Annotated in this window: 49 protein-coding genes (2 of these 49 running past the window's edge); 10 read left to right on the top strand and 39 right to left on the bottom strand. The window is 52.9% G+C overall.

Going from position 1 to position 57,671, the window contains the following annotated elements; genetic code table 11:
- Both BQ5456_RS08895 and ligA read right to left on the bottom strand, forming a co-directional pair.
- A protein-coding gene (locus tag BQ5456_RS08895; RefSeq protein WP_071129661.1) for a phospholipase D-like domain-containing protein crosses the window boundary here: on the bottom strand, nt 1-1,174 show its 5' portion. 68 nt of this gene lie to the left of the window's left edge; the window shows 1,174 of its 1,242 coding nt (coding positions 1-1,174); the start codon lies at nt 1,172-1,174; its stop codon lies off the left edge, out of view.
- Nucleotides 1,175-1,219: 45 nt separating this feature from the next.
- Nucleotides 1,220-3,829, bottom strand: a complete 2,610-nt coding sequence (gene ligA, locus BQ5456_RS08890; protein WP_083378526.1) for an NAD-dependent DNA ligase LigA — start codon at nt 3,827-3,829, stop codon at nt 1,220-1,222.
- Between the two features lie 117 nt (nt 3,830-3,946).
- Here ligA and BQ5456_RS08885 point away from each other — a divergent pair, with 117 nt between their 5' ends.
- Nucleotides 3,947-7,195 carry an FtsK/SpoIIIE domain-containing protein gene (locus BQ5456_RS08885; protein ID WP_071129659.1) on the top strand — a complete coding sequence of 1,083 codons (3,249 nt, stop codon included), beginning with the start codon at nt 3,947-3,949 and terminating at the stop codon, nt 7,193-7,195.
- Between the two features lie 184 nt (nt 7,196-7,379).
- Entirely contained in the window at nt 7,380-7,628 is a 249-nt protein-coding gene (locus BQ5456_RS08880; protein WP_071129658.1) for a WhiB family transcriptional regulator, read from the top strand.
- 123 nt (nt 7,629-7,751) lie between these two features.
- Here the strand turns inward: BQ5456_RS08880 and smpB are convergent, their stop codons facing one another.
- The 26 genes from smpB to BQ5456_RS08750 form a co-directional block, all read right to left on the bottom strand.
- The gene (gene smpB / locus BQ5456_RS08875; RefSeq protein WP_071129657.1) at nt 7,752-8,267 is read right to left on the bottom strand and encodes an SsrA-binding protein SmpB; all 516 of its coding nucleotides are present in this window, start codon (nt 8,265-8,267) and stop codon (nt 7,752-7,754) included.
- Nucleotides 8,268-8,292: 25 nt separating this feature from the next.
- Nucleotides 8,293-9,594, bottom strand: coding sequence for a M23 family metallopeptidase (locus BQ5456_RS08870; RefSeq protein ID WP_071129656.1), 1,302 nt, complete (start codon nt 9,592-9,594; stop codon nt 8,293-8,295).
- Nucleotides 9,595-9,596: 2 nt separating this feature from the next.
- Nucleotides 9,597-10,511 (bottom strand): permease-like cell division protein FtsX, encoded by a 915-nt coding sequence (ftsX, locus tag BQ5456_RS08865; RefSeq protein WP_071129655.1) that lies wholly within the window; start codon nt 10,509-10,511, stop codon nt 9,597-9,599.
- Nucleotides 10,512-10,519: 8 nt separating this feature from the next.
- Nucleotides 10,520-11,212: a cell division ATP-binding protein FtsE gene (gene ftsE / locus BQ5456_RS08860; RefSeq protein ID WP_071129654.1), complete on the bottom strand. Its 693-nt coding sequence runs from the start codon at nt 11,210-11,212 to the stop codon at nt 10,520-10,522.
- A 108-nt stretch (nt 11,213-11,320) separates the two neighbouring features.
- Complete coding sequence (gene prfB / locus BQ5456_RS08855) at nt 11,321-12,442, bottom strand: peptide chain release factor 2 (protein ID WP_071129653.1); 1,122 nt, start codon at nt 12,440-12,442, stop codon at nt 11,321-11,323.
- A 42-nt stretch (nt 12,443-12,484) separates the two neighbouring features.
- Nucleotides 12,485-12,964, bottom strand: coding sequence for a CinA family protein (locus BQ5456_RS08850; RefSeq protein WP_071129652.1), 480 nt, complete (start codon nt 12,962-12,964; stop codon nt 12,485-12,487).
- Between the two features lie 30 nt (nt 12,965-12,994).
- Complete coding sequence (locus BQ5456_RS08845) at nt 12,995-13,579, bottom strand: regulatory protein RecX (protein ID WP_071129651.1); 585 nt, start codon at nt 13,577-13,579, stop codon at nt 12,995-12,997.
- 16 nt (nt 13,580-13,595) lie between these two features.
- On the bottom strand, nt 13,596-14,669 hold the full coding sequence (recA, locus tag BQ5456_RS08840) for a recombinase RecA (protein WP_071129650.1): 1,074 nt from the start codon (nt 14,667-14,669) through the stop codon (nt 13,596-13,598).
- A gap of 284 nt (nt 14,670-14,953) precedes the next feature.
- Nucleotides 14,954-15,235, bottom strand: a complete 282-nt coding sequence (locus BQ5456_RS08835) for a DUF3046 domain-containing protein (protein ID WP_071129649.1) — start codon at nt 15,233-15,235, stop codon at nt 14,954-14,956.
- A 4-nt stretch (nt 15,236-15,239) separates the two neighbouring features.
- A complete protein-coding gene (locus BQ5456_RS08830; protein ID WP_071130015.1) occupies nt 15,240-15,560 on the bottom strand; it encodes a helix-turn-helix domain-containing protein in 321 nt (106 codons plus the stop codon).
- Between the two features lie 171 nt (nt 15,561-15,731).
- Nucleotides 15,732-17,069 (bottom strand): CDP-diacylglycerol--glycerol-3-phosphate 3-phosphatidyltransferase, encoded by a 1,338-nt coding sequence (gene pgsA / locus BQ5456_RS10505; RefSeq protein WP_071129648.1) that lies wholly within the window; start codon nt 17,067-17,069, stop codon nt 15,732-15,734.
- A 47-nt stretch (nt 17,070-17,116) separates the two neighbouring features.
- Nucleotides 17,117-19,618: an FtsK/SpoIIIE family DNA translocase gene (locus tag BQ5456_RS08820; RefSeq protein ID WP_071129647.1), complete on the bottom strand. Its 2,502-nt coding sequence runs from the start codon at nt 19,616-19,618 to the stop codon at nt 17,117-17,119.
- Nucleotides 19,619-19,721: 103 nt separating this feature from the next.
- Nucleotides 19,722-20,660 carry a PfkB family carbohydrate kinase gene (locus BQ5456_RS08815; RefSeq protein ID WP_071129646.1) on the bottom strand — a complete coding sequence of 313 codons (939 nt, stop codon included), beginning with the start codon at nt 20,658-20,660 and terminating at the stop codon, nt 19,722-19,724.
- Between the two features lie 22 nt (nt 20,661-20,682).
- Nucleotides 20,683-24,018, bottom strand: coding sequence for a bifunctional lysylphosphatidylglycerol synthetase/lysine--tRNA ligase LysX (gene lysX / locus BQ5456_RS08810; RefSeq protein ID WP_071129645.1), 3,336 nt, complete (start codon nt 24,016-24,018; stop codon nt 20,683-20,685).
- The gene (locus BQ5456_RS08805; RefSeq protein ID WP_071129644.1) at nt 24,019-25,710 is read right to left on the bottom strand and encodes a ribonuclease J; all 1,692 of its coding nucleotides are present in this window, start codon (nt 25,708-25,710) and stop codon (nt 24,019-24,021) included. It lies immediately after the preceding gene.
- A 158-nt stretch (nt 25,711-25,868) separates the two neighbouring features.
- A complete protein-coding gene (gene dapA, locus BQ5456_RS08800; RefSeq protein WP_071129643.1) occupies nt 25,869-26,771 on the bottom strand; it encodes a 4-hydroxy-tetrahydrodipicolinate synthase in 903 nt (300 codons plus the stop codon).
- Nucleotides 26,772-26,835: 64 nt separating this feature from the next.
- Complete coding sequence (locus tag BQ5456_RS08795) at nt 26,836-27,408, bottom strand: hypothetical protein (protein WP_071129642.1); 573 nt, start codon at nt 27,406-27,408, stop codon at nt 26,836-26,838.
- A 1-nt stretch (nt 27,409) separates the two neighbouring features.
- Nucleotides 27,410-28,165: a 4-hydroxy-tetrahydrodipicolinate reductase gene (dapB, locus tag BQ5456_RS08790; RefSeq protein ID WP_071129641.1), complete on the bottom strand. Its 756-nt coding sequence runs from the start codon at nt 28,163-28,165 to the stop codon at nt 27,410-27,412.
- Nucleotides 28,166-28,639, bottom strand: coding sequence for a hypothetical protein (locus BQ5456_RS08785; protein WP_071129640.1), 474 nt, complete (start codon nt 28,637-28,639; stop codon nt 28,166-28,168). It abuts the gene before it with no gap.
- Between the two features lie 9 nt (nt 28,640-28,648).
- Nucleotides 28,649-29,968 (bottom strand): M16 family metallopeptidase, encoded by a 1,320-nt coding sequence (locus BQ5456_RS08780; protein ID WP_071129639.1) that lies wholly within the window; start codon nt 29,966-29,968, stop codon nt 28,649-28,651.
- 29 nt (nt 29,969-29,997) lie between these two features.
- Nucleotides 29,998-30,447 (bottom strand): hypothetical protein, encoded by a 450-nt coding sequence (locus tag BQ5456_RS08775; protein WP_071129638.1) that lies wholly within the window; start codon nt 30,445-30,447, stop codon nt 29,998-30,000.
- A gap of 72 nt (nt 30,448-30,519) precedes the next feature.
- Complete coding sequence (locus tag BQ5456_RS08770) at nt 30,520-32,886, bottom strand: polyribonucleotide nucleotidyltransferase (protein WP_408056676.1); 2,367 nt, start codon at nt 32,884-32,886, stop codon at nt 30,520-30,522.
- 206 nt (nt 32,887-33,092) lie between these two features.
- Nucleotides 33,093-33,362, bottom strand: a complete 270-nt coding sequence (gene rpsO / locus BQ5456_RS08765) for a 30S ribosomal protein S15 (protein WP_071129636.1) — start codon at nt 33,360-33,362, stop codon at nt 33,093-33,095.
- Between the two features lie 168 nt (nt 33,363-33,530).
- Nucleotides 33,531-34,934: a DUF2252 domain-containing protein gene (locus tag BQ5456_RS08760; protein WP_071129635.1), complete on the bottom strand. Its 1,404-nt coding sequence runs from the start codon at nt 34,932-34,934 to the stop codon at nt 33,531-33,533.
- Between the two features lie 138 nt (nt 34,935-35,072).
- Nucleotides 35,073-36,152, bottom strand: coding sequence for a virulence RhuM family protein (locus BQ5456_RS08755; protein ID WP_071129634.1), 1,080 nt, complete (start codon nt 36,150-36,152; stop codon nt 35,073-35,075).
- A 205-nt stretch (nt 36,153-36,357) separates the two neighbouring features.
- Entirely contained in the window at nt 36,358-37,548 is a 1,191-nt protein-coding gene (locus BQ5456_RS08750) for an acyltransferase family protein (RefSeq protein ID WP_071129633.1), read from the bottom strand.
- Nucleotides 37,549-37,914: 366 nt separating this feature from the next.
- On the opposite strand from BQ5456_RS08750, the gene BQ5456_RS08745 reads away from it, so the two are divergent.
- A complete protein-coding gene (locus BQ5456_RS08745; protein WP_071129632.1) occupies nt 37,915-38,634 on the top strand; it encodes a hypothetical protein in 720 nt (239 codons plus the stop codon).
- A gap of 135 nt (nt 38,635-38,769) precedes the next feature.
- Here BQ5456_RS08745 and BQ5456_RS08740 read toward each other — a convergent pair whose 3' ends face one another.
- Nucleotides 38,770-39,132, bottom strand: coding sequence for a type II toxin-antitoxin system VapC family toxin (locus BQ5456_RS08740; protein WP_071129631.1), 363 nt, complete (start codon nt 39,130-39,132; stop codon nt 38,770-38,772).
- A 95-nt stretch (nt 39,133-39,227) separates the two neighbouring features.
- Nucleotides 39,228-39,374 carry an AbrB/MazE/SpoVT family DNA-binding domain-containing protein gene (locus BQ5456_RS10615; protein ID WP_235858566.1) on the bottom strand — a complete coding sequence of 49 codons (147 nt, stop codon included), beginning with the start codon at nt 39,372-39,374 and terminating at the stop codon, nt 39,228-39,230.
- Between the two features lie 130 nt (nt 39,375-39,504).
- Here BQ5456_RS10615 and BQ5456_RS08730 point away from each other — a divergent pair, with 130 nt between their 5' ends.
- From BQ5456_RS08730 to BQ5456_RS08720, 3 genes are all read left to right on the top strand, one after another.
- Nucleotides 39,505-39,804, top strand: a complete 300-nt coding sequence (locus tag BQ5456_RS08730) for a type II toxin-antitoxin system RelB/DinJ family antitoxin (protein ID WP_071129630.1) — start codon at nt 39,505-39,507, stop codon at nt 39,802-39,804.
- The gene (locus tag BQ5456_RS08725) at nt 39,801-40,106 is read left to right on the top strand and encodes a type II toxin-antitoxin system RelE/ParE family toxin (RefSeq protein ID WP_071129629.1); all 306 of its coding nucleotides are present in this window, start codon (nt 39,801-39,803) and stop codon (nt 40,104-40,106) included. Before BQ5456_RS08730 ends, BQ5456_RS08725 begins: the two co-directional genes overlap by 4 nt.
- A gap of 118 nt (nt 40,107-40,224) precedes the next feature.
- Nucleotides 40,225-41,157 carry a Fic family protein gene (locus BQ5456_RS08720; RefSeq protein ID WP_071129628.1) on the top strand — a complete coding sequence of 311 codons (933 nt, stop codon included), beginning with the start codon at nt 40,225-40,227 and terminating at the stop codon, nt 41,155-41,157.
- Between the two features lie 84 nt (nt 41,158-41,241).
- Here BQ5456_RS08720 and BQ5456_RS08715 read toward each other — a convergent pair whose 3' ends face one another.
- From BQ5456_RS08715 to BQ5456_RS08695, 5 genes are all read right to left on the bottom strand, one after another.
- The gene (locus BQ5456_RS08715) at nt 41,242-41,763 is read right to left on the bottom strand and encodes a hypothetical protein (protein ID WP_083378448.1); all 522 of its coding nucleotides are present in this window, start codon (nt 41,761-41,763) and stop codon (nt 41,242-41,244) included.
- 58 nt (nt 41,764-41,821) lie between these two features.
- Nucleotides 41,822-42,337, bottom strand: a complete 516-nt coding sequence (locus BQ5456_RS08710; protein ID WP_143037072.1) for a hypothetical protein — start codon at nt 42,335-42,337, stop codon at nt 41,822-41,824.
- Nucleotides 42,338-42,401: 64 nt separating this feature from the next.
- Complete coding sequence (locus BQ5456_RS08705; protein ID WP_143037071.1) at nt 42,402-42,932, bottom strand: hypothetical protein; 531 nt, start codon at nt 42,930-42,932, stop codon at nt 42,402-42,404.
- Between the two features lie 64 nt (nt 42,933-42,996).
- On the bottom strand, nt 42,997-43,512 hold the full coding sequence (locus tag BQ5456_RS08700; protein WP_071129625.1) for a hypothetical protein: 516 nt from the start codon (nt 43,510-43,512) through the stop codon (nt 42,997-42,999).
- Between the two features lie 11 nt (nt 43,513-43,523).
- Nucleotides 43,524-46,277, bottom strand: a complete 2,754-nt coding sequence (locus BQ5456_RS08695; protein WP_071129624.1) for a MucBP domain-containing protein — start codon at nt 46,275-46,277, stop codon at nt 43,524-43,526.
- Between the two features lie 530 nt (nt 46,278-46,807).
- On the opposite strand from BQ5456_RS08695, the gene BQ5456_RS08690 reads away from it, so the two are divergent.
- Both BQ5456_RS08690 and BQ5456_RS08685 read left to right on the top strand, forming a co-directional pair.
- A complete protein-coding gene (locus tag BQ5456_RS08690) occupies nt 46,808-47,971 on the top strand; it encodes a sensor histidine kinase (RefSeq protein ID WP_071129623.1) in 1,164 nt (387 codons plus the stop codon).
- Nucleotides 47,961-48,632 (top strand): response regulator transcription factor, encoded by a 672-nt coding sequence (locus BQ5456_RS08685; protein WP_071129622.1) that lies wholly within the window; start codon nt 47,961-47,963, stop codon nt 48,630-48,632. The genes BQ5456_RS08690 and BQ5456_RS08685 overlap by 11 nt, the downstream gene beginning before the upstream one ends.
- Nucleotides 48,633-48,767: 135 nt before the next feature.
- Here BQ5456_RS08685 and BQ5456_RS08680 read toward each other — a convergent pair whose 3' ends face one another.
- Nucleotides 48,768-53,345, bottom strand: a complete 4,578-nt coding sequence (locus tag BQ5456_RS08680; RefSeq protein WP_083378447.1) for an acyl-CoA dehydratase activase-related protein — start codon at nt 53,343-53,345, stop codon at nt 48,768-48,770.
- Nucleotides 53,346-53,426: 81 nt separating this feature from the next.
- Here BQ5456_RS08680 and BQ5456_RS10610 point away from each other — a divergent pair, with 81 nt between their 5' ends.
- Entirely contained in the window at nt 53,427-54,383 is a 957-nt protein-coding gene (locus BQ5456_RS10610) for a TetR/AcrR family transcriptional regulator (RefSeq protein WP_235858565.1), read from the top strand.
- Nucleotides 54,384-54,390: 7 nt separating this feature from the next.
- Entirely contained in the window at nt 54,391-55,977 is a 1,587-nt protein-coding gene (locus tag BQ5456_RS08670) for an aspartate:alanine exchanger family transporter (RefSeq protein ID WP_205407896.1), read from the top strand.
- Between the two features lie 99 nt (nt 55,978-56,076).
- On the opposite strand, the gene BQ5456_RS08665 is transcribed toward BQ5456_RS08670, so the two are convergent.
- The 3 genes in view from BQ5456_RS08665 to truB are tightly spaced (at most 10 nt apart) and all read right to left on the bottom strand, a layout consistent with a single transcriptional unit that may run on beyond the window.
- Complete coding sequence (locus tag BQ5456_RS08665; protein WP_071129620.1) at nt 56,077-57,066, bottom strand: bifunctional riboflavin kinase/FAD synthetase; 990 nt, start codon at nt 57,064-57,066, stop codon at nt 56,077-56,079.
- A 3-nt stretch (nt 57,067-57,069) separates the two neighbouring features.
- A complete protein-coding gene (locus tag BQ5456_RS10455) occupies nt 57,070-57,222 on the bottom strand; it encodes a hypothetical protein (protein WP_159428786.1) in 153 nt (50 codons plus the stop codon).
- A gap of 10 nt (nt 57,223-57,232) precedes the next feature.
- A protein-coding gene (gene truB, locus BQ5456_RS08660) for a tRNA pseudouridine(55) synthase TruB (RefSeq protein ID WP_071129619.1) crosses the window boundary here: on the bottom strand, nt 57,233-57,671 show its final stretch. 605 nt of this gene lie beyond the right edge of the window; 439 of the gene's 1,044 nt are visible here — the last part of the coding sequence; the start codon falls outside the window, past its right edge; it ends in the stop codon at nt 57,233-57,235.

Here is a 57,671-nt window from a genome sequence, read left to right as displayed (position 1 = left end):
ATTCGTGGCGGCTAATCTGGCGGGCGTTTAATAGGTCGGTAAAGAAGATATTCTCCATATTCGCTGCAAGCGGCCGGGAAGTGATTGACATATTTATTTCGTGGTTGCCGGTCATCGATAACCGGTCGATATTTGCCGTACCGATAGTTGACCAGTATCCATCAATAACGGCGGTCTTGGCGTGAATCATCACATTGTCGTACAGCCACAGTTCCACCTGGTTATCGAGCAGGTCAGTTAGGTAGGATCGGGAAATCCAGTCCGCAATTATATGGTTTGATTTTGCCGGTACCAGTACTTTTACATCAACTCCCCGGCGGGCAGCATCAATCAGGGAACGTTGAATTACCCGATCGGGAACGAAATAAGCTGAGGTAATATAGGCGGATTCTTGTGCTCTATCTAGGGCGTTCACATACATTCCGCGTACTGGGAATAGCAGGCGTTTGGGGTCGTTAACGCAGGCTTGGATTTTTGAATTCCAAGATTTGGCGCGCGGATCTCGCACTTTCTTTAAGCGCAAATGCCACTTTTGGGCATAGTTCCAAAAATCCAGGAAGGCACTCTCTAATTCCCACACGTTGGAGCCGCTAATCCGCAGGTGAGTATCACGCCACTGGTTTTCCAGGTAGTAGGAGCCGATGTTGTATCCGCCCACGAATCCCACTTTGGAGTCCACGACCAGGATTTTACGGTGGTCACGGGCAGTATGTTTCAGCGAATACCGCAGGACATGCAGATTTTTTAGGCGGGGGAAACGGAAGAAACGCGGGCTAACCACCAGGTTCCCGAAGTGGTCCCATATAATGTAAACCTCGGCTCCGCGTTCAGCCGCCCTAATCAGGGCATCTTTGAATTGCTGCCCAATTTCGTCGGATTTCCAAATAAAAGTTTCAAAAAAGACCCGCTCTTTCGCGCCCTCAATAGCGGCCAGCATGTCGCGGTAGAGGTTTTCCCCGTCCGTATAGATTTTTAGCCGCGAACGATCCACGCGAATAGGGTCATTATTAATTTGGGGGTATCCACCGGGTTTGCCGGTTTGCCGCAACTTGCGTAGCTGGTCAATCGATACGATGACCGTAACCGTGATGGCCTGTAAAGTCGCAATCACCGCACCTACGATTTTCAAGCCACGCAGCAGCGGCGGGATCGTTTTCTTCGGGATCCTGAACATGGTAATAACTCTAGCGCGTAGCCGCTGCGCTTTGCGGAATACGCGCTAGAAAAGGCTATCGGCGCTCTTAACGAGTTTTTCTTCCCCATGGTCTGGGTTTTTTTGCGGTGAGGACGCGTTGGGGGCGGTTTTTTCTTGCCCGCTAACTTTCCCGTTTTCTGCCCTGCCTCCCGATTCAGCTTGGGCGAGAGTGTCCGTTAATCCCTCCTCTAAAAGCTGCGCGAAATACTTTTGCGGCAAGCAGGCGACCCCAAGCTCACGGGCTTTCTTTAGTTTTGAACCGGCCTTTTCACCATAAACCAACAGGTCAGTCTTTTTTGATACCGAGGACGCGGATTTTCCGCCTGCCCGCATAACCGCTTCTTTAGCTTCGTCCCGGGTATAGCCTTCTACCCGTCCCGAAACCACCACGTTTAGGCCGAGCAGGGTTTGTGCAGCGTTAACGGCGCCCTCATCGTGCATCACCACCCCAGCTTTTTCCCAAGCAGACACAATCTCTTGATGCCAGTCAATAGCGAACCAGTTTTTTATGGAGGAAGCGATTTCTGCTCCAATATCGTCTACGCTAGTTAGTTCACTTTCACTGGCGCTAGCAATCGCCTGCAAGGAGCCAAAACGCGCCGCTAAGGTGCGGGAGGCTTGGGGACCTAGATGCCTAATCGAAAGTGCCACTAGAATCCGCCACAGCGGCTGGGTTTTCGCTTTTTCTAGCTCCTCGAGCAGCAGCTTTCCCCGTGCTCCCAAGGCGGCTGCCCCTGGGTCTCCAGTTCCAAAATAGGCGCTATAGCTCCAGATTTCTCCCCCTCGCAATAGCTGGCGACTCTGGGCTGCTGCCTCTTTTTCGCTCTTTCCGGCTGCTACTAGCTGGGCTTTGAGTGCCTCCCGGTCAGCTTTGGTTACCTGCTTTAGATTCCAGGTTCTTACCTTTAGCAGCTGTTCAGCATCTAAATCGAATACCCCGGCCTCTAGCGGGAGCGCTGGGGAAGCTGGCTCCGGCAGTATGGACTTGGCTGCTTCCGATGGCGTGGTAGCTGCTGGGTCAGTCTCGGAACAATAAAGAAACTTTCCCCCCACCATTATCGCTGCCCCTTGGGTGAGGGCGAGAGCCGCCTGTTCCCGCTCCGTCTCGGGCATGGTGAGTGCTGCCGCTGACTGTTCCCCCAATCCTTCAATATCGAGGGCGCCGCGCGAAGCTAAGAAAATGACCCGTTCTTTAATCTGTTCCGGGCAATGACGCTGGTTGGGGCAACGCAAATCCTTGTCACCTTCCTTTTCGGGGCGAATCTCGCTGCCGCAGGAAGGACACTGCTTAGGCATTTGCCAGTCTTGTTCGCTGCCGTCCCGCAAATCCACAACCGGGCAAACGATTTCGGGGATCACATCCCCCGCTTTACGCAGCACTACGGTGTCCCCGATTTTTACGCCTTTGCGGCGCACCTCAAAGGGATTATGGAGGGTAGCCCGCTCCACATTAGACCCATCTACCAGCACTTTTTCCATTACCCCGTAGGGGGTTATCCTGCCAGTACGCCCCACCCCTACCCGGATATCCAGTAGTTTGGTGTGAACTTCTTGGGGCGGGAACTTATAGGCGACTGCCCAGCGCGGCGCGCGGGCGGTAAACCCCAGTTCCCCCTGGGTTTTCAGGTCATCGATTTTTAAGACCACCCCATCGATTTCGTGGCTAATCTCGGGTCGGATTTTACCGGTATGGGCAATATATTCTTGGATTTTATCCAGACCGCGCAACCGAGCAGTATATTCGCTGACCGGCAGTCCCCACTGGCGAAGCTGGTGGTACCACTGAATCTGGGAGCTTGGCGGGGTGAAACCAGCAGCTAAATCTGCTGCTTGCCATTGCACCCTCCCGATTCCATGCGCAATCAAAGCTAGAGGGCGAGTGGCAGTTACCCGGGCGTCCTTTTGCCGCAAAGACCCGGCCGCCGCATTACGGGGATTAACAAAAGGCGGCTCCACTTTGCTAGACAGTCCTGCTTTTTGCCGCTGCGCACGCCAAGCGGCAAGTTCCCCGGCTTTTTTAGCTTCGCTATATTCCTCCCATTGGGCGCTACGCTGCTCATTTAATTGATTAAAATCTGCGAGCGGGAAATAAATTTCCCCCCGAATTTCACAAAGTTCGGGTACAACCTTTCCGCTGAGCGTTTGGGGGATATTAGCGATAGTGCGAATATTGGCAGTTACATCCTCGCCTACGCTGCCATCCCCGCGAGTAGCCCCGATGGCAAGTTTCCCATTCCGATAGGTGAGGTTAACCGCCAAACCATCAATTTTTACTTCCGCGCTCACCGGCGGGTTTTTCTCCCCGGTAGCCTGTGCCATTCGCTGATACCAACCAGATACTTCTTCGGTATCGAACACGTCATCGAGGGAAGCCATCCGCTCTAGATGGGTAACGGAAGAAAAAGTTTTTTGCGCACTCCCCCCTACGGTTTGAGTAGGCGAATCGGGGTTTATTAACTGCGGAAAGCGTCCCTCAAGTTCCTCTAGCTGACGAAACAACTGATCATAAGCGGCATCGGAAAGCGTGGGGCGGTCTAGGTCATAGTAGAGCACCCGCGCCTGGTTAATCTGATCTACCAGCTCTTCCCACTGTTTTTGTGCCTGCGTTAATGCCTGCTCGTATTCGCTCGCCATGGCTTCATTTTCCCTTATTTTCATCCAGAAAAGAAAAGTATCCCCGCCCCTATAAGTTTTCCACAACGTAGTCAGAGACATTCGCATCCGCGCTACCTTCAAAGCTAGGTTAGCCGAGTGAGTTGGGAATCGGTGCGCCAAGCCCTGGCAGCTCCCTGTCATTTACAGATAGAACGCGGCCCGGCTGCCGGCTTGGTACTGCCTTTGAAAGGCAGCTATTGCACTATCGGACGTCAAGAACTCGGCGATAGGCAAGTCTCACGCGACCACTTGCTATTTATCGCAAAACAGGGCAATCTCCGGGTACGGGACCTAGGTTCTCGCAATGGCAGTTTTCGCGGCAAAACCGCCACGGTATTTTCTCGGTTGCGACTGGAACAAGAAATCGGCATTTCCTCACGCATTCGCGCAGGTAACACTGTCTTAAAAGTTTCTCCGCGACCCCACAGTCTAAGCGTACCTGCCCCGCGTCAAAGGTCGGGAGTTTCCTCTTGGCGACAATGGCTATTCTTACCCATGCTGATTTTCTTACCGATCTATCTCACTTCGTTGCTGCGCATTCCCCGAATTTGGGGATTGATACTTTTAGCGGCTGTTGCTTCCGGGGTTTTTATTATTTGGTGGTATCGCCGACCTCGCCCGGTAACTCCCGCGACACTGTTACTGGTGGCCAGCCAGCCAAAACGCTCCCCTGACTCTACCGCAACCAATAACCCCCAGGGCAGAGAGGTAGCAGCCTGGATCAGCCCCCATAAAGTAGTACGCACCCTCCCGGGGGATAAAATTTGTTTTACCGGCACCCATGCCCGCGAGCGTGCCCTGTGGTGGGCAGCGCAACTGGCGTGGCAAGAAGGCTCCCGCTACCGCTTAGCATTTGCGCTGCAGCCAGCAGATTTAGCTGCCAGTTATGAAACTTCTGTTGCCGCTAACGCTATGAATCAAAGCCAGAGCGAGGAGGCTTTCAAACTCGGGAGCGCCCCCGAGCTAGCGTCCTTGGAAAATAGCCGAGAATCTCTCCGGATAATCGTGGTTTCCCCTAGACAAAAACCGAGGGCAAACGAGAAAGATATTTGTATTACCTGGGCAGACACCCCAGGCGAGGCAGTAGTGTGGGCGAATCGGATTGTGCAAGTACCCGCTCATCGTGGCGTAACTCGTCACGCCGATTTACCCAGCCTGCTCTGGTGCCAGCTCCTTGCTGATGCCTGCAGACCTTTAGAAGAGACAAAAATAGCCGAGAAAGTTACCTTTAAGCAGCTGTGGGCAGATATCTTAAACGCCGGCAACCCTTGTGCGAAGATCGCCGCAAGTTGGAAAAATTCCCAATCTTTGCGAGCCCCGGTGGCACGAGATGCGCAGGAAATCTGCTATCTAGACTTGATTAAGGACGGACCGCATGCCCTACTAGCGGGGACAACGGGAGCGGGCAAATCGGCGGCGCTGACTACCTGGCTACTTTCGATGGCGCTTTCTCACCCACCCAGCAAATTGCAATATGTGCTGGTGGATTATAAGGGCGGGGATGCCTTTAGTAAGCTGCGAGCCTTGCCGCACGTTTTGGGGATACTAACCGACCTGGAGCCGGCGCTGACTAGGCGCGCAATTTTGTCTTTAAACGCCGAGATTAAGTACCGGGAGCAGCATAAGAGCCGTCAGCATCCGCGGATTGTGGTGGTGGTAGATGAGTTCCGAGTGCTGGCTACCGATCATCCGGATTTACTTGATTCTTTAATTCGGCTAGCTACTTTAGGGCGCTCGCTGGGAATTCATTTAGTTTTAGCTACCCAACGTCCCGCGGGTATCGTTGATGGACAAATCAAGTCGAATATGGCTTTGCGGATTTGTTTGCGGGTGTTAGAGGCAGCTGATTCCTGCGATGTAATAGGTGATGGTCGCTGCGCAGGGCTGCCGGCAGTTCCCGGGCGGGCCTGGATAAAATCAGCCACTGATGCCGGCGGAAAACTGGCGCAATTTGCCTGGATTCCACAGGAAAGTCAAGCAGAATGGCTTTCTCAGATGTGTCAAGCGACTTGGAAACCTACTTTCCTTCCTCATTTACCTTGGGCTCCCCCGCTTCCCCCTCGGATTGAGTTATCACAGCTGCCAGGGGAAATGGGAAAAGTAGTTTTAGGGCTGGGAGATTATCCACGCCGCCAGAAAATCGCTCCCCTTGCTCTGCGGTTACCATTTTCTGTGCATCTGGTGGGATCGGTGGGGTCTGGTAGGACTTCCTTAGCTTTGATGCTGGCGTTACAGCTGGTCAATAAGGGGCAAGAAGTCCATGTTATCTGCCGTTCTACCCGCCAGTTTTTCGGACCTTCTTTTGAGGATCAACATGAAAAAACTTGGCCGGGAACTATCGCTAGTACTCCGCAAGTAATCCTGGAGGTACTAAAACGCGCCAGCGCCGGTCAGCTAGCTGGAACCTTGATTATTGATGATTGCGAGGACAGCCTTGATGCCTTAGAACGCGCCTACGGACCGCTCGCCGGTAATGATCTCCTGGCGGGGGTGTGCCGGCAAAGTGAAGCACTCGGGTTTTCCCTGCTGATAGTGTCCGGACCATCGGGAGCGTCCTCCCGCCTATTCCAAGGGCTAAAAACCCAGATAGTGGGCGGGATACGCGATAGTGTACAGGCGGCGCAAGCCGGTTTCACCCCGCAGGCTTTGGAACAGATTAGCGGTCCGGGAGTTTTTGTATATTCTCCAAGTCGAGAAGCCACCCCGTTTCGGGCAGCCAATCCCCCACCCCCTCAACCTGAACGTTTCTTAAAAGCTCCCCGTCTCTGCCTGCACGCCCTCCCCAATCGTTTTTTACTCCCACCGGCTGCAATAACAAGTCAGTTCCCAAGAATTTTTGCCCGGGGATTGTCGGGAGCAATAAGAATAGAGGAATCCGATTTGCAGCGCGATTGGTTAATCATCGGGGAAAATGGCAGCGGGAAGAGCGATGCTGCGCAGCTACTCAGCGGTTTCCTGCCTCACCATCAAGTGCTGGAAGACTTAAACGCTCCTGATCCCCGCTTGAACCATTTACTCACATATTCCGGGCAGTCCCCTGATTTCCCGGTACTGGATACAGCCTCCGATCTGGATACCGAGGGAGCAAGAGCAGAAAAAACCCTGGTGCTGGCGAGTGTCAGTCCCCAGGTGCTGCAAACAACTTTTTCCGGTCCGCTGGCTGAACTGCGACAGCGGGCAGTTTTGCTAGTTTTAGGTAGCGCGCCGCAATGTCGCCCCTTCGTAAAAGGCATTGATTGCCAGGCACTTCCCGACCAAGTGGGGCTAATTCCTGGACGAGGAATCCTGGTCAAGGACGGTAAAGGTTTAGCCATACAATTGGCTACTTTTACTAAACCTTGCTAAAATTTCTTTCTTTTGTGACACGTTGCACGCGAATTATCCACTCTGAGCTGTCAAAACCCTTGATTTATCAGCTGTTAACTAAAAAAATAGTAGATAGCAAAGGAGCTGCCCGCCAAGACAGCGTTCCATGCGGACAGTTACCCGCAAACTTGATACTTATTTTTAACTAATAAAGGAGACGCAGATGGATTGGCGTTCACGCGCTGCCTGCCTAGAAGAAGACCCCGAACTCTTCTTCCCTATCGGAAACACCGGCCCGGCCATCGCCCAGGCTGAACGTGCAAAAATGGTGTGTGCCCGCTGCGAGGTAGAGTCTATTTGCCTAGCTTGGGCTCTCGATAACAATCAAGACGCCGGAGTGTGGGGCGGTAAAAACGAAGATGAGCGTCGCAGCATGCGCCGCCGGAAAGCTCGCGCCCGCCGTAGCTGCTAACTAAAAACAAAAGTAAAAACTCTCTGTTACCTGCTTCGAGGAGCGGATAACAGAGAGTTATTTATTTCCCGTTTTATCGCCAACACTTATGTTCGGGAAATCAGGGTTTTCCTATCCCGCTCCCTACCCGTGGGCAGAGCGCCGGTTCCAATCCTTCATCGCTCTTTGAGCTTCTCGTTTATCTTGCTGTTCACGTAGGGTCTGACGTTTATCCCATTCCTGTTTGCCGCGAGCAAGCGCAATTTTTACTTTCACCCGTCCGGCAGAAAAATACAGCTCTAAAGGCACAATCGTATAGCCTTTCACCGTGGAGTCGGCAGCAAGTTTGTCGATTTCCCGCCGATGCAGTAACAGCTTACGTTTACGCAGCGGAGCGTGGTTCGACCAAGTGCCATTAATGTACATGGGGATATGGGCATGTTGCAACCAGGCCTCCCCGCGATCAATCTCTACCCAGGACTCGGTTAGAGAAGCCCGCCCCATACGCAAAGACTTAACCTCGGTACCAGTGAGCACCAGCCCAGCCTCATAGGTATCTTCGATAAAGAAGTCATGCAACGCTTTTTTGTTGCGCGCAATCATCCGCACCCCGGTATTACTTTTACCCTGCGCGCCGCGACTTTTATCTTTCTTACTCATAGCGTTCCTACGCTATCGCAAAAAACTAGGGTAAAGGAATGGGATTTATTACTGACCCGTTCTTCCAGAGCTCAAAATGAACGTGGCACCCGGTAACCCTGCCGGTAGCGCCGGTATAACCAATTAGTTGTCCCTTGGAAACCTGGGCTCCGGGGCTAGTAGCAAACTGTGTCATGTGACGGTAAACACTAATCCAGGAACTACCCCCCAGCATCCCATGATTAATAGTGACTGTGTTTCCGCCGGTGCCTTCATAGCGGGTAGAAACCACAGTCCCATTGGCCGCCGCATATTGCGGTAATCCACAGCCGGCCGCAATATCAGCACCCATGTGCAAACGGCGTTGCCCGGTCACCGGATGAATCCGATACCCAAAAGGTGAAGTTAAATATAACGCCCCTTTAATCGGAGCTTGGAAGATTCCTCCCGTCGTGAAGCCAGCGCTGCCACTACCAGCATTACCGCTACTGGCACTGCCACCAGCTTGCGAACGGCGGTTCTGCGCATCAATCTGCTCAATCCGCTCGCGTGCCGCCTGCTGTTCCTTTTCGGCCTCCTCTAACTGCTTAGAGATTTCACCCTTCTTAGACTCTAGTTCGGCTTCATGATTTTTCTTTTCATCCAGAGTCTGATTTAACTCCTCAAGTTTTGTCTGTTTATCTGCTTTCGCACCATCTGCGGCTTGTAGAGCCGCGTCCGCCTGTGCTTTCAACTTTCGTACCTGGCTGGTGAGTTCTCGCTGTTCCGCCTGGGAATTCTTTTGTCCCACAATCTGGTTCTGCACCGACTTTAAGGAATCGGATTGCATCTGGGCTGCCAGTTGCGCATTGCGTGCATAGGTACTTAAATCACCGCTGTTCTTATCGGAGATAAAAAATTCGAAAGTCCCACCCAAGGAAGGATTGGTATAGGTTTCGCGTGCTACTTTGCCGATATTACTGAGGTTTTCGCTCTCTTTTTCTTGCGAGGTCGCTAAAGCTTTTTCAACCTGTTTTAGCTGAGCAGTAGCCACCTCTAGCTGATCTTGTGCCTGGGCTTGTTCCCGCGCGGCACTAGCTTGTACCCGAACCGCCTCGTCATAAGCGTCCTGCGCACTCTGTTGGGCATCTTTCGCATTTTCCAGGGCAATCACCGAGTTTGCTAAATCAGCACTCACGTCCTCTAAAGAAGCACGTAACTGGGCAGCTTTATCGGAGGCAGCCTTTTCTTTACTAACCTGGTCGCTGCGGTCGGAAGCCATGGCGGTACCGGTCGCTCCCGCGAACACTAGCGCCCCCGTTAGCAGGGCGGTGCCGGCTACTTTTCCGAAGCGATTCCTAAAAAACATGGTTATACCTTCGCGTATTTAGCTAGAGAAGCAATAGAAGCAATAATCGAAAGAACCAGGGCAGCAGCTATAATAATCCCGGAGAGAATCGCCACTTCCCGCAGATTTACGAACTGGATAAAGGGGATAGTTTTTTGCAACCACCCTTGCACCAGGTATTTCACCCCCGCGAATAAGGCTCCGCAGGCGAGCAGCGCCCCGAGAAGAGCGCAAAGCGCGCCTTCAATCATAAAGGGCAGCTGGATGAACAGCCCGGATGCACCCTCCATCCGCATAATCTCGGTTTCTTTCTGCCGTGACATAGCGGAAAGCCGGATAGTGGTGACGATTAGCAAGATTGCCGCAATCGCCATTACCCCCGCTAGTCCCCACGAAATTCGCATAGATTGACTAAACAGATTCATTAACGGTTTTACCAGCTGTGACTGATCTTGTACCTGTTCTACCCCCGGCTGCCCCGATAACTGGGCAGAAACGATCTCGTACTGGGAAGGATCCTTCATTTTTATCCGAAAAGCCTGCGGCAACATTTCCGGTTTAGTGGCTTCCCCCAAAGTGGTGTCGCCATACTGTTTTTGAAAATCCGCATACACCTGGTGGTGATTTTGGAACTCGTAATGATCCACATAGCGGGACAAGGTACCCCGATCCAGTTCGTCCTTGACGTCTTGAATCTGCCGTTTAGTAGCCGCCTGCCCATTGCAATTAGCCACCTGGTCATCTTGAGCGCACATATATACGCTCACTTCCACCTTGGCGTACCATTCCTTCTGCATCGCAGCAATCTGCATTTGCGCCAGACCGCCCACCCCTACGAACAGTAGGGAAATGAAAGTTACTAGCACCACCGAAATGGTCATCGCCATATTGTGTCCCAGACCGGAAAATACTCGGCCGAGAATAAACCGCAAACGCATTTTTTCTCCTAGCTACGACTCGATCCGTACACGCCGCGATCCTGGTCGCGCACTACTTTCCCATCTACCAACTCGATTACCCGTTTGCGCATCTGGTCAACGATTTCATCGTCGTGAGTTGCCATCACCACGGTGGTACCGGCACGGTTAATCCGATCCAGCAGCCGCATAATTCCTAGAGACGTTTTAGGATCTAGGTTCCCGGTGGGCTCATCGGCCAGTAAAATCTCGGGACGGTTGACCATTGCGCGGGCAATCGCAACTCGCTGTTGCTCGCCACCAGACAGTTCATAGGGCATGCGTTTTTCTTTGCCCTCTAGTCCCACCAGTGCCAATACCTGTGGCACCTCGGTTTTTATGGCATGACGCGGTCTTCCAATCACTTGCATCGCCAAAGCCACATTCGCCTGCACCGATTTATTTTCCAGCAAGCGGAAGTCTTGGAACACGGTACCAATCTGGCGGCGTAGCTTTGGTACTTTCCACCGGGACAGTCTGCCCACGTCCTTACCTAGTACCGTAACTTTTCCATGGGTAGGACGATTCTCTCGATAGATCATGGTCAGGAAAGTTGATTTTCCGGAACCCGATTTACCCACCAGGAATACAAACTCTCCCCGCTCGATATTGGTACTCACATGGTCTAGAGCAGGGCGAGCACCCCGCTTGTAAACCATCGATACGTCGTCAAAAGTAATCATGCATCCCCTAGCGTGTGTTGGAAGCTTCCGGCAATGCCCAACTTAACGCCTAGAGGCTGGGCATTTGCGCTCACACGCCGATTAAAGGGGGCTTAGTGCCTTGACGTGCTAGTTCTCACTTTCTTCCTGGGCTTTGCGCCAGCGAATCCCCGCATCTAAGAAAGCGTCAATATCTCCATCGAGTACCGCATCTACCTGGGATGATTCTTCCAGAGTACGCAGGTCTTTCACCATTTTGTAGGGGTGCAGCACGTAGGAGCGCATTTGATCCCCCCAAGAGGCTTTTACTTCCCCGGCGAGCTCCTTTTTCTTGGCTTGTTCTTCCTCGTGACGCAGTTGCAATAGCCGTGACTGCAACACCCGAAGCGCTGCCGCCCGGTTTTGAATCTGGGACTTCTCGTTTTGCATACTAACCACGATGCCGGTGGGGATATGGGTCATCCGCACCGCCGAATCGGTAGTATTTACCGATTGCCCACCCGGACCGGAAGAGCGGAAAACATCGATTCGCAAATCCGATTCGGGAATCTCAATATGGTCATCGGATTCAATCAGAGGAATCACTTCTACCGCCGCAAAAGAGGTTTGCCGCCGGGATTGGTTATCGAAAGGACTTTGTCGCACCAAGCGGTGGGTTCCGGCCTCTACCGATAAAGTCCCATAAGCATAAGGCGCGTCTACCTGGAAAGTGGCAGATTTTATGCCTGCTTCTTCTGCATAAGAGGTATCCATTACCTGGGTGGGGTAGCCGTGTCGTTCTGCCCAACGCAAGTACATTCGCAGCAGCATTTCCGCAAAATCGGCGGCGTCTACTCCCCCCACTCCAGACCGAATAGTAACTACTGCCCGGCGCTCATCATATTCTCCGGAAAGCAGAGTTTGTACCTCTAGGTCAGCAAGTTCTTTGTTCAATTTTTCTAGTAGGGTGCGCAGCTCTCCCAAAATTTCTTCCCGGTCACTGCCCAGTTCTTCCCCCGCCATCGCTTGCAGAGTTAGGGCGTCCTCGACGCTTTGCTCTAGCCGTTTTACCTGGTCTAGTCGGGATTTTAGGTGCGAGAGCTGGGAAGTTACTTGTTGAGCACGCTCAGGGTCATCCCACAGGTTAGGGTCAACACTGGCTTTTTCCAGCTCTTTTATTTGAGCGCCTAACTTTTCGGGATCGGTGACCGCCCGAATCTTCTCTAAGGTAGTTTGCGCCTTGCCAAGTTGCTCTTCGTAATCGTATGCCACGCTTCTAGGTTACCTGAGGAAATCCAGGCATAAAGACAGCGCTTAACTTAAAGCCCCGATAGCCAGCTCTAAGACGGCAGCAACCGTTTGCAAACGAATCTGGTTGCGATCCCCAGATAAGGAAAGTTCCGTGGTGGCGCCTCCGGCAGGAGTAGTAACCGAGATAAACACGGTACCAGCTCTATGTCCATCTTGGCTGCCCGGACCAGCTACCCCAGTAGTGGCGAGGGCGACGTCAGCGGAAAACAATTTCGCTGCCCCTTGCGCCATTTGCTCAGCTACCACCGGATCTACCGCTCCGGTCTCTTGTAGGCGAGACCGCGAAACTCCCAAGACTTCACTCTTAGTGCGAGTTTGATAAGTGGTGACTCCCCCGGCTACCACCTCGGAGGCACCCGCAATATCGCAGAGAGTAGCGCATACCAGCCCGGCGGTTAAGGATTCCGCACAGGCAATGCTGTAACGGTTTTCACGGAGGATTTCTTGCAGGCGGCGCGCCAGCGCATCTAGTTCTTGATTCATACTTCCATCATGGCACGAGGTCGCCGCGCCTTACTTGTTTTCAAACTCTCTATCCGCCAGTGCCGCGTTGGTGGCCTGGCGACACTGGCTAGGCGAATAACCTTTACGCGCCAAGAAAGCACCAAGGCGCCGCATCGCCTGCGGATAGGTAACATTTCCCAGCGAGCGAGCTTTCTTTTCCGCCAACATTTGGGCACTGTCTGCCTCTTGCTCGGGGGTAATCTGTGCTAATGCTTCTGGCTGCAGATGGGGGGCTATCCCTTTCCGGTTCAGCTCTTGAACTAGCGCCCTGCCCACTAGCCCTCGCTCCTGAAAACGGGTACGCACTAACATCGCCGCATAGGCCTGGTCATCTAGCAACCCCACTTCACAAAACCGGTTGACGATTTCTTCGGCGATCTCCGGCAAGAAACCCGCTTTAGTGAGTTTTTGACGAATCTGCCCGCTTGAGGCAGCGGTGCGATCTAGCACCCGCAGCGCGGATTCCCGTGCTGCTTCTAGGGCTTCTTCGCGGGGTAGCTGGGCATTTTTTTGCCGCCTCGCCGCCAGATCCGGGTTTTGTTTCCGGCGGCGAGGGGCTCCAAAATCATTTTCGGGGTCGAGATATTTAACCATTTGGATTTAGTGTTGGTTAGTTCGCGCTATCGTCAGCCGCGTCCCCGGCGTCCTCGGAATCTTCCTCAGGGATAATCCCCACCGCTTTTAGAATCTTTTCTTCGATTTCATTTGCAAGCTCGGCATTGTCTTTCAGATATTGCCGCACGTTTTCTTTTCCTTGCCCCAGTTGGTCGCCCTCGTAGGTGTACCAGGCTCCCGATTTGCGCACGATTCCCAGATCAGTTGCCAAATCAATTATGGAGGCTTCGCGGGAAATCCCCTCCCCGTACATCAGGTCGAACTCGGCGGTCTTGAAAGGTGGCGCCATCTTGTTTTTTACCACTTTTGCCCGGGTACGCGAACCAATCGGCCCCGAGGAATCTTTCAAAGTTTCGATGCGGCGCACATCGATCCGGACTGAGGCATAGAACTTCAGTGCCTTACCACCGGTAGTGGTTTCGGGAGAGCCAAAGAAAACCCCGATCTTTTCCCGCAACTGGTTAATGAAAATCGCGGTGGTGCCGGTGGCCGAGAGCGCCCCGGTCATTTTCCGTAGCGCCTGGCTCATTAGCCGAGCCTGCAAGCCTACATGGGAGTCTCCCATTTCCCCATCGATTTCCGCTTTGGGAACCAGGGCGGCTACCGAGTCGATAACTAAAATATCGATACCCCCAGAACGCACCAGCATATCGGCGATTTCTAGTGCCTGTTCCCCGGTGTCGGGCTGGGCAACTAGCAGCTCGTCCGTGTTCACCCCCAGCTTCTTGGCATATTCGGGGTCGAGGGCGTGCTCGGCGTCAATAAAAGCGGCATTCCCGCCGGCTTTTTGCGCGGCTGCTACCGCGTGCAAAGCCACCGTAGTTTTACCAGAGGATTCCGGACCATAAATCTCTACGATACGCCCGCGCGGCAAGCCGCCAACTCCCAGGGCGATATCTAAAGCCACAGAACCAGTAGAGATGACCTCTACCTGGCGATGGGTGTTCTCCCCTAGGCGCATCACTGAGCCTTTTCCGAACTGTTTATCAATCGCAGCTAAGGCCATATCTAGAGCTTGCTCACGATTTCCACCTGCATTTACCTGCCGTTTTGCGGTCTTCTTCGCCATGGTTTCGATCCTCTCTGGTTCTCTCCGAACGGTTAATAGTCTGGCCTGGTTATTATTGGCTTGGGATTCCCCTCTCCGAGGAGCCAAGCTAACGCTACGTACGACCAAATACGATTTACAGTTTGGCGATAATCCCTGGGGGAAATATCGCTGACTGCGCGTCTGGGTACAACTCTACCTAGCGAACAGATGTTCGACAAATGAAACGCCGAGAGATAATAAAACAGCGAAAAAAGCGCCAGGAAAAGGCGGCTAGCTTCGTAAAATCTAAGTCCCACCCCGAGCTACTTGTCGCGGGTAAGCTGACCACTATCCCCTCTTAGCAGCCCTTTTCGCGTCAGTTCGTTCAAAGTTCTTCGGTCAGCACGGTGGATGAAACGCAAGTCGGGGTCACTATCAGTCTGTTCTAGCAAGAAATCCCAAACCTGCTGAGGATCTTTGCCCTGCGCTAAGGCCTGAGCCGGAGTGGCATGCAAATCCGGTAAATAAAGATCAAAAAGAAGCGACGCCCCGAAAGCCTGCCCAAAGACAGCTTTCAGGGCGTTATCGAATTCAGAGCGTTTCACCTGGCTAGACTACCGAATGTACCGGTACTTCCGGAACCTGGCGCCGTACCGATAGCCCTTCGGCCACTGCTACCCGCAAAGATACTTCCCGCAGTACCATTGCCATCGGCACCTCGAGGGCTTTACAAATAGCAGCCAGCAATTCCGAGGAAGCCTCTTTTTGTCCCCGCTCTACTTCGGATAGATAGCCCAAAGACACCTGGGCACTGGTAGAAACTTCCCGCAGCGTACGCCCCTGGGAACGGCGTACCATCCGCAAAACTTGCCCGATTTCTTCGCGTAGCAAGGGAGTCTTGTTCCCCGTATCTTTATCTGTCATATCCATAGCATATCCCCCAACTTGCTGGACGCCCGCAGGCTTGGAACCGCCCGCAGCGCTTTCCCTTCGATACTGTCTTTCATTCACACTCATTTCAACACCACTGCCCATTTTTTCATTCCCCTTAAGCGAAAAAAGTGCCAGTGTTCACACACAAGTGACCTATTTGGCTTTCCTTTATTTTTCTTTCTTCCGCCGGCGCATCTCGGAACGACTAAGAGCAAAGCGAGGCGCCGGGGATTCCGCTTTGGGTCCAGGACTGGTTGCGGCACTAGTTTCTTCCTCCGCGCGATTATCATCGGCGAGGGCGTCTTCGCTATTCGTAACGGCAGCTGCTCTAGCAGATAAATCCGGGATTTCTACCTTTACCTGCGGGATAGAACTTTCCGAGGATTCCTCAGCTACCTCCCCCTTCGCTGCTGCTCTCTGTTTTTCTTGCGCTTTTTGTTGCTCGCGCCTTTGTCGGCGCGAGGGGAACTTAACCTGATGCCTATCCTCCGCCGAAGACGCCGGGTGGTTCTCACTTTGATCCGGCTTCTCAATCTGCGGCGCAGGCTTTTCGGACACCGGGGTTTCTTCCTCTAAGGATTTAGCCTCTAGCTTTTCTGCTTTCGCGTCCGCTGTTTCCTGAGGCTTAGTATTGTTCTTAATCCGCGGTATCCAAGTCTTCTTGAAGTTTACAAAGTCATCGACCAGCTCGTCGTCCTCGTCGTCCTCATCATCTTCTTCCTGGTCTGCACTGTCTTCCGCGTCTTCTTCCTTCTCTACTTGCGAGGTTTTTTCGGCAGCAGCCTTCTCACCGGTCTGGCTAGTGGTATCTTCCAGGCGCTTTTCGCTTGCTTCCGTTTCCGCTTCAGAGGCATCCTTTTCAGCGTTTTCGCTGCTCCCGACAGTTTTTACTTGTTGTTTCCGGTTATCGTGGGCATCTAGGAAATAGACCATTCCAGAAAGTACGGTGGCGACGAACGCGGCGATGAGGGCGGCGATCGCCAAATACATAATGACCACACCCACCTGGGTGTTGAAGGGGTAGCAAATCCCGGCCAACATCCACAAGAACACCATTAGAATCTGCAGGCTGGTTTTGATTTTCCCACCCTTAGAAGCCGGTAATACTACCCCAGAACGCAGCAGATACATCCGCAAGAGGGTAACCGCGACCTCTCGAATAATCACTACGGCGGTAAACCACCACCACAGGTTCTGGAATAAAGAAAGTAAAACGAAAGCCGAAATCATCAGGGCTTTATCAGCAATCGGGTCAACCAGTTTCCCAAAATCGCTGACTACCTGCCAACGGCGCGCCAATTTACCGTCTAAATGATCGGTATAAGCAGCCAGGCAGAACACCACCAGCGCAATAATCAGTAAAGTTACTGTCCCCTGCATAAATTGGACTATCATCAGGGCAATAAACACCGGCACCAGGATAATCCGCACCACTGTCAGCAGGTTTGGGATAATTTTCCGCCACTTTTCCGAAAAAGCAGCGGGCTTCTCTTTGCTTTCCATCATCTACTACCCTAATAGATTTTTTCGCTCTAAAGGCGCGTTATAGGTGCTTAGCGTCCGGTAAGCTCCCACGCGTCCTCGTCGCTGGCTGCTTCCACTTCCTCTAAGGTGGGCTCTTCCTCGCCCCCTGCTAACTCTGCCGGGGAGGAATCTACTTCCGGGGTCGGGGGATTTTCCCCGCGTAACATAGCTAATACCTCGGGCAACTGCTCGGGAGAAACCAACACTTCCCGGGCTTTAGAACCCTGGGAAGGCCCTACGATTTCTCGAGACTCCAACAAATCCATCAATCTTCCGGCACGAGCAAACCCCACCCGCAATTTACGTTGCAACATGGAAGTAGAGCCTAACTGGGTATTTATCACCAGTTGCGCCGCCTCTAGCAGATCATCCAAGTCGTCACCGATATCTTCAGCAACTTTTGGTTTATCCTCTTCCTTGACGATTACATCCTCGCGGTATTCTGGGCTGGCCTGTGCTTTCACCGCGTCTACTACCCGTTGAATCTCGTCCTCGCCCACCCAGGCACCTTGAATCCGCATGGGCTTTGCGGTTCCGGCGGGCAGGTAGAGGGAATCGCCCTGACCGATTAAGGCTTCGGCGCCCCCCTGATCCAAAATAGTGCGCGAATCCGTGATTGAGGAGGTAGCAAAGGCCAGCCGGGAAGGAATATTGGCTTTGATAATACCGGTAACTACATCCACTGAAGGTCGCTGGGTCGCCACCACCAAGTGAATTCCGGCTGCCCTCCCCAACTGGGTAATGCGCTGAATAGAAGCCTCGACATCGCGGGGAGCAACCATCATCATATCGGCTAACTCGTCTACCACGATTAACAGATAGGGATAGGGGGTGATTTCCCGTTCAGATCCCGGAGGGGGTACCACCGAGCCTTCCCGCACCGCCTGGTTGAAAGAATCGATATGTTTATGCCCAAAATTGGCCATATCGTTGTAGCGGTGATCCATTTCTTTAACCGCCCATTCCAAGGCTTCTGCCGCTTTCTTAGGGTCGGTAATAATCGGGGTAATAAGATGGGGAATCCCCTGGTAAATGGTGAGTTCCACCCGCTTGGGGTCAACTAGAATCAACCGCACCTGCTCCGGGGTGGCTCGCATCAACAGCGAGGTAATCATGGCGTTTACGAAGGATGATTTACCAGATCCGGTTGCTCCCGCCACTAACAGGTGCGGGGTCTTGGCCAGGTTGGTGACCACGTATCCGCCTTCGACATCTTTACCTACCCCTACCATCAGCGGGTGGGTGGAGTGGTGCGCCGCCGCCGAGCGCAGCACATCGCCGAGCGCCACAATTTCGCGGTCAGTATTGGGGATTTCGATTCCGATGGCGCTCTTACCGGGAATCGGGGACAAAATCCGCACATCCGCACTGGCTACCGCATAGGCGATATTATTTTTCAGGTTAGTAATTTTCTCTACTTTAACCCCGGGCCCCAGTTCCAGTTCGTAGCGGGTAACCGTAGGTCCGCGAGAAAACCCGGTAACTGCCACGTCCACCCCAAATTCGGTGAACACTTCCTCCAAAGCGGCTACTACCCGGTCATTAGCTTCCGAGCGCACTTTGTGGGGCTTCCCTTTGACCAGCAGTTCTTCCCCGGGAAGCTCGTACGTTTGTCCATCGGCTAGTTTCATCCCGCTGTTGCCAGCCCCCGGCAGTAACAGTTCGGTTTGCTCACTGGACTGCCCTTTAGCATCTGCAGCTTTATCTGCGGTTTTCTCCGGGGTTAAAACCTTGGTTTCTTCCGCATCCACCGGTAGTTTCAAACGGCTGGTGCGCACAGGTGTTTTCGGTTCCGAGGAGGTATCTTCCGGGGGTAAAACGCTGGTAGCAGGCTCGGTATCCTCTTGATTTTGATTTTCGGTGGCAGCCGCCATCCGTTCCCAACGCTTGAGCCGCCGGGTGGGAGGTACCTCCTCCCCTTGGTCGTGATTGCCGCTCCCCGCGGCTTCTTCTTCCTCAGAGGCTTCTTCCTCTTGAGAAATTTTCTCTTTGATTCGCTCACCCAGGGCGCGCAATGCCCCGAAAGCGCTAGCCAGAGAAGTGTTAGTGGCGATTAGTAAAGAATAGATTCCCAGTAATACCAGCAGGATTACCGCTCCCACCGGGGAAACTAGAATCTGCAAGGGATGCCCAAATAGCCATCCCAAGATACCGCCCGATTTTTCAATTGCCATAAAATCGCTGATAGCCGGGCTAGAGCAAGCTACATGGGTGATTCCGGTTATGGCGGCTCCTATCCCGATTGCCCCCAACAATATATGTAGCTGAGAGTTCTCCGGATCCCGGTTACGGAACAGGCTAATTGCCGCCCCCACCAAGATTAACGGGGCGATAACACTATAGATGCCCAGCAAACCGGCAGCTAGATGATGCAATACTCGAGTAGCGAGGGCATCCATAGAGAACCATTCGGTTAAAGCCGACATCGTGGCCAGGGCGATAAGTAGGAAAGCTCCCCCATCGCGCACGCGCGAACTATCAGTCAGCGGAGCGTCGGAGTTCTGTTTCTTACTGTTTTTTCTCGCTACCATAACACTGGCACTTTACCTTTCCAGGCTTAAAAGTGGCAGACAGCCACGCCGTAACCACCTAAAATAGCTGTTCAACGCAGTTTAGATTCCTATTATTATCCGCTTAGCGGTATATCTTGACTTCGCTAAGGCGCTGCTCGATTTCTGCAATCCCCGGGCAGGTGTCGTTTCCTGCTTTCCCGGCTGCCAACGCCCCGGCAACATTGGCTCTTGCAAGCGCCTGGGAGGGCTCTCGCCCTTTAACCAATTCCGCTAACAACACCCCGGTATGGGCTGCTCCCACCCCTAAAGTATCCGCGACTTTCACACTGATTGAAGGAATCATGGTTTCCCGCTGGGCATCTATCAATTTTGCTCCGTAGGATCCGATTCTTTCTACTACCCAGGCAGCTGCGGGCAGTTTTTCCGCCACATACCCGCTGCTAAGGTGACCAACAGACCCCGGCAAGAAACGAGCCTCATGTTCGTTACAAGTCAGCACATTCACATAAGGTAAAACTTCTGACACGTACTGCGGATCGATTTGGGAGATTTGCGGGGTTGCCGCCATCACCACCTTTACCTGCTCTGGCAAAGTGGGCAACCAATTGGCCAGCGCCGTGCGATAGGAAGTGTGGGTGAGATCCCCCGCTGAAATATAAGCTACGTCCCCGGGGTGCATTGGAACTTTGTCCAGTTCCCGACTGGAAATATCCACTTCCACCCCGGTAGTTAGCACTGATGCATAGTAGCCGCCAGCCTCAATCATCTGGATTTTCATCCCGATATCGCCAACTACTTCCACCGTTTCAGTCTTGATTTTTGCTTCTCTGAGTACCTGCCTGGCCTGGGTGGAATTGGGGCCGGTTCCCAGACAAGACATATTAACTACCGATACTCCCTGACGGGCAGCAGCCAGCATCACTTCGGCGGCCTCGCCTACTCCTGGACGCTGCGCGGTGCCGAGGACGGTAGTCCCCCGCTCGGGCAGCTGTGGCATTTTCAGGGGCAGGGTTAACACCACCGCTGCTACCGAAACTAACTTGTTGTTTTCTACTGTCATCTTTTCCTGCCTAAATCATCCGTTAATTCCGTGGTTTGACGAACGGGAATGCCAGTACCTGGCGGATATCGCATCCCATCAGCATCATCGCCATCCGATCCATACCTAACCCCAATCCACCCAGGGGTGCCATTCCCAGTTCCAGACAGTTCAAGAAGTCTTCATCCAGGCTCATGGCTTCCGGGTCACCAGCTGCTGCCGCGAGCGACTGCTGAGTAAAGCGTTCCCTCTGATCACGTGGGTCAGTGAGTTCACTGTAGGCAGTTCCTAGCTCCATGCCGAAAGCCACCAGATCCCAACGTTCTGCCAGGCGCGGATCTTTGCGGTGCCGGCGGGTAAGCGGAGAAGAATCAACCGGAAAGTCGCAGTAGAAAGTTGGCTCTACCGTGCGTGCCTCCACTAACTCGTCATAGAGACTGCCAATCAAAGTCCCGCAGGTAGCGCCGGGAGGCGGGGTGAGGTGGTGCTGGGCGCATAATGCCCGCAGGGTTTCCTCGTTGGTGTCGGGAGTAACTGAGGTACCCACTGCCTGGGACACTGCCTCAAAAACCGAGATCACCCGCCACTGGCCAGAAATATCCACTTCCTCGAATTCGGTATCGCTGCTACCTTCTGCGGTTTTTTGCGAATTTACCGGGCGCAGCGCAATTTCTTTACCGTGAATCGCCCGCGCGGCTGCCTGGTAAAGCTCGCGGGTTAGGGTCATCATTTCTCGATAGTCAGAGCCGGCTTTATAGACCTCCAGGGAGGTGAACTCGGGGTTGTGAGTAGCATCCGCGCCTTCGTTCCTAAAGGAGCGACCCATCTCAAAAATTGCGCCCATACCCGCTACTGCCAGGCGTTTTAGATACAGTTCCGGGGCGATCCGCAAGAACATATTTACCTGGTAGGCATTGGAGTGGGTAACGAAGGGGCGGGCATTGGCTCCGCCTTGGACTGCCTGCAACATGGGGGTTTCTACCTCGAGGAAGCCCCGGTCGATTAGTTCTTTACGTACCGCGCTTAACGCCCGTGAACGCGCCTGGAGGCGGCGCAGCGCCGTAGCATCGTTTAGTAAAGTCATAGTGCGTTCGCGGGTGCGAGTAGCACTGTCCAGACGGGCAGCGGGATGCGGCATGGGGCGCAGCGCTTTGGCTGCCAGCGTCCAGCTTGTCGCTATCAGCGAGGGGGTACCGTTGCGGGAAGCCCCACAGTTGCCGCTGACTACCAGCAAATCTCCTAGGTCCAGCAGGCGCAAATGAGCGAACTGCTCCGAGGTCAGGTTTCGTCTTTCTAGCACCACCTGCAGGTAGCAGCCTTGGGAGTGTAAATCCCAAAAAACCACGCCTCCGTGATTTCGCCGCGCCACAATCCTGCCAAGGCTGCGGATCTCTTTGGCATCTTCCCCGCCTTGGTTCGTTTCTACCTGGGTTTTTGCCTGTACTAAAGGAATCCCTAAGTCGAAACCTGCCGGGAAGGACTCGATTCCCGCCGCGCTAAGTTTTTCCGCTTTCGCGCGCCGGGAGCGTTGCTGTTCGCTCAGCTTCACCTGTAACTTGGCGGCCGTATATTCGCTGCGCAGTGATTCCAACTCGGCCAGATACTTACTATCTACTTCCCAATCGAAGGGTTCCCCCTGCAAGGCGGCAGCGGGAGCCGGCACGAATCCCTCTAACATACCTGCAGCTATCAGTGATAACGGCATTAATGGGTCGGAAGAAAAACAAAAGTATCGAGGTAACCATTTGGGGTTGTAGCGGGCATTGGATTCATAGAGGGACTCTAGCTGCCACACCCGCGAGGCTTTCACGAAGATTGCTCGCTTGAGCCGACGGTTAATAGTAGCGTCTACCGCCTCGCCCTCCACAAATACTTCCCTAAACATTGCGAAGTTCAAGGAAAAACGTTCGATGCCTTGTTCCGACCCCTGTTGCAGCAGGGTTAAAACCATGGCTTCTACTACCCCATTAACGGCATTTTCTGCCCGGCGCATCAAGTTGAGTGATACCGCCCGTTTCCCCCAGGGAACGAAGGTAAGCAGACATTGCAATTGTCCATCCCTGCCCCGCGCGGTCACAATCAGTTGCTCTCCCTCTTGCGGAGCAAACATCCTATCTAGGCTCATGGAAAAGCCGCGCTCATTGCCCCGGCGGAACAGCTCCGCACTCATGGCTACTTCTCGTAATTCGGCGGGAGAAAGCTCTTTTTGTCTCCTAATCTCAATTTCTACTCCCGCACGCGCCACTCTTCTTTGTGCGGCAGCGAGGGCGCGTCCGGCACTGGAGTTTCGTTCAAAGCGGTCGGGGCTGATGATGGCTTCATCCCCCATTTTGCGAACCATTAGACCTTGGCGGCGATAGACGCGTGCGCCTTGAGCGCTGGCAGAGATTACCGCGGGCACCCAACCTTGACGATAACAGTATTCTTTCCAGCGCTTAACCGCGTTATCCCATTCGGAGGGATCTCCAATAGGATCTCCGGCAGCCAGCGCCACCCCCAACGCCACTCCGTAGGAAACTGCTGCCTCACCATCGGCACTGAAAACCACTGCCCGGTTATCTCGGGTCGCGTAGTAACTTAAAGAATCATCTTTACCCCATTTAACTAGCAGGGCGCGTAGAGCCAGATCTTCGCTGCGCGTGCGGGCTTTTGCCCGTTGCCCCAGGATGAAACGATTGGCCGCAATCAGCATCACCAGGCCAGAAAGCATCATGATGAAGAAACCGAGGACGCGGAAATCTCCCTGGTGGGCAAAAGCGAAGCGGATATTGAGGCCGCGATGTAGAGGCACCCCGGACATACGGCCATAAACCCATAGCGCCAGCGGACTATTTACCCAGCTTCTGGGGGCGATAAGGCGTGCTAAACCAAAGCCGAATCCAAAAACTAGCAGCTGTCCGCTTAACAGAACAAAAATAGCTTTCCAGGCGGATTGGGCATTGATTTTTCCCCAGAAACTGCGCGCAGATGCGAATAAGATAGCCAGAATCAGCGAGGCTATTACCACCCGCGACCCCAGGATTATCTGGTCTATCAGGACAACTTCCGGGTCGGAGAAAGAAAATATTAGCGCGACCAGACACAGCAACGCGTGCAGAGAATGCAACGCGATGAGGACGATAACTCCGATCCGCTTGCGGGAAAAACAGAGCAGAGCCAAGAAAGCCAATAACACCGCGGTGCCTAAGGTATCGGTAGATGGCACCCCGAGAGCGGTTATTACCAGGAAAGAAAATAGCCCGAAACCATAACCTGCGGTATAACGCAAAGGGATCATTACTAGGCAGAACAGGGCCGCAATAGTATATACCCAGCCTACCCAGGAAGGAACTCGCTGACGCCAGGAAGTAGTAAGCTTTTCTTTACTCGCCACTGCCATCTAAATCTCCACAACTACCGGTACGATCATGGGGCGGCGGCGCAGACGGCGTGCTACCCAGCGCCCCAGGGCGCGGCGCATCGCCTGCTGTAAGCGATAGGGATCGCTGTCTCCTTGATTTAGGGCTTTTTGCAGCGCCTCGGTCACGTCCGGGAGTACTTCCCTAAACACCCCCTCATCCTCGGCCATTCCCCGGGCAGTAATATGGGGACCGGCCGCAATAATCTTGGTAGGCACATCTACCGCCGCAAATACCGATACGAAGCCTTCTTCACCTAAGGTCATCCGGTCTTTTAGCTGGTCTTCATCAATTTCCCCGATGGATCCGCCGTCAACATATACGTATTCGCAATCAACTTGCCCCACTACCCGCGCTTGTCCATCTTTGAGGTCGACTACTACCCCGTCCTCGGCCAAAGCCACGTTTTCTTCTGGCACCCCGGTAGCCTGGGCGATTTTTCCGTTCGCGATTAGGTGCCGGATTTCACCGTGAATCGGCATCACATTCTTGGGTTGCACAATGTTGTAGGTATATAGCAGTTCCCCTTCGGCGGCGTGTCCGGAAACGTGTACTGCGCGGTTACCTTTATGTACTACGTTTGCCCCTTGACGCATCAGGGCGTTGATTACCCGGTAAACCGAGTTTTCATTCCCGGGAATCAGGGAGGAGGCCAGCAGCACGGTATCTTCTGGTTCTAGGGTCACTAGGCGGTGCTGCCCCTGGGCTATCCGGGAAAGCGCCGCCATGGGCTCGCCTTGGGAACCGGTTACCATCCACACACGCTTGTGTGGGGGCAGATTTTTCAGTTCGTCCGCACGCACCACTACTTCCGGATCCAGATCCAGGTATCCGGCTTGAGCCGCGATATTCATATTGCGTTCCATAGACCGCCCGGACAGGCAGACTTTGCGTCCCACTGCGCGGGCAGCATCCAGTACCTGTTGCACCCGGTGAACATGGGAGGCAAAGGAGGCTACGATTACTTGCCCACTGGATTCGGATAGCACCTGGCGGATTACCGGACCGATTTTACGTTCCGGAGCGATAAACCCGGGAACTTCCGCATTGGTGGAGTCCACGAGGAACAAGTCAACGCCTTCTTCCCCCATACGGGCAAAACCACGCAGGTCGGTGATTCTTTTATCTAGTGGCAGCTGATCCATTTTGTAATCCCCGGTGACCAGCAGGTTTCCAGCTTTAGTGCGGATCATTACTGCCAGGGCATCGGGTATCGAGTGGGTGACCGCCAAAAATTCGCATGCAAAATTATCTAGCTCGATGCGCTCTCCCTCACTGACTTGATGTAAGTGAACCGCGCTTAGGCGATGTTCTTCCAGCTTGGGACGCAAGAAATCTAAGGTCAGCTGAGAGCCATAAATGGGGATGTCTTCGCGCAGACGCAGCAGATAGGGAACCGCCCCAATATGGTCTTCATGGCCGTGAGTAAGCACCAGCGCAACAACGTCATCCATGCGTCCATGCAGGTAGGAAAAGTCCGGCAGGATTAAATCCACGCCGGGCTGGATTTCCTCGGGGAAAAGCACTCCGCAATCGACAATCAGGATTTTGCCGTTCAGCTCGATTACGGTCATATTCCGCCCCACTTCCCCCAGACCTCCCAGGGGAACTACGCGGATGGTGCCAGCTTTTAGCTTTGGCGGTAAAGAAAGTTCAGGATAAAGCGGATTCACTTTTCCAATTGTTCCGACTTTGCGTCCCTATAGCAAACTTGCGCGCGCACTAGGACTGGAATAGTCCTTTGGTGACCAGTAGCTGGGGGTAACCCCTAAGCACAGGCTCGACCGAAGCTCTTGGTGCTAAAAACCGGGAGGAAGGCGTCCGGAAAACTCTATAGCAGACCGAAACGTTCCAACGCCTCGCGCAGCTGCGTGATTTCCTCTTCGCTGGCTGGAGCGAGCGGCAGGCGCAGGGTGTCGGAGGGGATAACTTTTTGCAGGGCGAGGGCGTGCTTGGCCATTACGGCTCCCTGCCCCCCTCCCATTAACGCTTTCACCAGGGGCTCTAACTCTAGGGAGAGCTGCAATGCGCCCTGGTAATCTCCATTTTCTACCAGCTGCACCATTTTTTGGTAGCTGCGCCCCGCCACGTGGGCGACTACGCTGATTACCCCCACTGCGCCGTGGGTGAGCCAGGAATAGTTGAGACCATCATCGCCAGAGTAAAAGGCTAGACCGGTTTCATTGATGCGTCGAGCGCCCACTTCTACTTTGCCGGTGGCGTCTTTTACCGCCACCACGTTTTCGATTTCTGCCAGGCGTTGCAGCAGTTCATCACTGATAGCTACCCCGGTACGCCCGGGAATATCGTAAAGGGTTATCGGCAGGTCTACCTGGGAGGCAACTTTCGCAAAATGTTGATAGAGCCCCTCTTGGGAAGGACGCGAATAGTAGGGGCTAACCAGCAAAATCCCGTCTGCCCCTGCCTCCTGGGCGCTGCGTGCCATCCGCACAGAATGTTCCGTGTCATTAGAGCCGGCACCGGCGGTGATGAAAATATCGTCCCCCACTGCCTGGCGGACAACTTTAATCAACTGCTCTTTTTCATCTAGGTGAGTAGTAGGTGATTCTCCGGTGGTACCCGATAACACCAGGTTATTGATTCCCTGTTCTACCAGGTGTTTTGCCAGGTTTCCGGCGGCGTCATAGTCGACGGAGCCATCGGGGTGAAAGGGGGTGACCATCGCTACCCCAACCGGACCTGCTAAGCGAAAAGTATGCTCTACGTTACTCATACTTCTACTTTACCTGCCCTGACCTGGCAGTAATTCTTCCGTCCAGTAAGCGGGCGGAAAGGGGTTAAAGATCAGTAAACCACAGGTGCTGCACCATGGATTCGTGTCCTACTTTTAGGCCTTGCCGCAGCCCCGCAGGAGCGAACCCGCATTCGGAAAAGAAACGGATTTTTTCTTGGGCTCCGGCAGCTAACCAAATCTGCAGCCGGTTAGCCCCGGATAGGCGCAACATATCGCCGACCGCATTAACCAGGCGGGAGGCAGCATCCAGTTCACTTTCCCAATCGGAGACCTCTAGCGCCACGATTTCGGCATCGGCATTTTTGCCAGCCAGTGGCGACTGTTTCGGCTTAAACAGCATTTTGGGGGCGGGCGCTATCGCCGCTAACCCCACTACCTGGCTTCCAGATATTGCCGAGAGTAAGTGATGCTTGGGCGAGGGCGGATTTTCCAGTGCCTGCCGCCAAGCCCCCGCGATTTCACCGGGATCAATCAGCGCTAGGGTTTGCGGACCAACCTGCCCCAAATGAGATTGCAAATCTGCCCGCATGGCTTGCGCCTGTATCTGCCCCCACGCCGGCATATCTTCGCTTTTCGCTAAGCGCACCGCATCTTGAGCGGCAGGTGGCACCGTCACTTTAAATCCCTAACTCCATGACTTTATCCAGCCCGACTGTCAGCGGCTGGGCAGAGCCGACTTTGCGGACAGCCAGCAGCACTCCTGGCATGAACGAGGAACGATCAAAACAGTCGGTGCGCAGCCGCAACTGTTCCCCAAGGTTACCCAAGATTACTTCCTGGTGGGCATTAGCACCGAGCACCCGCAGGGAATGTATCCCTACGTCACCAACTTTCATACCCCGCGCGCCCTCGGGGTCGGTGGTAGTGGCATCGGGAGCGGTAGGTACCCCGGCTTTTTGCCGCGCCGCCGCCATTGCTTGCGCGGTTGCCAGCGCGGTTCCGCTGGGGGCATCCAGTTTCTGAGGATGATGGGTTTCCACGATTTCATTAGAGGAAAAGAAAGGTGCCGCCAGGCGGGAAAATGCCATCACTAACACCGCTGAGAGCGCAAAGTTAGGGGCAATCAATACGTTACGTCCGTTTTCGCTAGCTACTTCCCGGATTTTTGCCTGTGCGTTCGCGTCCCAACCAGAGGTACCAACTACCGCATGGGCTCCGGCGCGCAAAATCGCCGCGGTATTAGCAAAACTGGCGCTGGGAACGGTGAACTCCACTGCTACCTCGGATCCCGCCAAACTTTCGGCAGTGATTTCATCTTTACTGCCCAGCCGCGCCACTAACTGCAGGTCCGGGGATTCTTCGATGGCTTGACAGGTGGTTTTCCCCATCCGCCCGGTAGCCCCTACTACCGCAACCGCGAGTTTTGCTGCCATCTAGTTCACTCCCTCGGGTTTATTGGCGCTGATAATCTCCGCTTTATCAGTACAGAGGGTTTGCCCCGCAATTTGCAGATTGTTGTACCATTCTTGCCGCAGCTCAGCAGAATCAACCTTGTTGTAGATATCGGACAAAGTCTGTTTATTGGTTTCAGAATCGGGTTGCTTGGCATCTAGCAGTCCGCACAGCGACTGTGCGGGCCCTAGCACCAGTTCCGCAGTCCGCTGGTCATAGTGGTTCTTTTCCATAACCTGCTTCACGAACGAGTTCTGCGATTCACTGAGGTTATCTTTGGGGGTGAACGCCACCGTGGGGGTTTCCGGGCTGGCAGGGGTAGTCACCGGTTTAGAAACCGAGCTGGTTACCTTGGGGTTGGTGCTTTTCTCATGGGAGGAGGGCTGCGCGGAGGGGGAACACCCGCTCAACAACGCTGCAGCGGCAATAATCGGAAAAAGTTTCTTTAGCTTCACCCGTTCAGCTTATGCCACCGCCGGGCGTACCACGACTTTTACCTGTGGTGAGCCGAGGAATTGCCCCGCCAAAGCGGAAATATCGGCTCCGGTTACTTCTTGCAAAGCCGCATTCATCTGCTCGATAGTGCGCAGGCGCCCGCCATTTACTTCCGAGCGTCCCAAGCGGGACATCCGGGCGCGGTTATCGTCCATACCTAGCAGCACTCCCCCGCTGAGCTGACCTAACGCCTCAGAAAGTTCCAGTTCTCCCACGGGCTGCTCGGCGAGTTTTTCTAGTTCCGCCACCAGTAGTTGCCCCACTTGCTCCAAGTTATCGGGGGCGCACCCGGCGTAGAGGCCGAAGGATCCGCTATCGCTATATGCGGAGTCAAAAGCATAGGTGGAGTAAGCCAGTCCCCGTTTTTCCCGGATTTCTTGGAAAAGTCGGGAAGACATTCCCCCAGATAACACCGTTAGCAACAAACTGAGCGTGTCGCGCTGGGGGTGGTTAGCGGGCAGGGAACGGGTTCCAATAATTATTTGCCCCTGTTCCACCGTTTTTTCTACCGTGTCGCTGGAGGGAACGGCAGAATCTGGCTGGGGACGCTGCGGAATTTCCGGATCGGTACCGCTGGGCAGTTCCCATCTGTTTTTCTGCGCCGCGTCAAGGATTAGCTGAGCCAGGCGGTCATGATCAATATCGCCGGCGGCCGCAACCACCAGGTGCCGGGGCTGGTACCAGCGCTGATGATGGGCTTTCACCGCCTCTAAGGGGGTGGCCGCCACGGTTTGCGCAGTGCCACCCACCGGCAGCCCCAAAGGCGAGGTGGGGTAAAGCTGCCCCAGGAATTTTTCATAACACACGTCCTGGGGATCGTCTTGCGACATGGCCAGTTCGTCAAGGATAACTGCGCGTTCTAGTTCGAAATCTGCGGGCGCCAAAGTGGGACGCACCAACATTTCGGTGAGTACTTCTACCGCCATCGGTAGATCCCGGGAGAGCACCCGGCAGTAATAATGCGTGGATTCTTTGGCGGTCGCGGCGTTTAGTTCCCCTCCTACCGCATCGAATGCCCGCGAGATTTCCCGGGCATCGCGGGTAACCGACCCTTTGAACAGCAAATGTTCCAGGTAATGGGTAGATCCCAAATGATCCGGACCTTCATCGCGCGAACCTGCCGGTATCCAAAATCCCAGCACTACTGAGGGCGAGGCCGGCACCTGTTGGGTTATCAGGCGAATACCCCCGGGGAGTACTGAACGCTCAATCAGGGTTTCACCTTCGTTAATGGTGAGGCGCGGCGCCTTTGCGGAAAGCGGCAGTTCATAATAGTTTTTATCCGACATTTTGTCCTCTATAAGTGTTTGCAGTTGCTTTAGTTTAGCTGCGCCGGGCTGGTAGCGCCGCGTTCGCCCTTGAGCTGTTTCTTCGATACTTCCTGCCCCCTAGCGGGGATGACGGCGAAAGCGCAAAGAAACTCTGTCAAAGTAAGGGCGCTGAAAATCCCTAGCGCCAGGCTTAGTAACTGTGCCTGCGCACTGCCGCTAGCAAACGCAAAAATCAAGGTGAGGAGGGTGACTACTAGCGCCACTATCAGTGCTCGCCCCCAAAAGCGGCGAGGAGCTAGTTTGAACACCAGGCGTATACCTGAGAACACTAGCAGGAAGGCACAGGTAATCGCCCCAAAAATTAATGCCAGGAACGCGGTGAATATCTGTAACAGTCCTGCCTCGCTATGGGCAGAAACTGCCACTAAAACGAGGGCGAAAAACAGGCAGACAAAAAGCCCCACCCCGGCGACTACCAGGTCCAAGAATCTACGCATTGATACTGACTTTCTGAAAATTAAAGGAGGCGAGGGCGAGATTATCTCGCCCTCGCCAACTTGTTTTAGCGATTATTCGCCATCGTCAGCTGCTTCTTCATCGCGGCGATCATCGCGGTGGTCATCTCGGCGATTGTTGCGGTGACGGCGAGTGCGGTTCCGCGAACGGCGCGGGCGATCTGCGTCCTCGGAGCGGCGAGATTCCTGCTTAGCCTCGTTTTCGGCTAGCTCGGCTTCTTGCTCTTCGCTCAGGACTGCGACCAGCGAGAGCTTGCCCCGCTCGTCAATCTCTTCGATCTCTACCTGCACCTGGTCACCAACGTTTAGCACGTCCTCGACCTGGTTGATGCGCTTGCCCCCTACCAGGCGGCGGATCTGCGAAATGTGCAGTAGTCCGTCCTTGCCGGGGGTCAGGGAAATGAACGCCCCGAAGGAGGTGGTCTTTACCACGGTTCCTACGAAACGTTCCCCTACCTCGGGCATTTGCGGGTTAGCAATCGCGTTCACTGCTGCCCGGGCGGCCTCGGCGGATTCGGCGTCAGCAGAGGAAATATAGACGGTGCCGTCGTCCTCGATCACAACTTCGGCTCCGGTGTCCTCTTGAATCTGGTTAATCATCTTGCCCTTGGGCCCGATGACCTCGCCAATCTTGTCTACCGGTACCTGCACGGTGATGATGCGCGGAGCGTAGGGGCTCATCTCGTCCGGTTCCGGAATCGCCTGGTCAATCAGGTTCAAGATTTCTAGGCGGGCTTCCTTCGCCTGAGCTAGCGCACCTTTCAGCACGTCAGAGGGGATACCATCCAGTTTGGTGTCCAGCTGTAGGGCGGTAATGAAGTCCCGAGTACCAGTCACCTTGAAGTCCATATCCCCAAAGCCGTCCTCGGCTCCCAAAATATCGGTGAGGGTCATGTACTTGGTGGTGCCGTCCTCGTTCGGCTCGCTCATTAGCCCCATGGCAATCCCCGCGACCGGCGCCTTTAGCGGAACGCCCGCGTTCAGCAGGGAAATCGTGGAGGCGCAAGCCGAGCCCATGGAAGAGGAGCCGTTCGAGCCCATTACTTCGGATACCTGGCGGATAGCGTAGGGGAACTCTTCCCGGGAGGGAAGTACCGGCTCGAGCGCCATTTCTGCGAGGTGGCCATGCCCGATTTCCCGCCGCTTGGGGCTGCCTACGCGTCCGGTTTCGCCGGTGCAGTAGGGCGGGAAGTTGTATTGGTGCATATAGCGTTTGCGAGTCTCCGGCCCCAGGTTGTCTAGCTGCTGCTCCATGCGCAGCATATTCAGGGTGGTTACCCCCAGCACCTGGGTTTCGCCGCGACGGAAAATCGCGGATCCGTGCAGGCGGGGCAGCACTCCGGCGCGCGCATATAGCGAGCGGATCTGGTTCGGTTTGCGTCCATCCATACGCACGCCCTCGTTCAGGGTGCGGGTACGGATTAACTCTTTTTCGAGGGCGCGGAAAGCTGCTTTCAGCTCTTTCTCACCTTCGGGGAAGCGCTCTTCCAGGTCGGCGAGCATTTGGTCTTTGATTTCGTCAACCCGGTCTTGCCGCTCCAGTTTCTCGGCGATCTGTACCGCCTGGTCGAGCTGTTCACGGCAGTTTTCAGCTACGGCATCCCAGTGTTCGTCCTCGAAGTCTTTAAACAGCGGGAACTCTAGGGTTTCCTTCTGGCACTTGGCCGCTACCTGTGCTTGTGCGCGGCACAGTTCCTTGATGAAGGGCTTGGCGGCTTCCAGACCAGCGGCTACTACATCTTCGGTAGGTGCAGTCTGTCCCTGCTGGATAAGATCCCAGGCGCCCTCGCCGCCACCGGCTTCTACCATCATGATGGCGACATCTTCGCCACCGTCAGCGGTCTGAATCACCCGGCCGGCAACCACCATATTGAAGGTGGCGCGCTCCATTTCGCTGTAACGCGGGAATGCTACCCACTGTCCATCGATTAGGGATATGCGGGTACCGCCGATCGGCCCAGAGAAGGGCAGACCGGAAATCTGGGTGGACATACTGGCGGCGTTAATGGCCAGCACATCGTAGGCATCGTCGGGGTGTACGGTCAGTACGGTTTCGACTACCTGTACTTCGTTGCGCAGCCCTTTTACGAAGGAGGGGCGCAGCGGGCGGTCGATTTGGCGAGCGGCCAAAATCGCTTCGGTGCCGGGACGGCCTTCGCGCCGGAAGAAGTTTCCGGGGATGCGTCCGGCAGCGTATTGACGTTCTTCCACATCAACAGTCAGGGGGAAGAAATCAAACTGGTCACGCGGGTTTTTCCCTACCGTAGTGGCGGATAAAACCGTGGTTTCATCATCCAGGTAAGCCAGCGCGCTGCCGGCAGCCTGTTGGGCGAGTAGGCCAGTTTCGAAGCGCACCGTGCGCTGTCCGAAACGACCGTTATCGATGATTGCCTCCGAGGCAATCACTTCTGGATCGTCCATCATTTTCTTTTATTTACTCCTTATATTCCATCTTCTAGGACCTTTGCCCTACTGAGAGCTATCACCTTGCGATGGGCGGTCAACGATCGAGACCCACGGAGAATGGCGACTAGAAACTGCTGCGCCTGATCCGGAGGCCACCACCGAAGACCGAAACCGGGGTGATAGCAATTCGGCCCGGCATTAACCGGGCCGATATTTCTATTTTAGTGGCGCAAACCGAGACGCGCGATCAAAGAACGGTAACGTTCAATGTCGATGTCTTTCAGGTAGCCTAGCAGGCGGCGCCGCTGCCCCACCAGCAGCATTAGTCCCCGACGGGAGTGGTGATCATGCTGGTGAGATTGGAAATGCTCAGTCAGATCCGAGATCCGCTTGGAAAGCAGCGCGATCTGGACCTCAGGCGAACCCGTATCACCGGGATGGGTCGCATATTCTTCCATAATCTTGGCTTTTTCTTCTTTACTCAGTGCCACTGGGTTCTCCTTTACTTCTACTTGTTGCACGGAGCACCGGGGCAGTTTCACCCGGGCATGACGCATCCGTGGCCGGCTTGTAACGGCTTTACTAGCCTAACATCACCGCAGCTGGCAATCCTATTTTGACGCTGGTGAACTAGGACACGGCGCGGCAGGTGGTACGCCCTAGCCGGCGCGGAAGGCGCTGGACATCTCGCCCTCGGGCTGGGGCATTCTCCCGTCTTTAATGGCCCGCAGAAACTCGGCGTGGTCGGCTTCGGTTTGGTCGGCGTAGGCGCGAGCGAAGGTGGCCAGAGCCTGCCCCGGTTTATCGGATTTACCCAGGTAACCGGCAATCATAGCGGCGCCGTGGGTGCGCGCGTGTCCTTTCGCCAGCAGCAGCCCCACGATTCCTGCATAGTCGCACAGGGATTTGGCACCCAGCCGGTCTAGCGGAACGGTTCCTTTCATATTGCGGAACTGGCGCACATAGTATTGGCGTTCGCCTACGCTCGCCCAGCCCAGTAGCGGATCTGACACGGTTTGCAACGCCCGCTGGTATTCCACCACGCGCTCGCCCTGGTGGGAGTGCCATTCTTTTGAGCCATGCACATATTGCGCCAGCACTGAGCGCCGCGCCTGTTTGAGCTGCAGGAAGATTACGTCCGTGGGGGTGGAGCCTTGTAGCAGCGCGATATAGGCGCGCAGACCTACTGACCCTACGCCCACTACCCGCTGCGCGATATCGACTAGGGTGTATCCACCCAACATCCGCGCCCACTGGTTAGAGATGGTATGCAGGTACCCATCGAGGGCGCGTGCCAGGGCATCCCAATCTTCTTGGGGGATTCTGGTGGTAAGCGGGGGTTCAGGAGTAATCCGCAGGCTACCTTCGGATTCTTGGGCAAACTTGGGGAGCGCCCGATCCGAGGTGCGCTTCATGGCTTTGGCGGCGGCGCGTTCTATTTCTTTTTGTAGTTTTGGGTTTAGCGATTTTGAGCTGAGTTTACCCAGGTCAATCCGGTTGAAGGCGCGTTCAAAGAGGGGGCGCCCCGCCAGGTAAGAGATTTCGTCCCGGTAGGCATTTACGCAGGCGATTACGGCATCACTGCATTTAGATTCGGAAAGATTATTTTCGCGACCAGCAACGTGGATTGAGGCAGTTAGGCGCCGCAAATCCCACTCCCAACTGCCGGTATGTGCCTCATCGAAGTCGTTGAGATCCATCACCAACTCCCCTTCGGGGGAACGGTAAAATCCAAAGTTACCCAGGTGGGAGTCCCCGCATACTACCGGTTGGATACCGGTGGCAGGCAGCGCAGCAGAATCGGCGGCTTGCACTACTGCGGCTCCCCGCAAGAATCCGTAGGGCGAGGACGCCATCCGCCCTACCCGAATCGGGATCAGGTTGTCGACTCTTCCCTGGTGGGAGGCTTGGATAAGGGCGATAGGGTCACGATCTGGTGCCGGCACCCAGGCCGCCAGGGAACTGAAGGGAACGGTTTCGCGCAGCGAGCGTCCGTATTGATAACGCTGTTCGCGCGGTTCAGGAGGAGCGAGTAAGGAACGATATTGCACCGGAATATTCACGGTCTAAACTCTATATTCTTTAGATGCTATTGGCAGATTCTGACGCGTTTTCACTGTTTAATAAGGTAATAACCATGCCATTAACAACTGCTTTCAGATTCTTGCAGCCAATGCGGGGCGGCAATCTCGACGGTGTTTTCAGTCAGTATCGCCATGGCTACCCCCGGCTTCCAGGGCTTTGGCCGCGAACTTGTCAAAATCTGATTGATATTCCAGGTCTTGGATTACCCGATATTTTTCCAGTTCTTCTTTGGCTCTCTGGTCGGCTATTTTCTTGGAGATTTTCCCGGCGTTATCTAGGAGTTCGCGACTATCAAGAGTGAGTACTTGGTTCAGGAATTTTTCCCATTCTTCCATAGTGGTGGGGATATGCCGTTTGGCGCGCGACTCTGCCAGATTTAGGTAGGCTTCAACGATTCGTCCTAAATCGGACAATTCGTCTTTCGTGAGGTAGTTTTTGGCGACGGTAACATCGCTGGTTAGGACTTTCCCTTCTGGAGAGTTTTTCCAAGTTGTTAACCCCATGTGTGGTTTGGCGGCGTCAGCTCGCTGGGCAATCAACTCGGCAGCGGTATGACCATGCACCGCGTAATGCAGTTTGTTTTGAACGGCAGCGAAAAATGTTTTAGTGGTGGGCGCATTGGGGTTGTAGTCGACGGCGGTGGCGTAGATGTCGGTTATCTTTTGGTAAAAGCGGCGCTCCGAGAGACGAATCTCGCGCACTTCTTGGAGTAGTTCCTCGAAATAGTCGTGCCCCAGTATCGTCCCCGACTCCATACGTCTGCGGTCAATAACATAGCCGCGCAGAGTAAAGTCTCGAAGCACTGCAGTTGCCCACTGCCGGAACTGGGTGGCACGAATGGAGTTGACGCGGTAGCCAACCGAGATAATCGCGTCTAGGTTGTAATGTTGGATTTGGCGAGTTACCTGGCGAGATCCTTCTTGGCGAACTACTCGAAAAATTCGAGTAGTTGCCTCTTCCGCCAGCTCGCCGGACTCGAAAATCTGTTGCAGATGATAGGTGACTGTGTTGCTCTCTACGCCAAACAGCTCAGCCATCAGGGCTTGCGTTAACCAGATAGTGCCGTCCTCATAGCGCACTTCAACACCTTCACCGGACTGAGCGGTGAATACCAAGAACTGCCCGGAATCATGCTTAATTATTGTCTGAGAGCTGGTTTTTCCCAAGCTCTTTTTAGGTTGAGTTTTCTTCGCCATACCGCTGCTCTCTATCGTTCTTCGATTGAGGTTTTCCGCTTGTAAATCGCCACTTCCGAGTCTAAACCAACTGTTTACTCCGCATGTGTTCCGACTGAAGTCAGAGCATACAGACTGCCCGACAGCCATACAAATATGTCTTCCGCTGATAAATACTGCGGTGAGAACCAAGATATTAAGCGAATCTGCTAGCTGACCAGGCTTTCTATTTCCCACACAGGGCTTGCTTGTACAGGTTCGCGAGCACCTCGTTGCCGGCTTCGGTGGGATGGGTGCCATCATCTACCAGGTATTCCGGATGCCCCTCGGTGGCCGCCCACCAGTCGATGATTCCCACATTCGGATTGTCCTTAGCCAGCCGGCTAAACACTTCATTATTCATATCTTGCAAAGGATACGGATTGCGGATCGTCACTATATACATGGGCTCGCCCTCGGCACTGTCGATCAGGTTTTGCGCCAGTAAATCACCGCGCAGCGCCGCATTGGTTCCCAGGGCATACACCAGGACGCGAGGATGAATCCCCTGGTTGTGGTAGTTGGCAAGTATCTCCGGACCGCTTTGAATCTGGCGACTAACTGCCCCATCCACTACTGCCTGCGGCAACACCTTCTTGATGGCGGCACTTGCGCCCTCGGTTATCGAATCGCCAATAATCAGCACGTCCGCGTTACAGCTGCCGGTTTCGGGATCGATCTGCCACCCGGTGGTATCCAGGTTACGGGGAACTTTCTTCGCCACCGGTTTTATCCCTTTGGGCTCGCCAGCTTCTTTGGCACCGCTCTCCCTATTCTTACTTTCTTGCTTTTTCGATTTCGAGGACGAGGCGGAGGAGGCAAGTTCTGGGCGTAACTGCACGGCTCGCTCTTTTGCTATCTGCTGCCAGTTCGCGGGGTAAAACGCCAGCGTTCCCGCCAGCACCAGTGATAGTGCCGCCAGTACCGCGAACACCGTAAGCTGCACTTTGCGCAGCCAGCCCTGTGCCCGAAGTTTCGCGGCTTTCTTTTCTCCCGGTTTTTTCCAAAGAGAACTCAGCAAAGTCGCGGGCGCTTCTGTCAGGTGATAAAAAACTTCCGCGGCAACTGCCACCACTACTAGCTGCAAGAGTTGCTGCCACCAGGAGGGCGGAACTGTGCGGGTAGCCGGATTCAGGATTAGCAGGATCGGGAAATGCACCAGGTAGACGGCGAAGGAGCGCGAACCCAGGTAGTTGAACACCGGGTTAGTCAGCAGTATTGAAATCAGCGAACCAGCAGAGGTCGCCGCCCCGATGATTACTGCACTTAGGATTGCCGCCAGCAAGAATCCGCCGAGATAAATCGCCGGCAGTTCCCCATTTTCCAAGATGCTGAAGACTATTAACCCCGCTAGGCTCCCGGCTGCCAGCACCTGCACTCGCGCGAGCTGAAACCAGCTTTACCAAAGGTTCCGAAATAGGTCGGCGAACTCAGTTACCCCTAATTCGGTTACCCCCACGCCCTCCCAGCGCAAACCTAACGCTTATCCTTACACCTACCCCCAAGTTTTGAAAGGATAGCGCTTATCCTTTCATCCAGCCCTCATTTTTGCAAGGATAAGCCTTATCCTTGCAATCACCTGCTTCTACCTGCGTTAATAAACTTAAACCTATCGGTACCGCAACATCAGCGATCACGACTTCCTTAATTCCCTCATAAGAAGATGCGAGCTAGCTGTCGCCCCCCCCTGCTGCACGCTATAAGTCACCGTCAGAAGTACCGGAAGTCGGGATAAGATTAGCTAGTGAATGAAACCAGTGATTTTGATGCTACGTTTTTGAATAGAGACAGTAGGCAGGAGAACCTGCTTTCAGCCGAAAACTCTAAACGCCCCGCTGCTAGCGTAACTATAACCCTCGGTCTGAGCCTCGCGGTGATAATAGGTTGCGGTTCAGTCGCAAATGATATGTTCCCATTTTCGGGAGTGTTCATCACGATTATGACGAAGCTTGCCAGTTCTGGCCTGGGGTTCGTAATGATTGCGGTAGTGGTGGGCTGGTTCTCTAAATCCTGGAAAATCGGTGCTAGTGTAGCTTCCGTTTCGATTCTGTTTGCGTTAGCAATCTATTACTGTGCAATACCGATCTACAACTTGCGTCCAGGCGCGGCTGGCAGCGACATTGCGAAGATTGCCCTGGTCTGGACACTGTTAGGGGTAGGGTGCGGAGTAATCGTTGGTTCAATGGCATTTTTTGCCCATTATGGATCGGTGACTCAACGATCTATCGCCACCGGCTTCCCCCTAGGTTTGATTCTAGGCCCCGTAGTGGTGGCATTACTTCAAGGCGTAGACCTCCGCAGCTTAGAGATACTGGCAGTTGTAGCAATCACGGGTTTTATTCCCTGTATTGGCCTGTTGGCTTCACTGCGACGCACAAAACCAAGACTGCTTATTCTTTCAGCGCTAGTGGGGATTATTGTATCCGGAGGGATATTTTTATTGGTATACGCCGTATACTACTGATAATTAACCGGCATCTACAGACCCTCCCGCCCTCACCTACGCCCCCAATACTTTGGCAGCTCGCGCCCTGACACACACGCAAAGAGTTATCGAAGGTAAAGATTCCGAAGATGGGACAACTTGCTGAGGGGGAAGCTAGCGGATTTGCTCGATCCCTGCGCCCTCGTCCCAGGCTTTGTTGGCGGTCAAGACGGTGGCACCTAGACGTTTTCCGAGGGCGAGGCAGAGCCGGTCACCTAGGGAGAGGTTGGTGCCGGGGTACCATAGTTTCGCTGCCGCGACTGCGTCAGATTCGCTTACGCTTTCTACTTTCAAACCGTAGGAAAACAGCAAATTAGTTGCTAGGGAAATATCTACCCCGCGAGCGAGTAGTTTTTGGGTAACCTCAGACCAGTTAGCGGCGCCCACTATGCCTTGCCCTAACGCCTGCTCTACCCGCTGCCAACCTGGTTCTTCTTGCAAGAAAGCCAAGAGAGCGGAAGAATCTAGAACATACATTAGAAAGATTCTTTCTGAGCGGCGCTGCGGCGCTCCGTCAGCAGTTCTTCTACCAGGCCACCTGCCCCAATTTGCTTCTTTATTAGCTGCTTAGCTTATTTTTGGGTCATAGTGATGACGCCATTTGGGGTATCTAACATCAATAGTTGGGTGCCTTGTTCCCACTTTTGGCTACGGCGCAGCGCCGAAGGAATCACTAAACGCCCGCGATCTCCCACAGAGGCAGCATAGGTGGTACTCATGTTTTGACTGTACCACCCGAGCCATCTGAACGGAATCACGAACTCAGGTACACCGAAGTATTCACTAACCGCCGCAGTTGAAGTACAATATGAGTACGTGATACTTCTACTGGACTATAGGGTGATTGCTATGAATACTTCCACTGCTACCAGAATTAACTTCCGAACAGACATAAAAACCAAACAGTCTGCCGAAAAACTTTTCGATGCCCTGGGGCTTGACATGACAACAGCACTCAATATGTTCTTAAAGCAGGCAGTACGGGATCAGGCGCTGCCGATTCGTCCCGCCCTCACCTACGTTCCCAATGCGCAGACAGCTCGCGCCCTGACACACGCGCAAAGAGTTATCGCAGGCAAAGATCCCGAAGATGGGGCAGTTTTTGAGAACGCAAACCAGGCGACAGAATTTCTGGACTCCCTAGCATGAAAATTATTTTTGACCGCCAGTTCCAAACCGACTTTAAGCGGGTAGTTCGCCATCAACCGCACATCAAAGACGAAATACGCGAGCTAATCTACGCTGTTGAGGATATCGGGGAGATACCACCTACCTACAACCCTCACAAGCTAACCAACCCAAGGGGAACCTACACCGGCTATTGGGGTCTACATTTACAAGAAGGCACGTTTGACGTGGTGGTGGTCTATCATCAGCTGCGAAAAAACCAGACAATCAGGTTCATCCGCATAGGTTCTCATAGGCAGCTGTTCCAGGGGAAGGAACTATAACGCTGATTCTGGTTTGAAACATCCAGAAACCCACCCTTATCTTTACCTGTCCTCCTTGAAATCTTTACTTTTTGCTACTTTCTTGCTGTAATAAGTAAAGATTTTGGAGGTGTTTGCCGTGTACGACTACGAGGGTCTCAACCAGAAACTTGCAGAACAAGGCTTGAAAAAATCTGAGCTGACTGCAATCCTGAAAATCTCCTCGCGCACTATCGCCAAAATCGCGAAGGGAGAAAAGCTGGCAGACCAGGTGATGGACAAGCTATGTAGCTATTTTTCCTGCAGCAAAGAGGATCTGTGCCGCCCAGTCTCCCCTAACCCCGTCCTCCAACGGCTGAGAGAAGAAAAGGAGCACCGGATGCCCGGCGGGCTGTACCATGAGTTGCAAATCCGCATGACTTACAACTCTAACCACATTGAGGGCAGTACCCTCAGCGAGGAGCAGACCAGACGGATTTTTGAAACCAACACTCTGGGAGCTGAGGACCACCTAGAAGTTGATGACATCATCGAAACCGTTAACCATTTCCGCGCTATTGATTACTGCATCGAGGTGGCGGAAGAACCGCTCAGTGAAGAGCTTATTAAGCATCTTCACTATCTGTTGAAAATAAGGACGCAAGCGGAGAGGCTTTCCTGGTTTCAAATCGGAGATTACAAGCAGCGCCCCAATGTGGTGGGCGGCAGCAAAACCAGCGCACCTAAAGAGGTGCCCGCCGCTATGAAAGCGCTAATAGCTGCCAACCTGGAAAAAGAAAATGTATCCCTAGCGGACATCGTTGAGTTTCACTACCGGTTTGAAAAAATCCACCCTTTTCAGGATGGAAATGGGCGCGTAGGACGGTTGATTGCCTTTAAGGAATGCTTAAAACACAATCTGGTTCCTTTTATTATTGAAGATCGTAAAAAGTATTACTATTATCGCGGCTTAAAAGAATACGAACCGCAACCAGGATTCCTGCTTGATACCTGTTTAGATGGGCAAGATACTTTCCGCGCCCTCCTAGAACTTTTTGAAATCGAAACTCCCCCTAGCACCCAGGGGGAATAGCAAATAAAGATTTTTTCTGCGGCAGCATCGGGGATAAAAAGCCACCGCGCCTAATCATGCATTCCAAAAGCCGTGAGGATGTCGCTAGTTAAATCTGTCTTTATTAACCCAATCGTAAATCCACTGCAAATTAATCAACGGCTCCGGCTGCGCATCAACCACCGGCTGAACAGTACGAAAAATATCCCGCTTAACTGCCGAAACATCGACAGGTTTAGAAGAACTCTTAAGAGTTTTCTGATTCCATACCGATATCAATCTAAATCTTTTATCAAACGTATAAAGCGAAAAGTTGCCATCATCATACGAGTATTCTTCCGAAAAGAGATAAGCAAAGTTAGCGCCTTCATCCCTTCCATATTTATTATTGTAGATATTTCTATAGCCGTCGTAATCGTACCTTATCCCTTTAATATCCGGGGTGTATATCCAGTCGAGGTTACGCGTAACTTCCATAAGAACCGGCTCCACCTCAACCTTATGAGGAGTGCGTTGGGCGTAATAAACCGAGTTTGATTTCAAATTAACAAACCCGTAACCCACCCCCAGCACAAAAACAATAAATCCGATGAAAACGGAAAGAACAACCTTCTTTAACACAGGCACCCAACCTTCCTACGGCATCCTTGAAAATCGCAAGTACGAAATGAACTCCTATCAAGATTTAGTTAAATTTGTCTTTATTTACCCAATCGTAAATCCACTGCAGATTAATCAACGGCTCCGGCTGGGCATCAATCACTGGCTGAACAGTACGATAAATATCCCGCTTCACCGCTGATAGATCAACAGGTTTAGAAGAATATTCGGCAATTCCCATTTGCCATACACTTATGAGCTTAAAATCTTTATTAAAATTATAAACTAAATCTCCCCCACCGTCATAATATCTATATCTTTCATCAGGGTAATAAGTAAACGCATAATCCCTCCCAGCGGAATCAATATTGTGAATTATATTATTTCCATCAAAATCGTAGCTTATGCCCTTGATGTCAGGATTCGAAACCCAAGGTAAATTACGCACCAGTTCCATAAGAACAGGCTCCACCCCGGCTTTATGCGGAGTACGCTGAGCATAATAAACCGAGTTAGATTTCAAATTAAAAAACCCGTACCCCACGCCCAGTACAATAAGAATAAACCCAATAAAAACCGAAAGCACAACTTTCTTCAGCACAGGCACCCCACCTCCCTACAGCGATCCTTGAAAATCGCAAATATGCAATAAAATCCCGCGACTTTTAATTAAATCGATCCTTATTGACCCAATCATAAATCCACTGCAAATTAATCAACGGCTCCGGCTGCGCATCAATCACCGGCTGAACAGCCTTGTAAATTTCGCGTATCAATTCAGCTCGATCTATGTGTTTTAATGGAATTTTACCCTTTTCTCTATCGGTTACCCTTAATAAGGTAAATCGGTCATCAAAAGCATAAACAACAAACTTCTTACTTCCATACTCACGCCAATACAAATAAGAAGGATCGGAGGAACACGCAAATATTGCCAGTTTCGTACCATCTTGATAATTTTTGTTGTAGATAGATTTACCTCCGTCGTAATCGTACTTTATCCCTTTAATATCCGGGGTGTAGATCCAGTCGAGGTTACGCGTAACTTCCATAAGAACCGGCTCCACCCCAACCTTATGAGGAGTGCGTTGGGCATAATAAACCGAGTTTGATTTCAAATTAAAAAACCCATACCCCAGCGCCAGCACAAAAACCATAAACCCGATAAAAACCGAGAGCACAACTTTCTTCAACACAGGCACCACACCTCCCCACAGCGATCCTTAAAAAGCTAAACCACAAAACAAATCGTGACGATTATTAGTTAAATCTGTCTTTATTAACCCAATCGTAAATCCACTGCAGATTAATCAACGGCTCCGGCTGCGCATCAATCACCGGCTGAACAGTACGATAAATATCCCTTTTCACTTGTGAAATATCGCTAATTTTAGTTACATGTTTACTGGTTTTACTATTCCATATATTTATAAATCTAAATTGTTTATCAAAATTATAGACAATAGCTCCGCCACCATCATAATATCTATAGGTTTCATCATAATAATATTCAAGAGCTGTCGTCCGCCCGGCGGAATTAGTATTTTTAATTAGATTAGTTCCATCAAAATCGTACTCAATCCCTTTAAGTCCAGGAATCGACGTCCACCATAGGTCACGGACTACCTCTATAAAAACTGGTTCTACTTCAGCTTTATGAGAAGTGCGTTGTGCATAGTACACCGAGTTTGATTTCAAATTAACAAACCCATATCCCGCCCCCAGCACAATAACCATAAATCCGATAAAAACCGTAAGAACTAATTTTTTTAACACAAGTATCCTTTCTATCTCCAAAACCGCTTGAAAAATCTTTTGACTGGTTTTACTATTTTATTTTTAAAGAAACGCCTAGCAGGTTTAACTACCTTATTTCTTACAAACCGCGCAGCTGGGCGAATAACTTTTGAATACATGGGTTTTATAACTGGCTTTACTAGCTTGTTATAGACCGGTTTAATTACGCGTCGATATATTGGTTTAATAACACGCTTACTAACATACTTGACTGCTGGCTTGATGATCTTATTCTTCATGTAGCGTACTGCCGGTTTAATCACCCGCCTGTAAAGGGGACGGATAATTTTCTTCTGCACGAACCTTACCACCGGCTTGATAACTTTTCGTACCACCGGTTTAAGGATCTTTTTTTCTGTAAAAGACCAGAGGGGTTTAACCACGCGCCTATAGATAGGTTTTACCACATACTTGCTAAGGGGCTTGACAAAATACTTTTTAACCTGTGCAACGAAGCCCGCCGCCAATTTTCCTATGTATTTTTTTAGATTTTTGTAAAGAATCTTCAGCTGCTCTTTAAGTCTTTTGAATAAAGTTAACCCCACTAAGGCGGCACCACCAAGAGTGAAAGCTGCTAGCAGAATGTTAAGTTTCTCTTGTTCTTGGGGGGAAAGATGTGAGCCGGCCTGCTCTTTAAGGACTTCCCGGTAAAGCCGCTCTCTTTCAGCAGCCAAATTTTCCATACCGTAGTACTGGCTGATTGCTTTATCTAAGGGAAGATTTCTGAACTCAGGATGGTAGTGAAAGATAATCGAATCAATATCGGTATTTCGATCCTTCTTATCAATGTTAGTGAGCACGTCCCCGGTCAGGGAGTTGAGTTGGAAAAAATTATCTCGCGGACTAACTCCTAAGAAAATGCCAGGAGATACCCCCGCAATCCACTTTAAACGCTCCTTATCGGGACTGCTCTTCTCAGCAGAAGCAAGAGTGGTCGCAAAATGCGGAAAATCAATAATGTACTGATTATTATAATGCACATCCCTTAAAGTATCGTAGATTTCCCCATAGTTTCTTACCTTGGGTTTATCACCAAAATCATTTACTAATGATTGCAGCTCGTTATTTTTGTACACCGGGTAAGCAATAGCATTAGCGATAAAATGGTATCTTTTACGACTGTCCTTCGGATATTTTTTACTTGCTTGCCTACTAATTTCCTCAATATAGTCGAGGAATAGTTTTTTCTTTTCTTTTGTCATCCCGGTATTAACCAAGAAAGGATCACGGGGTCGCTTGGATTTGTTAGTTGAAGCACTATGCCCCGATTTTTTTGCGGGCCTCTTATTAGTTAGAACCTTTTGGGGACGCGGTTTCACCGGGGAAAGGCTCCGCCCCTGCCGGTTGAAATAATACCAGTTAGGGGGCTGATTACGACTGGTATAAAAGGGTGGTGAATGCTGGGGGCGCGCCGGCGCACTTCCAGTTTTACCCATATTGTGAGAAGCGTTTTCTTGGATGGGCGAATAGATAAACCTCACCCGCGGACGATAAGTATCGCTGAGCTCTTTTTCGATATTTACCAGCCGATATTTTTCAATAGCAGGCGCAGAAAAACTGTAACTTTCCCCGATAAATCCCTTGAACCGTTCTTCCGGTTTAAGGTTAAGCCCCTTAGTATCCACATAATTAACTGAAATATGCTGCCGCAGTCGCGGGGTAATTTTAGCTTGTAGGCTAGAACCAAAAATATCGTATCTAACTGCTACGGGATATAGATAAGAGTTATTCACCCGTTGCGGAGCAGGGGAATAAAAAATATAATTGAAACTTGACAGGAAACCAGCACCTAAATATCCGCCACGAGGAAGATCGGCCGAACCGTTAAGATTAACCGCTCCCCTGGTAGTGTCATAAATGATTCCGTTATTCTTCACCAGATGAGAATCAGGTGGAATAATCTCAACAAGATTAGCTAAGTCTGTTTCAACACCTTGAGCTGAATCAATATCGGTGGAAATAAAACTGACAACAACCGGCTGCTCCACCTGACTGCCATGCCGAACTATCTGATAACGCAAGCCCAGATTACTCGCATTATCATACAAAACCGCAATAGAGTTCCCACTAGCACCCGAGAAAAACTGTTCCCCGATAAAACCCAGACCTTTCACTTTGCTATTCGCAAACCCCGAATTAGCCTCCCAATCCTCTTTATCTGAGCCGGTCACCGTCCAAATCAAATCAAGGTCAATGCCCGACCGGGTTTTACCCACATAAGTAATCCTGCCAGAATCGCCATCATTGATCCGGAAGGCCTTCACCCGAGCATTCGGAACGTCATTAGGAAAAGTCGAAAAATCAAAATCCCCAAGAATTTGCCCTTTAATCAGTTCGACCCCGGTGCGAGAAGACCAATGCAAGCCCTCGGGAGACAGAAAATTATCATCAGTAAGATTATCTGCAACCAGAGAAATCGTTATGTCCTTAAAGTAGCCAATTCCCTTGGCAGAGCGATTAAAATCCCCAAGAACATTTACTTCCTCAATAACCGGATCCCGGTTATCACTAGTGGAATCAACATCCTGCACTGGAATCGAAGGGCTACCCGCTTCTCCGATAATGACGCCACGTTCCGGGTTTCCAGAACCAACAGATACCCTGCTGTTCGTCGTGCTTGCAGCAGCAGACCCTGCACCCGCTGCAGACGAATTCCTATCAACAGCAAAAGCAACCGGAACACTCAGCCAATAACCGAAAAAAACCAGTATCAGCGAGATTACGGCAAGTCGATTTTTTCTCATATTTTCTCCACTGAAAGCGTGTTAAACAGGCACTTTAGGCGCATAAGTAGACAGATTCCCGGTTAGCAATCAAAACACTCACAACCGGGGTTGCAGTTTTTGCTACGACAATTCTGGTAGTCATGTTTCCCTGCACTTTCTTTGGTAGCTATGGGTCTTTTCAAATTAACGGCACACAATGGCAAATAGATACCGACAAATGTCGGTCAGTTATACCGACATTCGTCGGTATCGAAAGTATTGGGCATATACATAGGCTAAGAACGGCAAATCATTCTAAAAGAGAAGGAAAAACATGAGTATTTCAACTATTACAGCTGCGGTTGGAGCCCTCGCCTTTGCCCTATCGTCATCCCCGGTTGCAACGTATGAACCGCCTGTTATTGAGCAGCTGCATCCCAGGGTTGCAACTGCCATCAGAACAGATATTCAGCCCCAATATGTGCCACCACTCATCTGTAAACTATTTCCCAACCTGCGCGGATGCGAAAAGTATCGACCTCGCTAAGCATTTAATATATTTTTGAGGCATGCTTGCTTCCTTATTTCCCAGCTATCGACATTACCCGGTGATACAGCCACTGGTTTTTGGGTTATCGTCAGTTTTCCTGCTGATACTGGACACAATTTCGGTGCTAATGGGGCAGCAACCAGTTTCCACAAAAAGTATCTGTTTCACCCTCATCCTGATTGCCGTGTTTATGGCTGCAGGTTGGTTCCAGCCATTTGAGTTCATTTTTATTGCCTGCTATCTCCTTTTTAACCTGTTGAATCTGATTGATGGTTACGGGGTGGTGGTTCTTGATCTCGACATTTTACTGGTGTTTTGGCTGATACGATCCTGGATTGCCCCAGCAGTCTTAGTACTGTTACTAGAGGGAGTAATTTCCGTAGCGGTCAGTGCTACGCCCAGCCTCCAAGCGTTTAGCTCCGCATTAATCGCGGTTATAGTCTTGGTTATTGGACTGGCGTTACGCTGGCAAAACGCGCGCCGGATTCTGGCAGAACACGACAGAGAGCAAATACGTAAAAGCACTGCTCAAACCCGTAAAGAGCTCGCTCGCCAACTACACGATACTACTGCCAAAGACCTGGCCCATGTGACCGTACTTGCCCAAGATATTGCGGTACGGCACCCCGAGCTGAGCAGCGAGATGAATCCGCTAGTGAAAGCCGCCACTAAGGCTTCAAGAAGAATTCGTCCCATGATCCTCTCGATCGACACTGCGGCCAGCAAAACTCCCCTATCTGAAGTAGTTCAGCAAGTAAAAAGAATGTTACAAACTCGCAGCATCACTCTCGATACGGTGTTACCCGAAAATTTAGATAATGCACTAAGCCGGCAACAGCTCCTCACCGGAGCATTGGCAATCAGAGAATGTTCCTCAAATATCTTGAAATATGCACCCGCAGCTTCGGAGGCAAACCTGATTATCGAGCTACAAGACAAGCAGAAAGAACTCACCATCTCACTGAGTAACGAGATTGCAGACACCCCGGCCACTACCGGAATCAGCAGCGGTTACGGCCTTGCGAACCTCGACAGCAAGATTCGAGAGGAAGGGGGAACTATGGAAATAACTAACCTGGGTGGTCAGTGGCTAACCTACATCGTTTTACCTGCCCAAAAGCACAAACCTAAAAACCTATCAGTGGAAAATACCAGCGACGAGGGAGCCCCCAGTGAACAGTAAAAACGAAATCCGAATCCTCCTAGCCGATGATGACCAGATTATCCGGGACGGCCTCGCTCATTTATTGAACGCCCAAGACGGATTGCAAGTAGTCGCCACTGCCGAAAACGGAGCTGAAGTATTCTCGCTATTAGCTTTACACCGGATAGATGTCGCCCTACTGGATGTGGATATGCCGGTGATTAGCGGGATAGAAGCAGCTCGCCGCATCAGCCGCGAACACCCAGAAATCACGATTGTTATGCTCACCGCCTTCGAACACGAAGAATCTCTAGGCCAAGCAATCGGAGCCAGAGTACGCGGTTTCCTCACCAAAGACATTCCCGCCCCAGAACTCGCAGAGCTGATTCGGAAAGCCCACGCCGGTCAGCAGGTAATGGCGCCGCGCCCCACCGAAATCCTGACAGCCGCCTACGCGCAAACCCAAGACAATAGGGAACAATACGCCGATTTTATTGATGCGGTTGCTACTCTGCCAGCTCATCTGCGCCCCACATTTCGGCTTTTACTCAAGGCTTTCACCAACAAGAACATTTCCCGGCAAACCAAGCTCAAAGAAGCCACCGTGCGATCCTATGTTTCCGATATCCTCAGCCACACCGGTTGCGCAACCCGCGGCGAACTGGCTATTACCGCCGTGAAAGCTGGGATTAGAGAATAACCAGCCCGCTTTCTTCCCGCTGTTCCCGGTATCTTCAGAAAAACTGGACGCACCCCTGCGCGCTGCTGGCATGGGGGTTAATATCGGTATTACCGGGGTCACAACGGGGTGTCCTCGGCTAGTAGTTCACCAGTTTTAGCGCGCGGCACTCACCGGGGTAATCGGCAGGGAACGCCTACCTGCGGGGCTGACTTGCATCTCAGAATTCCATTGCACTCCGCTACCACACGAGGACGCGCATCCGCATCCTGCCCCACTCGCGTCCTCGGGCATATCCTCGAAATCATCAGCCACTTCTTCGCCGCGCAAGGCAGTCGCAATCATCAACTTGATCCGGTTTAGCTGATTAACTTCCGAGGCGCCCGGATCATAATCGACTGCCACCACATTGGCTTCCGGGTAGCGGTTGCGTAGAGCGCGGAACATTCCCTTGCCAATCACATGATTCGGCAGGCAGCCAAAAGGCTGGGCGCAAATAATGTTGGGGCAGCCATGCTCAATCATGTCCACCATTTCCGCGGTCAAATACCAGCCTTCACCAGCCTGATTACCCATGCCTGCAATATCGACAGAACGAGCCGCCATATCTTTGATTCGCCGGTGCATCTCGAACTTGCCGTTCGTTTTGGCGAAAGCCCGGCGAATCGCGTCCTCATAGCGCTCCAGCGCCCACAGACCCGCATCCATCCCTAACTTAACTTTGCGGGAATTACCCATTTCGTCCCGCTCAAAGTTTCCGCTGGCCAGGGAGTAATGGAAAAACTGGATTAGGGTGGGCAGTTCGGCTTCGCAACCCTCTTCCTCAATCACCCGGACTGCGTGATTATTAGCATCCGGGTGGAACTTCACCAGGATTTCCCCCACCAAACCAACCCGGGGGCGGCGCGGCTCATCATTTAACGCAAAAGCATCGAACTCTTTGACACATTCCTTAATCAGGCGGGAATAGCTGAGGCGACCGCCCCAAGTGGCCGAGTATTTTCCAGCCGCAAACCATTCCTGGATAATCTGATCCCAACGCCGATAAAGCTCCATCGCTGAGCCTTTCACCAGCTCATAGGGACGCACCCGCAAAAGCATGGTTTGCAACATGTCCCCTAAGCAGATAGCTTGCAAAATCCGGTGGATTTCCGACCAAGAAAGTTGGAATCCCGGATTTTCTTCAATGCCTTGCACCGAGGCGGCAATAACCGGCACCTGCGGATATCCGGCATCCCGCAACCCTTTACGGAGCAGGGACGCGTAGTTGGTTGCCCGGCACATTCCTCCGGTCTGCGAAATCGCCACCGCAGTTTTATCTGGGTTGGCACGCCCGGAAGTAAACTCTTCAATCAGCTGCCCAATCACCACAATCGCGGGGTAGCAAGAATCGTTGTTCACGAACTTGAGGCCAGTTTCCATCGATTCGCGGGAAGTATGTTCCAGCAAACGCACATTCAAACCAGCGCGGCGCACCACCGGTTGCGCCAAGCGGAACTGGATAGGCGCCATTTGGGGAACCAGAATCTCCCAACCATCTTTGCGCATCTGCTCGGTGAACTGGGCATGTACCTGCACATGTCCGGCTTTCGCCAGGCGGGCTTCTTCTTCCGCCGCTTCGGCTGCCGGATCTATGCGGGTAGGAACTGCCGATTCTTCTGCCTGGCTTGGCGCCGCATCGGGGTCACCGATCCGATCCGCACTGGGATAGGTAAGCACCGTGGAGCTTTGCCGCTCCCGAGTGGCCGCATCTAGCGAACGCAGCCGAATCCGGGCGGCTCCCAGGTTGGAAACCTCATCAATCTTGAGGACGGTGTGAACGTCTCCGCGCCCCTCCAAAATCTCTTGCACCTGGTCAGCAGTAATCGCGTCCACACCGCAACCAAACGAGTTCAGTTGCACCAATTCCAAATCGGGTTCGTCACCCACCCGAGCCGCGGCCTCGTAAAGCCGAGAATGGTAAGCCCACTGGTCACGCACCCGCAAAGGGCGCTCCAAGCGACCATCTACCACCGAATCCTCGGTAAACACCGCCATTCCCAAACCGATAATCAGTTCCGGAATCCCGTGGTTAACTTCCGGATCCAGGTGATAGGGGCGTCCTGCCAGCACAATCCCGCGCACCCCGTTTTCACGAATCCACGCTAAAGCTTCCCGACCTTTCTCCCGGATTTCTGCCTTGACGGCGGCGTCCTCTTCCCAGGCCGCATCCAGGGCGGCTTTGGCTTCTGCCTCGGTCACGTTCCAGTCAGCGAATACTTCTGCAATCCGTTTAGGCAGGAACTCTCGATTCCCCAGGTTCAAGAACGGGCTGATGAGGCGGACGTCGCTGTCTTGCACCGACTCCATATTGTTGCGGATAACCTCGGGATAGGTACCCACGACCGGACAGTTAAAGCAGTTATCGGTGCCTTCCACCAGTTGTTGTTCATAAATCACCGAGGGATAAAAAATAGTTTTTATCCCTTTCTTCAGTAAGGACTCGATATGGCCATGCACCAGTTTCGCGGGGTAACAGATATTTTCAGACGGAATCGACTCCATCCCGGTTTCAAACAGGTCGTGGTTAGAGCGCCCCGACACCATCACCCTAAATCCCAGCTTGGTGAGCATGGTGAACCACAGCGGATAGTTTTCGTACATATTGAGCACCCGGGGAATCCCAATATCCCCACGGAACGCCTGCTTTTCGGTCAAGCGGCGGTACCCGAAAATCCGCTTATATTTCCAATCGAACAAGTTCGGCAGCGCCGACTTCTTCGGCACTTTCTCTAGGGAGGCACCGCGTTCACAGCGATTCCCCGACACGTGTCGCTCCCCGTTCGAGAAAGTAGAAATGGTCATCTGGCAGTGGTTTTGACAGAGCCGACAGGTCTTGCGAGTGGTCTCTACCTGGAATTTCTCCAAGTCTTCCAGGGTTGCCAGGGTGGACTCCCCTTGCCCGTCATCGCTTTGTTTGGCAATCAAAGCCGCCCCATAAGCGCCCATCAAACCGGCGATATTGGGACGCACCACTTCCCGCTTAGTTAGCAGCTCGAAAGCGCGCAGCACCGCATCGTTAAGGAAAGTTCCCCCCTGGACAACTACCTTTTCGCCCAGTTCTTCAGGGGTTTTGAGTTTAATAACTTTATAGAGGGCATTGCGCACCACCGAATAAGACAGCCCGGCAGCAATATCTTTCGGGCTCGCTCCCTCCTTTTGTGCCTGCTTTACCGAGGAGTTCATAAATACGGTGCAGCGCGTCCCCAAATCCACCGGCGCCTTAGCGTCCACCGCATCGGCGGCAAAATTCTGCACACTGGTACCCATAGTGGCGGCAAAGGTCTGCAAGAAAGATCCGCACCCAGAAGAACAAGCTTCGTTCACCGAAATAGAATCCACGGCTCCGGAGCGAATCTTCAGATACTTCATATCTTGCCCGCCGATATCGATTACCGAAGACACCCCGGGCAGCAGGTCTTCAGCGGCGCGGAAATGCGCCATAGTTTCCACTTCCCCTTGCTCCAGGTTGAGGGCGGTTTTCACCAACCCCTCCCCATAACCAGTCGAGCAGGCGCGCCCAATATAGGCACCCTCAGGCAGTTCGGTGCGAATACGGCGCACAATCTCCACTGCCGCCGAAACCGGGTCGCCCTCGTTAGAGGCATAGTGGGTGAACACAATCCGTTTATCCTGGTCAATCACGACCGCTTTAATAGTGGTGGATCCGGAATCTACCCCCAAGAAACAGCGCCCCCGCGCCTCGGATAGTGGTAGCTGCGGGATTACTTCTTTATCGTGGCGGGCGCGAAACTCAGCCAATTCTTCTTCATTCGCAAATAGGGGGCGCATCCGCTGGGAATCAGTATCGATTTTTCCGGTAGTCAGGTCAGTTATTAACTGCTGCAGGGGGCGCGATTCCCCTTTGTCAGCACTCAGCGCCGCCCCCAGCGCCACATATAGTTCGGCGTGTTCGGGGGTGAGGAAACTGTCGGCTTTAGGGAGCAGTTCCTCGTAGGCTTTGCGCAGGTTCGGGAGGAAGTGCAGCGGTCCGCCCAGGAACATTACGTTTCCGCGAATTGGGCGTCCGCAGGCCAGTCCCGCAATAGTTTGGGTGGCAACTGCCGTAAAGATTGAGGCTGCGAGGTCTTCGTGTGCCGCGCCCTCATTCAGTAGGGGCTGCAGGTCAGTTTTAGCGAATACTCCGCAGCGGGAGGCGATCGGATAGAGCTGATTGGCGTGCGCGGCCAGTTTGTCTAGTCCCGAGGCATCGGTGTGCAGCAAGGTGGCCATCTGGTCGATGAAAGCGCCGGTACCGCCGGCACAGGTGCCGTTCATGCGCTGCTCCGGGGTGGGATGGAGATAGGTAATTTTGGCGTCTTCCCCACCCAACTCGATAATCACATCAGTTTGCGGGTGAGTATCGCCGACTGCTTTGGTACCGGCGATAACTTCTTGCACGAACGGCACTTTCATGGCTCCGGCAACCGAGAGTCCGCCCGAACCGGTAACCGCAGCTTTTACGGTAATTCCCGGATGCTCCGCGTTAATATCGCGCAGCAAGCCCGCCAGTTCCCCGCGCACATCCGCATGGTGGCGGCGATAGTCGGAAAAAATCACCTGCCGCCCCGCAAGGAGCACTGCTTTTACGGTGGTGGAACCAATATCGATCCCTAGCCTTAACGCCTGCTCGCCTTCGCTTGCGGCAGCATTTTTTCCGCCCGCGATTTCAAAGGGGGCAGTAGTTTCACTCATGGTACCTCCCGGAGTTGTTGTCACCCCTCAAGCTAAGCTGAAAACGCTAAATTCACAGGGTGTTGAAATTAGAATAGGACTATGGGCATAAAGAAACATAAAAAGCACGTCAATCAGCAAGAACGCTCCGGAGCGCGAAAAAATGAAAGCCATGAGCGTTTCAACGGCGATGAATTAAGGGCAAAGAATTACGAAAGGAAAAAGTTCCCTAATTCTCCGCGTTTAGAAACAAGCAAGGAAAACTGGGACGCACAAAATGGCAAAATAAGCCGGCAAGAACCACAACACCAACTTCCTTCCGACGCCAAAGCCGGTGGCGAACACGCCCCTGCCCCGCAAAATCCCCCGCCCTCGTCCTCCCCCCAGAAAAATGACGCTAATTCAGCAGTTAAAGGACGAGGCCCGCGGGGAGCCCGCGGGAAAATGCGCGAACAAATCAAGAAAGTGGCAGAAAGTCAGTTCATTGCCCGCGGATACGATGGCACCACTATGCGTTCAATCGCTAAAGGGGCAGGGTGCGACCCGGCAATGGTCAGCTACTATTTCGGTTCTAAACAACGCTTATTTCGTGATTGCTTCGATCTGCCCCTAGATCCTTTGGAACAAATTTTGCAACTATGGGCACCAGGAATCGAGGGGGTAGCTGATCGGCTACTTGATTTTGCTTTCACCCTCTACGAAGAGCGCCTCACCAAGGATCGAATGAAAGCCCTGATGCGCGCGCTGATAACCGATGCGGAAACCACGCAGCGTTTCCGTGCCTATATCCGTGACAACCTGTTAAAAGGGGTAGCCCAGTTACTAGATGCGGTAGATCCGAAGCTAGATTCGGACACAAGACAGCTCCTTGAGGCTCGGTTTCAGACCCTGGTGGAGATTTTAATGTCCATGATCTACGGGGTGGCAACTATGCGTTATATCGTGCAGCTAGAGCCGGTGGCCTCTATGCCGCGCGAAGAGCTGCAAAGATCCCTCTCCCCGATCCTGCAAAGCCAAATCGAGAACCTGGCACACGAAGTATTCCCCTCGGTATCCTAAAGAGGTGATGCAAATACTAGCCTCTTCTCCTCTGCTGACTCTATTTCTAGTTATTGCCCTCGGCACCCTCTTTGGTTCGATTCCCTTCGGACCGCTAAAGTTTGGAGCAGCCGGAGCCTTATTCGTAGGTCTAGCAGCCGGCGCCCTTGACCCGAAACTTGGAGAAAATCTATCCCTGGTATCAGCCATCGGACTGGCACTATTTGTCTACACCATCGGTTTGGCCGCAGGTGCCTCTTTCTTCCGCGACCTGCGCAAGCAAGCTCCTCTGTTAATTGGGGCAGTTGCATTGATAGCCGTATACGCCCTGATTGTAGCTTTTGGCGGCAAAGCCTTGGGGCTCGGTTCTCCGCTACTGGGGGGAATGTTTGCAGGATCGCTCACTACCACCCCCGCTCTTGCTGCAGCTACCGATGCCGCGGGAGGAAGCACCCAGCCAGCAGTAGGATACGCGATTGCCTACCCGGTGGGTGTCATCGTCACCATGGTGGTAGTGACTGTATTAATGCGGATAAAACTCCCAGCAAAAAATGATCCCGATCCGGCTTCCGCAGCCGGGCTAGCTACCCAAACCATCCGGGTAGAAAACCCGATGCGAATCCAGGAAATACCCGGGATTGCCGAGGTAGTTGGCTCTGCAGAAGGCGGGCTCAGGATCTCTTATCTGCTGCGGGACGGCAAAATGCAGGTTGCGCATCCCGATGGAGAACTAAAGTCTGGGGATTTAGCGTTTCTAGTGGGAATCCCGGATACCGTTAAAACTGCGGGACAAGCATTGGGCAAGCCAATTGATGAAGATATTTCCAATGACCGCACCACTGTTAATTTTGGGCGCTTTACAGTTTCAAATAGCCGCCTGGTAGGAGTACCAGTCGCCAACTTGTTTTTACCGGCTCGTTTCCAATCACTGCTCACCCGGGTGCGCCGCGGCGACACCGATATGTTGGCTACTGCGGCTACTCGCTTGCAATTAGGTGACCGGGTGCTGGTGGTATATCCGGTAGAAAGAGAAAGTGATATCGCTAAAACTTTTGGGGATTCGGAACATAAAATCTCTGACATCGATTATCTGCCTTTTGGGCTGGGGATTGCAGCGGGAGTGGCTCTAGGCTTAATCACTATCCCGCTCGGATCCCTCGGCTCACTCGCACTGGGAGCAGCTGCCGGACCACTGGTAGTGGGATTAATATTAGGGCGCATAGACCGACTGGGACCGCTGGTTTTTTCTCTGGCGCCCTCGGCAAATAATATGTTGCGGCAAATGGGACTGGTACTTTTCCTGGCAGCAGTGGGCCTCTCTTCCGGGCAGGCCTTTGCCGCCAAAGCGTTTTCCTTGACCGGCATAAAAATTGGGTTGCTGTCAGCTGTCGGGATTGTGCCAGTGTTGGTGGCTCTGTGGCTACTCGGAAAATTCTTGGGACTTTCTACTGCCCGCATGGCCGGAGCAATAGCCGGTTTTGTAGGACAACCCGCGATCCTCAGCCACGTGCAAGCAACTATCCCAGATGAGCGCTGCGAATCCGGATATTCCGCGACCTTCGCCCTTGGAATCATCGCAAAAATCGTATTAGTGCAGATTGTAATGGCGCTGTAAGTCATCCGCGAGCCAGCCCTTACGTCAGCGGAAGTAAAAGCCGTCAAAGGCACAAACCGCCTCCGCAAGAACGCTTTACAGATTAGCCGGCCAGCACCGTTATAGTGCGGTTACCTCGTCAGGATCAACCCTTCCTGCCGGCGGAACCCCCAGGATTTCACTGCATGCGCGCAGGTCTTCATCCATTTGTGCCTGCAACTTTTCTACGCTTTCTAGTTTCAGCATTTCCCGCAGGCGGGCAATAAAATCGATCGCTATCGGTTCATCATAGAGATCAAGGTCAGCGCGCCCTAACACGTGGGCTTCTACCGTAGTTTTGGTTCCCGCAAACTGGGGATTAGTACCTACCGAGATTGCCGCTGGTAAATGCTCGACTGCGTTAGTTCCTGGCACGGATCGCACCAAATGCCCGGCATATACTCCATCGGCGGGAATCGCTAGCCCCTCGGTGCCTCCCAGATTGGCAGTCGGGAAACCCAGCAGCCGCCCGCGCCGAAAACCGCGCTCCACAACCCCGCGCAAGCGGAAATTCCGCCCTAAAATACGGGCAGCACCTTGGACATCACCGCTGGCCAAGCAAGCACGCACCCGGGTGGAGGAATAGCGGCGTGCATCCTGGTCAGTAATATCTGCTACCTCAATTACCTGAAAATCTTGGATAAGTCCCGCCTGGCGTAAAGTCTCAATATCGCCCCGGTTTCCCCGCCCGAAACGGACATCTTGCCCCACCACCAGTTCTTTAAGGTGCAGACCCTGTATAAAGTAACGGTCAATAAACCATTGCGGACTTTGATTTGCCAGCTCCCAGGTATAAGGCACCACCCAGGTGGCATCGAGCCCCAACGCCGCCATAGCGTCCAGACGGTCAGGAAGGGGCTGGATTAAGGGAGTAGGATTTTCCGGATGATGCAGCTGAGAAGGGTGGGGAGAAAAGGTAATCGCCACCGCTTTGAGCCCCGCACGCCGCGCCCGCTCTACCACGGTTTTTAAAATCCGGGTATGGCCTTTATGCACCCCGTCAAAAATCCCAATGGTGGCGACAGTGCGCTGGTCTTTTTCCAGTTGCGGAGCCGAAGTCCAGATTTCCACGGTTTACTTTTCGCTTTGCCGCACGCTAAGTTCCGGTCTGCCATTCGCCGGAACTCCCAGTTCCCCAGTGCGCTTTTCTTCCGCGGTTTTCTTACCTTTGCCTCCGCAGCCACAGCCACATCCGCAACCGCCAGAGCTTTGCTTTTCTTCGCTCATGTTCCTCCTTTTACCTACTTTGTAAACTTAGTACAGAACGCCACTTGCCCTCCACTGGAGACGCCAATAGCGATATCTTTTCTCCCGGTAAATGCAGGCCGTAGATTCTTGCGGGGGTATCTAGCTGTTCTTTACCCAGGTCACCAAGGGTTTCCGTACTGATTTCCGGGCGCTGACCGTAGCCTAGGGCGGTTAATACTTCCGGGGTTACCTGACAGCTGGGGAACAGTTCGCGGCAGATATTATCTAGGCTCACTACCGGTAGTTCTTCTCCTGCCGCTACCATCTGCGATAGTTCTTGCAAAGAAAAAGCAGGGAAGGACGCATTGGCGATGGTAGTGCCGCTAGCGTCGAAGGAGCCGACCAGCAGGCGGCGTAAGGCTGCTAGGTGCGCCCCCACTCCCAGCTGATTTCCCAGATCCCTTCCGAGGGCGCGAATATAGGTACCC

The organism is Varibaculum massiliense (genome assembly GCF_900106855.1).
Classification (GTDB): Bacteria; Actinomycetota; Actinomycetes; order Actinomycetales; family Actinomycetaceae; genus Varibaculum; species Varibaculum massiliense.
Note: the sequence above shows the minus strand (reverse complement) of the source record. Positions and strands in the feature narration are given on the sequence as shown.

Excerpts from the sequence above, each read along its gene's own strand:
- ligA (WP_083378526.1), bottom strand. The coding sequence starts at position 3,829 with ATGGCGAGCGAATACGAGCAGGCATTAACGCAGGCACAAAAACAGTGG.
- BQ5456_RS08880 (WP_071129658.1), top strand. The coding sequence starts at position 7,380 with ATGGATTGGCGTTCACGCGCTGCCTGCCTAGAAGAAGACCCCGAACTC.
- smpB (WP_071129657.1), bottom strand. The coding sequence starts at position 8,267 with ATGAGTAAGAAAGATAAAAGTCGCGGCGCGCAGGGTAAAAGTAATACC.
- BQ5456_RS08870 (WP_071129656.1), bottom strand. The coding sequence starts at position 9,594 with ATGTTTTTTAGGAATCGCTTCGGAAAAGTAGCCGGCACCGCCCTGCTA.
- ftsX (WP_071129655.1), bottom strand. The coding sequence starts at position 10,511 with ATGCGTTTGCGGTTTATTCTCGGCCGAGTATTTTCCGGTCTGGGACAC.
- ftsE (WP_071129654.1), bottom strand. The coding sequence starts at position 11,212 with ATGATTACTTTTGACGACGTATCGATGGTTTACAAGCGGGGTGCTCGC.
- BQ5456_RS08850 (WP_071129652.1), bottom strand. The coding sequence starts at position 12,964 with ATGAATCAAGAACTAGATGCGCTGGCGCGCCGCCTGCAAGAAATCCTC.
- BQ5456_RS08845 (WP_071129651.1), bottom strand. The coding sequence starts at position 13,579 with ATGGTTAAATATCTCGACCCCGAAAATGATTTTGGAGCCCCTCGCCGC.
- recA (WP_071129650.1), bottom strand. The coding sequence starts at position 14,669 with ATGGCGAAGAAGACCGCAAAACGGCAGGTAAATGCAGGTGGAAATCGT.
- BQ5456_RS08830 (WP_071130015.1), bottom strand. The coding sequence starts at position 15,560 with ATGGATATGACAGATAAAGATACGGGGAACAAGACTCCCTTGCTACGC.
- pgsA (WP_071129648.1), bottom strand. The coding sequence starts at position 17,069 with ATGATGGAAAGCAAAGAGAAGCCCGCTGCTTTTTCGGAAAAGTGGCGG.
- BQ5456_RS08820 (WP_071129647.1), bottom strand. The coding sequence starts at position 19,618 with ATGGTAGCGAGAAAAAACAGTAAGAAACAGAACTCCGACGCTCCGCTG.
- BQ5456_RS08815 (WP_071129646.1), bottom strand. The coding sequence starts at position 20,660 with ATGACAGTAGAAAACAACAAGTTAGTTTCGGTAGCAGCGGTGGTGTTA.
- lysX (WP_071129645.1), bottom strand. The coding sequence starts at position 24,018 with ATGGCAGTGGCGAGTAAAGAAAAGCTTACTACTTCCTGGCGTCAGCGA.
- dapA (WP_071129643.1), bottom strand. The coding sequence starts at position 26,771 with ATGAGTAACGTAGAGCATACTTTTCGCTTAGCAGGTCCGGTTGGGGTA.
- dapB (WP_071129641.1), bottom strand. The coding sequence starts at position 28,165 with ATGGCAGCAAAACTCGCGGTTGCGGTAGTAGGGGCTACCGGGCGGATG.
- BQ5456_RS08780 (WP_071129639.1), bottom strand. The coding sequence starts at position 29,968 with ATGTCGGATAAAAACTATTATGAACTGCCGCTTTCCGCAAAGGCGCCG.
- BQ5456_RS08775 (WP_071129638.1), bottom strand. The coding sequence starts at position 30,447 with ATGCGTAGATTCTTGGACCTGGTAGTCGCCGGGGTGGGGCTTTTTGTC.
- BQ5456_RS08770 (WP_408056676.1), bottom strand. The coding sequence starts at position 32,886 with ATGGACGATCCAGAAGTGATTGCCTCGGAGGCAATCATCGATAACGGT.
- BQ5456_RS08755 (WP_071129634.1), bottom strand. The coding sequence starts at position 36,152 with ATGGCGAAGAAAACTCAACCTAAAAAGAGCTTGGGAAAAACCAGCTCT.
- BQ5456_RS08740 (WP_071129631.1), bottom strand. The coding sequence starts at position 39,132 with ATGTATGTTCTAGATTCTTCCGCTCTCTTGGCTTTCTTGCAAGAAGAA.
- BQ5456_RS10615 (WP_235858566.1), bottom strand. The coding sequence starts at position 39,374 with ATGAGTACCACCTATGCTGCCTCTGTGGGAGATCGCGGGCGTTTAGTG.
- BQ5456_RS08730 (WP_071129630.1), top strand. The coding sequence starts at position 39,505 with ATGAATACTTCCACTGCTACCAGAATTAACTTCCGAACAGACATAAAA.
- BQ5456_RS08725 (WP_071129629.1), top strand. The coding sequence starts at position 39,801 with ATGAAAATTATTTTTGACCGCCAGTTCCAAACCGACTTTAAGCGGGTA.
- BQ5456_RS08695 (WP_071129624.1), bottom strand. The coding sequence starts at position 46,277 with ATGAGAAAAAATCGACTTGCCGTAATCTCGCTGATACTGGTTTTTTTC.
- BQ5456_RS08690 (WP_071129623.1), top strand. The coding sequence starts at position 46,808 with ATGCTTGCTTCCTTATTTCCCAGCTATCGACATTACCCGGTGATACAG.
- BQ5456_RS08680 (WP_083378447.1), bottom strand. The coding sequence starts at position 53,345 with ATGAGTGAAACTACTGCCCCCTTTGAAATCGCGGGCGGAAAAAATGCT.
- BQ5456_RS10610 (WP_235858565.1), top strand. The coding sequence starts at position 53,427 with ATGGGCATAAAGAAACATAAAAAGCACGTCAATCAGCAAGAACGCTCC.
- BQ5456_RS08670 (WP_205407896.1), top strand. The coding sequence starts at position 54,391 with ATGCAAATACTAGCCTCTTCTCCTCTGCTGACTCTATTTCTAGTTATT.
- BQ5456_RS10455 (WP_159428786.1), bottom strand. The coding sequence starts at position 57,222 with ATGAGCGAAGAAAAGCAAAGCTCTGGCGGTTGCGGATGTGGCTGTGGC.